56 protein-coding genes and 1 tRNA gene (1 of these 57 running past the window's edge) are annotated in these 57,038 nt (G+C 57.3%); 12 read left to right on the top strand and 45 right to left on the bottom strand.

Translation table 11 applies throughout. The features are described from left to right. The 8 genes from DW180_RS01955 to DW180_RS01920 form a co-directional block, all read right to left on the bottom strand. Positions 1–2,087, bottom strand: partial view of a CAP domain-containing protein gene (locus tag DW180_RS01955; RefSeq protein WP_118237174.1) — the 5' portion only. 1,264 nt of this gene lie to the left of the window's left edge; the window shows 2,087 of its 3,351 coding nt (coding positions 1–2,087); it begins with the start codon at positions 2,085–2,087; its stop codon lies beyond the left edge, outside the window. Between the two features lie 121 nt (positions 2,088–2,208). Next, a complete protein-coding gene (locus DW180_RS01950; RefSeq protein WP_118237172.1) occupies positions 2,209–2,403 on the bottom strand; it encodes a hypothetical protein in 195 nt (64 codons plus the stop codon). Positions 2,404–2,556: 153 nt separating this feature from the next. Next, positions 2,557–4,452, bottom strand: a complete 1,896-nt coding sequence (locus DW180_RS01945; RefSeq protein ID WP_118237170.1) for a hypothetical protein — start codon at positions 4,450–4,452, stop codon at positions 2,557–2,559. Then, positions 4,436–8,368, bottom strand: coding sequence for a hypothetical protein (locus DW180_RS01940; RefSeq protein WP_147357367.1), 3,933 nt, complete (start codon positions 8,366–8,368; stop codon positions 4,436–4,438). Before DW180_RS01940 ends, DW180_RS01945 begins: the two co-directional genes overlap by 17 nt. Before the next feature lie 129 nt (positions 8,369–8,497). Then, complete coding sequence (locus DW180_RS10325; RefSeq protein ID WP_199569848.1) at positions 8,498–9,511, bottom strand: hypothetical protein; 1,014 nt, start codon at positions 9,509–9,511, stop codon at positions 8,498–8,500. 54 nt (positions 9,512–9,565) lie between these two features. Continuing rightward, positions 9,566–10,267, bottom strand: coding sequence for an AAA family ATPase (locus DW180_RS01930; protein WP_158570914.1), 702 nt, complete (start codon positions 10,265–10,267; stop codon positions 9,566–9,568). 60 nt (positions 10,268–10,327) lie between these two features. After that, complete coding sequence (locus DW180_RS01925) at positions 10,328–10,534, bottom strand: hypothetical protein (RefSeq protein WP_117637090.1); 207 nt, start codon at positions 10,532–10,534, stop codon at positions 10,328–10,330. Positions 10,535–10,578: 44 nt separating this feature from the next. Further along, on the bottom strand, positions 10,579–11,316 hold the full coding sequence (locus tag DW180_RS01920; protein WP_118237164.1) for a hypothetical protein: 738 nt from the start codon (positions 11,314–11,316) through the stop codon (positions 10,579–10,581). A gap of 269 nt (positions 11,317–11,585) precedes the next feature. Between DW180_RS01920 and DW180_RS01915 the strand changes: the two genes are divergently transcribed. Further along, positions 11,586–13,229, top strand: a complete 1,644-nt coding sequence (locus DW180_RS01915; protein WP_117799819.1) for a hypothetical protein — start codon at positions 11,586–11,588, stop codon at positions 13,227–13,229. A gap of 72 nt (positions 13,230–13,301) precedes the next feature. On the opposite strand, the gene DW180_RS01910 is transcribed toward DW180_RS01915, so the two are convergent. The 3 genes from DW180_RS01910 to DW180_RS01900 form a co-directional block, all read right to left on the bottom strand. After that, the gene (locus tag DW180_RS01910) at positions 13,302–14,012 is read right to left on the bottom strand and encodes a hypothetical protein (protein ID WP_147348640.1); all 711 of its coding nucleotides are present in this window, start codon (positions 14,010–14,012) and stop codon (positions 13,302–13,304) included. An 81-nt stretch (positions 14,013–14,093) separates the two neighbouring features. Next, positions 14,094–14,918, bottom strand: a complete 825-nt coding sequence (locus tag DW180_RS01905; RefSeq protein ID WP_118237162.1) for a hypothetical protein — start codon at positions 14,916–14,918, stop codon at positions 14,094–14,096. A 113-nt stretch (positions 14,919–15,031) separates the two neighbouring features. Beyond that, the gene (locus DW180_RS01900) at positions 15,032–15,358 is read right to left on the bottom strand and encodes a hypothetical protein (protein WP_117799822.1); all 327 of its coding nucleotides are present in this window, start codon (positions 15,356–15,358) and stop codon (positions 15,032–15,034) included. Positions 15,359–15,467: 109 nt separating this feature from the next. Between DW180_RS01900 and DW180_RS01895 the strand changes: the two genes are divergently transcribed. Beyond that, positions 15,468–17,627, top strand: a complete 2,160-nt coding sequence (locus DW180_RS01895; protein WP_118237160.1) for a hypothetical protein — start codon at positions 15,468–15,470, stop codon at positions 17,625–17,627. A gap of 161 nt (positions 17,628–17,788) precedes the next feature. Here the strand turns inward: DW180_RS01895 and DW180_RS01890 are convergent, their stop codons facing one another. The 5 genes from DW180_RS01890 to DW180_RS01870 are packed head-to-tail and all read right to left on the bottom strand — an operon-like array spanning position 17,789 to position 23,151. Next, positions 17,789–18,925, bottom strand: a complete 1,137-nt coding sequence (locus tag DW180_RS01890) for a restriction endonuclease (RefSeq protein WP_117855461.1) — start codon at positions 18,923–18,925, stop codon at positions 17,789–17,791. Position 18,926: 1 nt separating this feature from the next. Next, positions 18,927–19,754 (bottom strand): McrB family protein, encoded by an 828-nt coding sequence (locus DW180_RS01885; protein WP_199569846.1) that lies wholly within the window; start codon positions 19,752–19,754, stop codon positions 18,927–18,929. Positions 19,755–19,813: 59 nt separating this feature from the next. After that, on the bottom strand, positions 19,814–20,449 hold the full coding sequence (locus DW180_RS01880) for a hypothetical protein (RefSeq protein WP_147345470.1): 636 nt from the start codon (positions 20,447–20,449) through the stop codon (positions 19,814–19,816). Positions 20,450–20,482: 33 nt separating this feature from the next. Next, complete coding sequence (locus DW180_RS01875; RefSeq protein WP_117799827.1) at positions 20,483–21,526, bottom strand: DNA adenine methylase; 1,044 nt, start codon at positions 21,524–21,526, stop codon at positions 20,483–20,485. Positions 21,527–21,528: 2 nt separating this feature from the next. Continuing rightward, positions 21,529–23,151, bottom strand: a complete 1,623-nt coding sequence (locus DW180_RS01870; RefSeq protein WP_117799828.1) for an N-6 DNA methylase — start codon at positions 23,149–23,151, stop codon at positions 21,529–21,531. A gap of 529 nt (positions 23,152–23,680) precedes the next feature. Between DW180_RS01870 and DW180_RS01865 the strand changes: the two genes are divergently transcribed. Then, positions 23,681–24,283, top strand: coding sequence for a helix-turn-helix transcriptional regulator (locus DW180_RS01865; protein WP_117799829.1), 603 nt, complete (start codon positions 23,681–23,683; stop codon positions 24,281–24,283). A 353-nt stretch (positions 24,284–24,636) separates the two neighbouring features. Here the strand turns inward: DW180_RS01865 and DW180_RS01860 are convergent, their stop codons facing one another. Together DW180_RS01860 and DW180_RS10200 are read right to left on the bottom strand one after the other, a co-directional pair. Beyond that, positions 24,637–25,038 (bottom strand): HNH endonuclease, encoded by a 402-nt coding sequence (locus tag DW180_RS01860; protein ID WP_117799830.1) that lies wholly within the window; start codon positions 25,036–25,038, stop codon positions 24,637–24,639. A gap of 63 nt (positions 25,039–25,101) precedes the next feature. Further along, positions 25,102–25,254 (bottom strand): hypothetical protein, encoded by a 153-nt coding sequence (locus tag DW180_RS10200; protein ID WP_158564416.1) that lies wholly within the window; start codon positions 25,252–25,254, stop codon positions 25,102–25,104. A 591-nt stretch (positions 25,255–25,845) separates the two neighbouring features. Here DW180_RS10200 and DW180_RS01855 point away from each other — a divergent pair. After that, the gene (locus tag DW180_RS01855; RefSeq protein ID WP_147349714.1) at positions 25,846–26,109 is read left to right on the top strand and encodes a hypothetical protein; all 264 of its coding nucleotides are present in this window, start codon (positions 25,846–25,848) and stop codon (positions 26,107–26,109) included. Positions 26,110–26,181: 72 nt separating this feature from the next. Here the strand turns inward: DW180_RS01855 and DW180_RS01850 are convergent, their stop codons facing one another. From DW180_RS01850 to DW180_RS01825, 7 genes are all read right to left on the bottom strand, one after another. Then, positions 26,182–26,952, bottom strand: a complete 771-nt coding sequence (locus DW180_RS01850; protein ID WP_118237158.1) for a hypothetical protein — start codon at positions 26,950–26,952, stop codon at positions 26,182–26,184. A gap of 2 nt (positions 26,953–26,954) precedes the next feature. Next, a complete protein-coding gene (locus DW180_RS10635) occupies positions 26,955–27,173 on the bottom strand; it encodes an HNH endonuclease (protein WP_346972609.1) in 219 nt (72 codons plus the stop codon). Beyond that, the gene (locus tag DW180_RS01845; protein ID WP_117799834.1) at positions 27,137–27,574 is read right to left on the bottom strand and encodes a hypothetical protein; all 438 of its coding nucleotides are present in this window, start codon (positions 27,572–27,574) and stop codon (positions 27,137–27,139) included. The genes DW180_RS10635 and DW180_RS01845 overlap by 37 nt, the downstream gene beginning before the upstream one ends. Before the next feature lie 108 nt (positions 27,575–27,682). Beyond that, positions 27,683–28,495 (bottom strand): hypothetical protein, encoded by an 813-nt coding sequence (locus DW180_RS01840; protein ID WP_118237156.1) that lies wholly within the window; start codon positions 28,493–28,495, stop codon positions 27,683–27,685. Positions 28,496–28,569: 74 nt separating this feature from the next. Further along, entirely contained in the window at positions 28,570–29,172 is a 603-nt protein-coding gene (locus tag DW180_RS01835; protein ID WP_118237155.1) for a ClpP family protease, read from the bottom strand. Positions 29,173–29,281: 109 nt separating this feature from the next. Continuing rightward, on the bottom strand, positions 29,282–30,766 hold the full coding sequence (locus DW180_RS01830) for a VirD4-like conjugal transfer protein, CD1115 family (RefSeq protein ID WP_117779016.1): 1,485 nt from the start codon (positions 30,764–30,766) through the stop codon (positions 29,282–29,284). Positions 30,767–30,804: 38 nt separating this feature from the next. Continuing rightward, on the bottom strand, positions 30,805–31,722 hold the full coding sequence (locus DW180_RS01825; protein ID WP_118237153.1) for a hypothetical protein: 918 nt from the start codon (positions 31,720–31,722) through the stop codon (positions 30,805–30,807). 287 nt (positions 31,723–32,009) lie between these two features. Here DW180_RS01825 and DW180_RS01820 point away from each other — a divergent pair, with 287 nt between their 5' ends. Beyond that, positions 32,010–33,443, top strand: a complete 1,434-nt coding sequence (locus DW180_RS01820) for a hypothetical protein (protein ID WP_118237151.1) — start codon at positions 32,010–32,012, stop codon at positions 33,441–33,443. 69 nt (positions 33,444–33,512) lie between these two features. Here the strand turns inward: DW180_RS01820 and DW180_RS01815 are convergent, their stop codons facing one another. Beyond that, on the bottom strand, positions 33,513–34,403 hold the full coding sequence (locus DW180_RS01815; RefSeq protein WP_118237149.1) for a nucleotidyl transferase AbiEii/AbiGii toxin family protein: 891 nt from the start codon (positions 34,401–34,403) through the stop codon (positions 33,513–33,515). A gap of 15 nt (positions 34,404–34,418) precedes the next feature. Then, positions 34,419–35,093, bottom strand: coding sequence for a type IV toxin-antitoxin system AbiEi family antitoxin domain-containing protein (locus DW180_RS01810; RefSeq protein WP_233545141.1), 675 nt, complete (start codon positions 35,091–35,093; stop codon positions 34,419–34,421). A 499-nt stretch (positions 35,094–35,592) separates the two neighbouring features. Between DW180_RS01810 and DW180_RS01805 the strand changes: the two genes are divergently transcribed. Genes DW180_RS01805 through DW180_RS01795 form a run of 3 tightly spaced genes read left to right on the top strand, consistent with a single transcriptional unit; the run spans position 35,593 to position 38,203 of the window. Then, a complete protein-coding gene (locus DW180_RS01805) occupies positions 35,593–36,135 on the top strand; it encodes a DUF4342 domain-containing protein (RefSeq protein ID WP_118237147.1) in 543 nt (180 codons plus the stop codon). Positions 36,136–36,153: 18 nt separating this feature from the next. Beyond that, positions 36,154–36,924 (top strand): response regulator transcription factor, encoded by a 771-nt coding sequence (locus tag DW180_RS01800; protein WP_118237145.1) that lies wholly within the window; start codon positions 36,154–36,156, stop codon positions 36,922–36,924. Next, a complete protein-coding gene (locus tag DW180_RS01795; RefSeq protein WP_118237143.1) occupies positions 36,908–38,203 on the top strand; it encodes a cell wall metabolism sensor histidine kinase WalK in 1,296 nt (431 codons plus the stop codon). Before DW180_RS01800 ends, DW180_RS01795 begins: the two co-directional genes overlap by 17 nt. 294 nt (positions 38,204–38,497) lie before the next feature. On the opposite strand, the gene DW180_RS01790 is transcribed toward DW180_RS01795, so the two are convergent. After that, the gene (locus DW180_RS01790) at positions 38,498–38,872 is read right to left on the bottom strand and encodes a VOC family protein (RefSeq protein ID WP_118237141.1); all 375 of its coding nucleotides are present in this window, start codon (positions 38,870–38,872) and stop codon (positions 38,498–38,500) included. An 11-nt stretch (positions 38,873–38,883) separates the two neighbouring features. Further along, positions 38,884–39,171: a PTS sugar transporter subunit IIB gene (locus DW180_RS01785; RefSeq protein WP_117654890.1), complete on the bottom strand. Its 288-nt coding sequence runs from the start codon at positions 39,169–39,171 to the stop codon at positions 38,884–38,886. Positions 39,172–39,334: 163 nt separating this feature from the next. Between DW180_RS01785 and DW180_RS01780 the strand changes: the two genes are divergently transcribed. Both DW180_RS01780 and DW180_RS01775 read left to right on the top strand, forming a co-directional pair. After that, on the top strand, positions 39,335–39,958 hold the full coding sequence (locus DW180_RS01780) for a hypothetical protein (RefSeq protein ID WP_118237139.1): 624 nt from the start codon (positions 39,335–39,337) through the stop codon (positions 39,956–39,958). Positions 39,959–39,989: 31 nt separating this feature from the next. Then, positions 39,990–40,074: transfer RNA gene (locus DW180_RS01775), tRNA-Leu, on the top strand. Positions 40,075–40,178: 104 nt separating this feature from the next. Here the strand turns inward: DW180_RS01775 and DW180_RS01770 are convergent. From DW180_RS01770 to eno, 3 genes are all read right to left on the bottom strand, one after another. Beyond that, positions 40,179–41,180: a hypothetical protein gene (locus tag DW180_RS01770; RefSeq protein ID WP_118237137.1), complete on the bottom strand. Its 1,002-nt coding sequence runs from the start codon at positions 41,178–41,180 to the stop codon at positions 40,179–40,181. Between the two features lie 20 nt (positions 41,181–41,200). Further along, positions 41,201–41,962, bottom strand: a complete 762-nt coding sequence (locus tag DW180_RS10440) for a hypothetical protein (RefSeq protein WP_233545140.1) — start codon at positions 41,960–41,962, stop codon at positions 41,201–41,203. A gap of 196 nt (positions 41,963–42,158) precedes the next feature. Beyond that, positions 42,159–43,448, bottom strand: coding sequence for a phosphopyruvate hydratase (gene eno / locus DW180_RS01760; protein WP_117769943.1), 1,290 nt, complete (start codon positions 43,446–43,448; stop codon positions 42,159–42,161). A gap of 362 nt (positions 43,449–43,810) precedes the next feature. Here eno and DW180_RS01755 point away from each other — a divergent pair, with 362 nt between their 5' ends. After that, complete coding sequence (locus DW180_RS01755; RefSeq protein ID WP_233545139.1) at positions 43,811–45,193, top strand: ATP-binding protein; 1,383 nt, start codon at positions 43,811–43,813, stop codon at positions 45,191–45,193. 39 nt (positions 45,194–45,232) lie between these two features. On the opposite strand, the gene mazG is transcribed toward DW180_RS01755, so the two are convergent. The 3 genes from mazG to larC are packed head-to-tail and all read right to left on the bottom strand — an operon-like array spanning position 45,233 to position 47,187. After that, positions 45,233–46,093: a nucleoside triphosphate pyrophosphohydrolase gene (gene mazG, locus DW180_RS01750; protein ID WP_118237133.1), complete on the bottom strand. Its 861-nt coding sequence runs from the start codon at positions 46,091–46,093 to the stop codon at positions 45,233–45,235. Between the two features lie 2 nt (positions 46,094–46,095). After that, positions 46,096–46,644, bottom strand: coding sequence for a phosphodiesterase (yfcE, locus tag DW180_RS01745; RefSeq protein ID WP_118237131.1), 549 nt, complete (start codon positions 46,642–46,644; stop codon positions 46,096–46,098). Between the two features lie 57 nt (positions 46,645–46,701). Next, entirely contained in the window at positions 46,702–47,187 is a 486-nt protein-coding gene (gene larC / locus DW180_RS01740; RefSeq protein ID WP_118237129.1) for a nickel insertion protein, read from the bottom strand. A 287-nt stretch (positions 47,188–47,474) separates the two neighbouring features. On the opposite strand from larC, the gene DW180_RS01735 reads away from it, so the two are divergent. Then, the gene (locus DW180_RS01735; RefSeq protein ID WP_117767024.1) at positions 47,475–48,386 is read left to right on the top strand and encodes a PHP domain-containing protein; all 912 of its coding nucleotides are present in this window, start codon (positions 47,475–47,477) and stop codon (positions 48,384–48,386) included. A gap of 27 nt (positions 48,387–48,413) precedes the next feature. On the opposite strand, the gene hisE is transcribed toward DW180_RS01735, so the two are convergent. The 10 genes from hisE to hisG all read right to left on the bottom strand — a co-directional run bounded on the left by hisE (position 48,414) and on the right by hisG (position 56,729). Beyond that, positions 48,414–48,731, bottom strand: a complete 318-nt coding sequence (gene hisE / locus DW180_RS01730) for a phosphoribosyl-ATP diphosphatase (RefSeq protein WP_118237127.1) — start codon at positions 48,729–48,731, stop codon at positions 48,414–48,416. 15 nt (positions 48,732–48,746) lie between these two features. Continuing rightward, positions 48,747–48,974 carry a hypothetical protein gene (locus DW180_RS01725; protein ID WP_118237125.1) on the bottom strand — a complete coding sequence of 76 codons (228 nt, stop codon included), beginning with the start codon at positions 48,972–48,974 and terminating at the stop codon, positions 48,747–48,749. Next, entirely contained in the window at positions 48,974–49,312 is a 339-nt protein-coding gene (hisI, locus tag DW180_RS01720; protein ID WP_118237123.1) for a phosphoribosyl-AMP cyclohydrolase, read from the bottom strand. Before hisI ends, DW180_RS01725 begins: the two co-directional genes overlap by 1 nt. 147 nt (positions 49,313–49,459) lie before the next feature. After that, a complete protein-coding gene (hisF, locus tag DW180_RS01715; RefSeq protein ID WP_117799852.1) occupies positions 49,460–50,242 on the bottom strand; it encodes an imidazole glycerol phosphate synthase subunit HisF in 783 nt (260 codons plus the stop codon). 3 nt (positions 50,243–50,245) lie between these two features. Next, positions 50,246–50,989 (bottom strand): HisA/HisF-related TIM barrel protein, encoded by a 744-nt coding sequence (locus DW180_RS01710; RefSeq protein WP_117790879.1) that lies wholly within the window; start codon positions 50,987–50,989, stop codon positions 50,246–50,248. Further along, positions 50,986–51,687, bottom strand: coding sequence for an imidazole glycerol phosphate synthase subunit HisH (locus DW180_RS01705; protein ID WP_233545138.1), 702 nt, complete (start codon positions 51,685–51,687; stop codon positions 50,986–50,988). Before DW180_RS01705 ends, DW180_RS01710 begins: the two co-directional genes overlap by 4 nt. Before the next feature lie 79 nt (positions 51,688–51,766). Beyond that, on the bottom strand, positions 51,767–52,354 hold the full coding sequence (hisB, locus tag DW180_RS01700; RefSeq protein ID WP_118237119.1) for an imidazoleglycerol-phosphate dehydratase HisB: 588 nt from the start codon (positions 52,352–52,354) through the stop codon (positions 51,767–51,769). Beyond that, complete coding sequence (gene hisC, locus DW180_RS01695) at positions 52,355–53,470, bottom strand: histidinol-phosphate transaminase (protein ID WP_199569844.1); 1,116 nt, start codon at positions 53,468–53,470, stop codon at positions 52,355–52,357. 1 nt (position 53,471) lies between these two features. Beyond that, positions 53,472–54,908 (bottom strand): histidinol dehydrogenase, encoded by a 1,437-nt coding sequence (hisD, locus tag DW180_RS01690; RefSeq protein WP_118237115.1) that lies wholly within the window; start codon positions 54,906–54,908, stop codon positions 53,472–53,474. A 105-nt stretch (positions 54,909–55,013) separates the two neighbouring features. Next, entirely contained in the window at positions 55,014–56,729 is a 1,716-nt protein-coding gene (gene hisG / locus DW180_RS01685; RefSeq protein WP_118237113.1) for an ATP phosphoribosyltransferase, read from the bottom strand. Between the last annotated feature and the right edge of the window lie 309 nt (positions 56,730–57,038).

Below are 57,038 nucleotides of genomic sequence, written 5' to 3'. Positions count from 1 at the left end.
GCATCGTCGGCCACGCCCTGCGCCACAGCAAGCTCCTTGCGTGCCGCATCCACGCCCTGCTCGGGATTTGCCAACGAGTCACACCACGCATTCAACGCAGCCTCATACTCTGCAACCGTCATCGGATTGAGGTTATACGGCTTATACCATTGACCAGAATATACAAATGTTTGCGCCTGTGTACTCCCGTACAGCGTCCCTCGCGTGCAAACGCCCATGCCCGTCACGGTGTAATCGGGGTTGATCACGTTGATGTAATGGCCGACTGAGCGAATTAACCCACCATGCTTCGCAGCGTAGTTATCAATCTCGGAGCTATGCATCGTATAAAAATCGTAAGCGGGCTTTCCCGTAAGGCCCGTCGCGCCCAGCGAGGCGGCAGCAGCGTCAAAGACGGCCTTCTCTTGATCGACCCACTGCTTAAACGGATTGCTTCCGTAGTTCCATGCCACGTTTTCGCCCACTTCGAACTGCCTGGCGTGATCGATCTTCGTGTCGGAGAAGTTCGCATCCGCAATGGCAGTCGCCATCATGGCATACGTCACCTTGAGCTCGCCTAGGCCAACGCTTGCGCGATACTCGTTGCACGCTTTGAGCCACACAACCGCCTGCTTCATGTTGGCCAGGCTCGTCGCGTCGACCTCCTCACCCACCTTGTTATAGCTAGCGAGTTTGCAGTTGAGGATGATATCCGCCGCATCGTCGGCACCCACGCTCTTAAAGAACGCGATAGCACCCTGGCGGTAGTTCTCTGCCGATGCGTTCGCCGTTGCCTGAGCGGCATCGAGCTTTGCCTGGGCCTGAGCCACAGCCTGGTCGGCCTGCTGCTTTTGGGCCTTCGCCTGATCGAGCGCCTTGTCGGCAGCGTCTTTCTCGTCCTTGGCCGCCGAAAGCTTGGCCTGGGCATCGGCAAGCTCCGTGAGCGCACTGGCATGATCGGTCTTGGCCTGGTCAAGAGCGGCATCTGCCGCAGCCTTGGCGGCAACAGCGACATCCAGCTTGGACTGAGCATCGGTAGCAGCCTGTTGCTGGTCGGCAACTGTCTGCTGGGCAGTCCGCACCTCGCCCTGGGCAGCGGCAGCGTCCTGCTCGGCGGCAGCAAGCTCACCCTCGCGCTGCGACTGCGCGGCCTTGGCGGCGGTCAGGGCTTCGGACGCAGCGACCACCTTTGCCTTGGCGGCCTCGTACTCCGGCCCCGCAGCGCCCTGCTCGGCTCGGTCCAGATCGGCCTTGGCCGCGTCATAGCTCGCCTGCGCGGCATCCACGTCCGCATCTGCCGCGGCCTTTGCCTGCTGAGCTGCCGAAAGCTTGCCCTGCGCGTTCTGCTGCTTGACAGCGGCGACAGCGACAGCGGCCTGGGCATCCGAGAGCTTGGCCTGCGCATCGGCGGCCCGCTGCTTTGCCTGCTCCAGGTCGCTTGCTGCCTGCTCTGCAGCAGCCTGGGCAGCGGCTACGGCCTCGGGCGTGGCATCGGATGCAGCAGCCCGTGCAGCTTCGAGAGCAGACTGGGCATCGCGGGATGCCTTCTGGGCGGTAGCCAGGGCTTCGTCCTTGTCCGTCAGATTCTTCTTGGCGGCATCAAGCGCAGCCTGAGCGTTCTCAAGCGCCTTGACATCCGCATCGGCCTTGTCCTGCGCAGCGCCCATCTGCTTTTCCAGCTCGGCCGAGGCAGCAGAGGCCGCGCTATCGCTCGCACCACGGGCCGCGTCATAGGCACCCTGCACCTGCTGCTGGTTGGCGGCAGCGACATCGTAGGGAACAGCAGCCGTTTCCAGATCGGCCTTGGCGGCAGCGGCCTTAGCACGAGCCACATCGACCGCAGCCTGCAGGTTGGCGACCTTCTGCGCCGCCGACACCGTGCCCGCGCCAGTACTAGCAGCGGCCGCGCTCGTCAACGGAGACAGCACCGCAGCCGGCTTCCCAGTAGCGTCGGCACCGTTCGCGCCCTGTGCCACCGCGGTCAGCGGAGACAGCAGCGACCCGCCCGTCATGGCGATCGTCGCCGCGGCAACCGTCGCTATGCGCCCGGCGGCCTTCGTCTTACCCGCAGCGCCGCCGTTGATGTTCTTATTCACGTTCTTGCTCATTGCCGATTCCTTCCCACGATGAGCTGATGTCTGACACGCATAGTCGATCTAACGTGCCCCGCTAAAAAGAGGTGATAACGGGGTAATTAAATCGGAGGAGTTGGAGACAAGCCCACATCCATCAGCGGATGCCGAGCTCATACTCTCGCTCGCGCTCAATATCATTCAGGTACTCATAATCTTCGGAGCTAAGCTCTAAATCATCTTGAGCGAACATGTAGTTCTCAGCCTTAGAACAAATACTGTAACCGCAGATGGTATTGAAATCGATATGGTCGGTATTGTCGTTGTAAAGGGGGAAAATTCTGCTGGTCATGCTCAAATACCTCTCAACATAAACTGAAAACTCGTTTGCTTGGTCTCTTTTTGAGACCCCATCTGATGTGCTATGGCTGCAGTATATGTTCTCCCCTTTTACAATGCAAGCATAATTTCAAAAAGTTCTAGGAGCGATAATTGCGCAACACCATCACTTGCCGCCACCGCCATCCCCCACCGCGCCCTCACGCGCAGCGCACTCGTTGAGATACTTGACCGGAATCGGCCACCTGGAGGGAGCTCCGTAGCGCGAAAGCCCCACATTGACCAGCTGAACCAGCAACTCGGACAGATCTTCGCCGTCGAGCATCTCAATCGAGCGCACATGGATCGCCGTTGCCACATCCTCTTTGGTGCCGTTGTTGACGCCGACAAAGTAGCAGGTCGTCCCTGCGCGTTCGAACGTTCCAATGCCGTAATAGGACGAGTTGAAGCTCTCGAAAAACTCCTTCTTACGACCCGCCTTACCCGTAAGCTGATAATCGCGCACCAAGGTCACAAAGTTGTTGGAGAAGGTCGTTAAGCCCGTATCCCGCACGCGTGCGAGCATAGACCGCTCGCTCGCCTGCACGTCAAAGATATAGGCATCCTTGTCGAGTTTGCCTTCGGCCGTCAGCAGCTCGAGCTCCATCTCATCCACGGGACCGTCCTCGATCGGATGTGAGGCGTAGTCCATGGCCCCATCCACACCGATCGTCAACATCGCAAGGCGCTCATCCAGCTCAACTTTATCCTTCTCCTTGCGCGGGACATTGACCACGCCGCAGGCCGTCACCGACTCAACGCCAAAAGAGCCAAGGTCAAACGCCCTCACCCGTCCGTCGGCAACATCTTGCTTAACCAGCAGCTCTTTGAGCATGGCCCCCAGGATCGCCTCTTGCACATTGCGGTCCTTTTGCTTTGGCGCCACCTTAAACAGTGGCTCGCACACATCCGGCGTCACGTGCTGTTCCACCACGCCAACATGTAAGGCATAGCCGTCGTCCTCAGCAACCTCATTGGGCACAACGACAAGGTTCAGCGCCCGCGATTCCACGGTCCTTCCGCCATACGATGCGCGAACGCCCCACGAGGAATCGCTAAGTCGATCGGCCAGCCGGCGCGCCACTTCGGCAAGCCCATTACGCGCAAACGACACCACGATTCGCTGCCCCGCCATGCGCTCCGCAACCACGCGCATGTACTCATCGCCCTTGAGCACCTCGTAGAAACTCTTACGCGGGTATTCCATGAGCGTCACCCGGGCAAATTCGCTGTAACGGCGTTCGAGAATCTGCAGCTCTCGATACAGGATGCCCTTCTTGGTATAGGCGACCTTGTCCGCCTGGGCCGAGAACGTCAGATCACGGCGCTTGGACGGCTTGTCGCCCTTGGCTCGGCGCAGGATGTACTCGTCTTTTTGTTCGTGGGCAAGCACCATCGTCGCCACGGGCGATAGCCTGTAGCCCACTTGGCTCTTAATCTTTTCGAGCTCTTTCTCGTCACCTTGTGCCCTGCCAATAAGCACACGGCGCTTGGTGAACGTCCGAATCTTAAGATCAAAGGTGCAGTCTTCATCGATAACGATTTCAACCGTTTCGATCTTGGCAGGTCCCCTTCCATCGCTTTCGACAGCATCGCGGCGGGCACCCTTGGCGCTAATGACATACAGGTGCCCGGTGTCATTGGGAACTTCGTCCTCAATCCCCTCAAACTGAGAGCAGGAGTTGAACAGCAAACGGAGTGCAACGCAATCGTCCAGCTCGTCCCAATGAGTTTTAATCGGAACCAACTGCTCCTGATAAAGCGAGGCATTAAGGTCGCCCGTCTGCACGCCCGCTTTGACCATCAGAAAGACGCGGTTGTCCGCAAGCTGCGTGAGCGCGACGACCTTGCCCGTCTGGCACACATCGGCCATAAAGTTCGCCACGGCATGCTTACCAGCATCGCCTACGTTGCACCAAAAGACCGAGTAGCGCTCCTCGGCAGCAGCGGCGTCGAGCTGCAGCTTAAACTCAGATACGGCAATGTCTCCCAAGCCACACGACTGGTTATGCTTCGATTGCACGATGAATCGCCTCCATCATCTCCAGGCTGATTGCTCCATCAGCTGCCATATAGGGGAAGGAGAACACCATCCCCTCGCCATCGATTGGCTTTTGACGTAGCTCCAGCGCCGCTTCATCGGCCAAAACATTGACGATCAACAGGCGCTTCGCCCCAACTTTTTGGGCCTTTGCCTTAAAGCGCTCAGCATCCGTAGTCTCGCCGCCGGAGCGCCTGTAGGCCTCGTAGGCGCCGATGCGATAGTGCTTAAAATCGATCCACACCCCAGTCTTGTTGCCAGCGGCATCGAGCACCTCAAAATCGCCGCCCGTCTCGGCATGGGCAGCGTCACCACGCGCAAGCAAATACCGGCCATCGTAATACGCCTCGAAGATGGCCCTACCGGCAGACTCTCCCAGTTCTCCCAGATACACCGCCTGGAACATATAGGGCGTCATGTGCGCCGTCGCCGCCGGTTGCAGCATCGCGGGCACCCCGTCGCGCGACCAACGCTCGCGCACCTCCCGAATCGACAGCAACTCGGGCACGCGGGCCGCCGTCTGGCTTACCTGGCGAACCGTCGCGCCCTTTAACCCCTCGTCGTAGCGGCAGCACTCCTCCAGGCGGGCAGCAATCTGCTCAACAGGTTCACCCTCATAGCTGGGAAACTCAAAATGCGGCACCTTACACGCTCCGCCCTGCGCATACGCATAGCCACTCGCGGGGAACGGCATGTGCTGCGCAGTGCTTTTGCGCGCAGGATAGCTCGCAAGGTCCTCCCACGGCAGGCAAAAATGATGCAGATAAAAGTCGCGCTCGTCGTCAAAGGCGGCCAGATCTTCCTCGCGCGCATCGAGCGAGGTAACCCTCCACGCCAGCCTCTCGTGCTTCTCCTTCGCCAGATTGTTCCTAAAGGCAGCAAGGTTCTGTTGCTTGCTAGCAGCGTGTTGCTTCTTGTCCGCCATGTGGTTGTTGACGGCCGCGCAGGCACCAACCACCTGCTCCAGCTCGTAGCCCATCGGCAAATCGTGCAGGAACGAAAAATCGCAATCGCCGGCGATTTCGCGATCGAGCATCACCCGTACGTGCGGCATCTTTACGCTCGTGCGCATCAAGCGACCCACGGCCTGCGCCACAATGCGGGCTCCTTCGACCTGATAAGAGAGGGTGTCGCGCACCGGCAGTTTTCCGCCAACGCCCGCCAGTACCGTGCGCACGCGATGGCGCTTCTGAATAAACGGGATCTCACCGCGCGTCACGAGCTCCTCCTGTTCGACCACGCCAAGCAGCGCCTGCTGGTCAAACTTCTTTGAACTAATATCGACTCCCCAGGTCAAGCGGCTCGTGGGCGACTCCATGTACAAAAAATCGAGATCCATCTTGGGATGTCGCTCAGCGTTATCGAAGCCGCAGTCCACCTGGCGCACCGTGTCGCGCAGGCTCTCCGGCACCTCGTATTTGAGGTTTTTGGAAAAGCCGCCAGCAGCAAGATTGATAAACATCAGGGTCGGCTTGCCGTCCTTCAGACGCCCCTGAGCGTCACGCCAGCCCTCCTCCCAGCCGGAGGCGTTAAAGCACAGCACCATATCCTTGGCTTCCTCGAGCGACTTCTCGTACGACGCCTCGGGGTGCTTAACGTTCCTAATCACCAGTTCGGCAACGATTTCGCGGGCAAGATCCAGCGCCAAACTATTAAAGTCGCCATGGTTTCCCATGTGTCGTGTCGTAAAGATGGCTCCCGCCTGCTGCTCACTGCGCGCCACGCCACGCGCCCAGGCGCTCACGGCAACGAGCGTCTTGCTCAGACGCTTTAGTTCAAACTCGATGCTTTCGGCATCGCTCGTGGTCACCCTGTCGGCAATCTTTCGGCGCAGGCACGCCGCAAGCCCTTCGCTCACGCCAATCTGGTCAAAGAATCCCATCACATGCTCGTACACCTCGTCGGGCGACACGATACCGCCGCCATAGGCGCCGCCGGCCACGGCCGCCATGCCGGCAAGCTTCTTGGACTCGTCAACCCAAACGACGTCGACGGCGTACATCGTTGCCGCCTGCTTGTTGAACAGCCTGGTCTGCCGCACGATCTCCTGGTTGAGCTCGCCAATCCAGGCATCTTTACGAACCACGCCATGCACTTCGTCCAGGTAATCCAGGTCAAAGTTCTTAATAGTCGGTGCATTCCAGGTGGCGCTCATGCACACACAGGGAGCCTTGGCGGCAATGGATGCCAGATACGCCTCGGGCATGCGCTCAATGCCGTGATTAGTCAGGTACGTGGTAAACATATGGTCGATGGTGGTTTCCATCACCAGGTAGTCAACACCACGCGCATACATCGAGTCGTCAACGGCATCGATTTCATCGTTCTTGCGGTCCTTAAAGAACAGCGCCAGCATCAACGAATTCCAGAAGTATTTCTCGTTGGTCTGGTCGTTCCTAATGCCCAGGGCATCGATGATATTCTTGCGCGAAAGATCGTCCTTGTACGAAATGCTGCCGTAGTACAGCTTGTCCATAAGCGTGGCACAGCGGGCAAGATGGCCCACCACCATCCTGACAAGGCCGCGCGCACGGCGCACCGCCTTATTGACGGTCTGCTGCTCGTCCGTCCCACAAGACGTAATCATGTTGCGGTTGCGGCGAGTATCGAGCTCATAGCGCAAGGGATTCGACAGGCCATCGCCCACCGAAATATCGTCGCTGCCAAACAGATGACGACCGGCAAGCTGCTCGTCTTTCGCCTTGTCAGACAGGGCAAAAGGCTGCTGCAGCTCCATATCCTGAATACACGCAGCGATCATCTTTTGAATACGCTTGGCACCCTTGGCGATCTCTTCGGCAGCCGTCTCCACACTTGCGCGCGAAACCTTGCCCGTTGCCGCGTTTGACCCCTCGTGCTCGCCCGAGGTCGAGGCATGCGTATAGACCGCCATCCACTGGTCCCGATTTCCCAGCAGCAGAGGATCAACCACGCCGCCATTAAAATGACGGTCAAGAATACGCAGCATCTCGTCGGGCTGAAATTTCATATGTCCCGCCGCCAGCATCGACAGCATATCGGCCTTCGCATGGTCGATCTCGTCAAAGATAAACAGGCATTCGTCGGCAGCCGCTGCGTTAAAGAACACAACGCCCGCTTCTGTCACCGTATCGATTCTATTGACGAGCTTTTGCGGCGTGCATGCAATTACATGCGGCGCGCGCTTATCGTTAAGCAATGCCGAGGGCCAAATCCGGGGAATCTCCTCAATGCCACGCGTGATGCTCTGGCGTCCACGGCTCACCGCTCGACGCAAGCTCGCGTCTGCCAACGCCAGCTTATCCCACAGCCCTGGAGTCAGGCGGTCGACAACGCTTCCCAGACGCTCCTTCTTGTCCAAAAGGCCCAAAAGGTCATCGGCGACCTCCATCACACCGCGCCACGCGTGCGCAATATCGCGAAGAACGGCCTCGTCCTTTGCTCCAAAGGGGCATGGAATATCGCGCGGCCTTACGCTGCCCTTGTCAAACGTGGCGTCAATCCAGTTTTTGATGTTCTCGCCCGCTCGCGGAAGATCGAACACCATGCGCTCCGCATCATCGTCACTCATGCCCTGCTCAACCAACAATTCGCGCACGTTTGCAACATAGTTGTCGCGGTTGTCCTTACCCGGAACCACAAACACCAGAGTACGGCGACCGGGACATTTATTAAAACAGCCCGACTCATCCCAGCCGCCGGCAATCAGGTCTGCCGTGACCTGCTCGGCCGTGTAGTTTTTACCCGAGCCCGTTGTGGCGCCCAAAAAGTACAGGCCGTTGTTGTCCTGATCCTTGGGGACAAACAGCGCACGCTCAAAAAACTCGCGCATCGCCTTTTGGCGCGCAAGATAGGGAGAAAGCTCCTTGTCGCCCGCAGACGACGGATTCGATTGACAGTTCAGCTCCCACGTAGCCATGGTCAAACCTCCGATTTAGTTGTTGCATGTGTTGAATACCATCCCGTGCGGACAAAAACTCACGCAGGGCGGCTGAGCGATGGCATCTATGCCGCTTGAGAAAAGAAAGGAAAGAGAAGCAGTCGGCGACTACTCGCACGAAGCGAGCAGCTTCTCAAGATCGCATTCCAACGCCTCGCGCTCCTCAGCGTCGATCACCGCGAGGGCGACACGCATCAGGGACACATCGGCGGCAAGCTCCTTTACCTGGTCGGGACGCTTGCTAAAGTGGTCGTAAATCCGCAGGGCCTCCCCGGCCGCCAGGTACTGCCACTTTTCCAACGAAGGCTTTTCGGACCTGCTCATGGCATCGACCCACTCGCCAAGACCCTGAAAACCGTTGCCCGTAGTCGTGCCGTTCATAACCACATCGAGCGGGCTCAGCAAGCAATCGGGCGATTTTTTGTACACCAATTTGGTGAGCGTAAGCACCTGAGCAAGGTTGCGATACTGTTCCTTGTCGGCATAGAGCACGTCGTTGTAGCAGGCGCACGCCTTAAGCAGCTCGTGGGCGGCAATGCGCTCCGGCCCATCAAACGGAACGCCGCGCAACAACACCCCAGCAAGATCGAATGCCTTGCCGCCCTGCACGATCTTGTCGAGCGCCGAGCCGTCCACCAAATCCGCCAGCCAAGCAAACTCAGGCTGATACGGCTTATGCTCATCCTCGTCCTCATGCTCCATCCAGTTGTTCACCAGCGTCAGGGCTTCAATCTCCCTCCCGTTCAGAAAGGGCGAATTCTCCCCCATCTCTTCCTGCAAAAAGCCCCGCGGCTCATGAGAGCGCTCGTACGCAACCGCAAGTTCCCCGTCGCTCACGACCAAGGTCGCACGGGAAATATAGGTATCTTCCCGCATGTCCCTCCAGGCGTACATCATAAGGGGACGCAGCTGACGGAGCATGCCGCGCGCGCCGGCACCTTCCTTAACCGCGCGCTTCGCCGCAAGGCGAGCAGCATCTGCCATCAGCTCCATCTTGGCGCCATTTCCCATCATGTTGTTGTACTTGGGCAGGTACTGTTCATACGCAATCTGGACCAGATCGTCCACGCTCAAGACGTTAAAGTTAATCACCGAGCCAATGCGCCCGCACAGCTCGGACATAATACCCCAAGTCTCAACATCCTCGATGGTCGCACTGTCTCGCAGCTCGTTTGCCTATTTTGCGGCGGTGCGCACGGCGGCATACGAGGATCCGAAGCCGACCGTGGTGCCAGACTTGTCACTCAGGCGCTTGCGCACCAGAGCATCCAAGCCCATAAAGGCGCCGCCCAAAATGCAAACAACCTGATCGAGGTTGAGCGTCTTAATAGCCGCACTCTTGGAGGTATCACATTCAAACGGCATCTCCCCGCCTTCCAAGAGCTTAAGGAACGACTGCGATGGACTAAAGCTCGATGCAACTTCGCCCCCATCGGACTCGGCACGAACCGCCTTGTCAAACTCGTCAAAGAGCACCAAGCAAATTTCGCCGGGATTGGCAGCCTGATAGTCCGCGACCTGCGACAGGCAGTTGCTCATGCTGGCACCGCGCCAGCCCTCGCCCGTCATGGTGGAGACATCGAACACGAACAGCTTGAGCCCCGCGGCATCCGCCACGGCTTTGATGGTGTGGGTCTTTCCCGTACCGGTAGAACCCATCACCAAAATGGCAGCGGGCGAAAGAACGTCGCGCGGGTCGGCGCCGCGTGCCAACATCACGCAGCGGTTGACCTCAAAGCTCAGCGCCGTCACAAAGGCCTCCAAGCTTCCTTCGTGGCCAATAACACTCTGACGCGTCTGCTCCACCAGACGCGTAGGCGCAATTCGATTGAGCAAGTCCTGGTAGCGATCGATGTTTCGATACTGCTTCTGAGTCATGGGCGCCTTCCTTTCCATATTGGTTTTCTTTCCTTCGATGTGGGCCGAGCCCTTAAACCACTACAGTGCCAGCGATGTCGCCGACTCCAGATAGATCACGTTGCCCGGCTGGGTAAAGACCGGAATGTGGTAGAGCAGCTGCAAAATGCCCTGCTTGAGCAGCGGAAACAGTGTGGGATGCAACACTTCGTACATCAGGGCACCAGCCATAAGAGCGGTAAGTACGGCAAGCAGCAGAAGCTTTTGAGCGTTAGAGAATACCGACATGGTCGTTCCTTTCTTTATGCGAGATATTTGGATTGCGTTGTGGGTTAGCGACTCATAGCGATGGCAATGCCAATAACCGTGATAACCACGGGGATCGCAAGCGATGCGAACACAATCCCGGCAAAAAGGCCTACCACCACCGCGCACACGACGATGACCAGCGCTGTGGGCACAAGCGCGAGCAGAGGAGTAACCACGCAGGCAGATGCAAAGCGAAGCCCGTGGAACAAGCACTCATGAGGGAATAAAGCCTTGAGAACTCCTTCGACAATTCGCCACTCGACAATCGTTCCGACTGTTAAGACAACAGCCCAAAGCAGATAATCATTGGCGCGGGAATCCGAAGCCATCTTTCCGGTAACGCCAGCCCACCAATCAAATGCGGCGGCACAGCCCAGCAAACAGACGATCGCGCAGACGACGGATGCAAATGCGCCCGCACCCTCAATTGCACCGAGCAGCTCGCACATGTCGGATTCGCGCTCTCCCGTTAACAGCACAATCCATTTGTGGGCAAGCGCCGCAACGACCGCCACGCCCAGCACAACCCAGTACGCCCTAAACGCCACCAGGCGCCACGAGTGGAGCGGAATCACCGTGTTGCCCTCGCCAATCTCGAACATAAAGCCGCCGAGCCACGTCGTCAGCAAGCACATCATGTCGACGGCGACAACGTACAGCACAACCGCAAAGAGGGTTTGCAGAATCATGCCGAAAATATTCACTGTTGTTGGCTTCTTGAGAGCGTCTGGCTCGATCCTATACGTGTCGTATACGTTCATTAGCTGTCCTTTCGTTGCTGAAACAACTAGTTGGTTTATCCACTGTAGCTTGATACAACTAGGAGATATGCAAATCTCTTAGTGTTAGTATCTAGCGAAATATTACCCAATGCGTACGGCCTCATACGCACCATTCGATTTTTTTCTTTTTCATTTGAGTGCCCCGTCTGAAAAACGCCGCAACTGCTCTTCTTGTAGACTGAAGGCAATTGAGCCGCGACGGGCCAGTCAGCGAACCGCGCAATATAGGGAATATGCAGGAGGTGCGCATGCTCAAAACTAAAGCAGAATTTGCAACTCTTCGCTTAAACGAAGATCTCAAGCCATATATGAGCCGATATCTATCGGATCTTGTGTCTCATATGGTCGAGAAATATCAGCCTTCGTCGAGAACGAAAAGGCTCATTGAACTGTGCTGTCGCGATTTTGAGTTTTCGAGCGAGCACGTCGATGGCCCCTCGTGGTCTGTTTTGGGGATTGACCTCAAGCGACCTTCGGCCGCCTCGTTTGAGTTTGAGGACCGCGTTTACAACGAAGCAACCGACGAATGGGATTATGTGCCCGCTTGCGTTTGCAAAAACCGAGTCAAAGTCCCGACGTCGACGTTTACTGCCATCGAGGAGAATATCTTTTTATACGACTACGAGCAGGACGCAGCCTCTCACACGTACGAATCAGCACTCATTTACTGCAGGCCCCCCGAGCTACGACCGCTATCCCAATTCCCGGCATCTATCGATGCGGCAAATGCGCGAGTCCTGGATTTCCTCAGAACGCGCTCGAAGCAGCTGCAACGCAGCGCAGGCATCCCCGATCTGCTTTCGGTCACTGAGTGGTACTACATCTTTCTTGCGGCATCCATTGCCTGCTCACGGCCCCACGCTACGGCCGTCATTCAGATTTCTGACCGTCTGTTCAATCTGGCGCGAGCCGTAGATGGACGTCGCCTTCTTTGTGACCTCGGCCTGCTAAAGAGCATTGTGCTTCTTCCCAACACCATTGCCAAAAAGGCCGAGGGTCGCGCGCTGCTCTTTATTGGCGACGGCGAGCCCAATGATCCGTATTTCCTTTTTGACGGCAGGAGCTTTGACGACAAGCAAATGACCGATGAGATTCTGCACCAGCTCCTCGATTCCGTCGACCGAGCCTACGGCGATCAAAAGAATCCAGTCTATTGGCATCGGCTCGAGGATCAGGGCAACGGCATCTATCCCCTATTACCCAATACAAAGAGCGGATCGTTCGACGAGAGAATGTTCATCCCCCTTGGGTCGCTAGCGCCAATCTACCGCGGCACCGCCCGCAGCGTTGTAACCAAACTGCCCGAATCAGATCCGACAGACAGTTACCAACAGCACGACTGCTACTACCTGTCGCTAAAGCATCTTCATGATGGCGCAATCATTGCCGCAGAAGATGTACTTGAGCGTGTCCCCGATACAGATATCTACGATGTAAGCCGTGTAGACTACGAAGATTTTCGGAAGGCCAAACCGATCGACGCCCGCGAGGCGAGCCTTCTCATATCACGCGTCGGGCCTCCATTCAAGCTTGCCCTCATCACGCCAGGCCACTTTTCTGTCGGTTCTGAGCGCCCCGTGGAGCGCGGTCTTTTGTTTGAGAGCATTGTCCCCTGCGACGCCATGTTCTGCGCTACCTTTGAGGACGAGCTGCTTGCCCAGTTTGTCCTGGCATACCTGTCGTCCGATGAGGGGCAGAAGAAACTGGCGGACACCTCGCACGGAGACGCGCTTGTGCAACTTGCCCCAATGGACCTGCGAAGCATGACCGTGCCTGTTCCCGGGCGAGCGGAGCAGGAGCGCTACGCGCTAGAGTACGAAGCAAAGCAGCGCGCCTACGAGGACGCCCTTAAGCAGGCGGAACATTACGCCGCGAGTAAGGAAACGATGTAGCGACTGGGATCGGCAAGCTGTCTGAACTTTTGCCGACAGCCTGCCGATCAGGCGCGCCGTTCAATGCAGCGGCTAGAGATTCTCATCAGACTTCGAACTGGCCCTGGCCGCCTCTTCGTCCTCAATCAAATTTTTGACCGCTGTATAGGCGTCATACGTAGCGTCTTCGATCTTATCCAGGGCATCTGGGTCATGCATGCAACCGCCCTCCTGGAGTTTCTGGATCAAAAACCAGGCAGCAGTAAGCAAGTTGTCGACATCCTCAACATCCAGCTGATCAATCGAATACGCACTATCGTCGAGTTCCACCAAATATGAACTGGCGACGCGGATGGCCTTACTTACATATGGCTCAAGGTCGTATTGGGGGTAGCGGGCATCGAGGGCCGTTAACGGATCGGTCGGCTCAACCCAATAGAGCATCGTTGCGCTCTCGCGCTTCTCCAGCGGATACTGCTCGACCGCCTTTTCCCAGCTTACATACCAGGGATTGTCGTCCTTGTCTGCAAGCGATTTGCAGTAAAAAAGTGCCGTAGCAGCACTTGCGCAAGAATAGTAATGGCGCGCCCTGCTCTTCTTGAACTCATCGTTCAGCTCATCGTTGTAAAACAGCTCCGCCTCCATGACCAGGAACGGACCATCCTCATCCGTAATGCTCATGGGATAGTTGTTACGCTCATAGTCCGGATACATTTTGTCTCCAATCAACCGTTCGGACACATTAACAAGCAATATCGAACCCGCGCTCACGCGGAGAGTTGTCACCATCGCGCCAATCTGCAAGTTTTTCTCATCGCGTGAAAAGAGCTTGCGATTCTTGCATGTTTTTCTCACGTCGTGACAAGAACTTGCATGGTCGCCCCGCTACCTGCGCCACGAGGCAGCAAGGATAACGGGAATCCCGGCAAGGCACACCGCCAAGGCGACGGCTCCGAGCGCGAGCACGATGGCCACGCTTACGACGACATAGGCCACGGCAATGAAGGTCAGTGCCAGCAGGCAGGCAAGCAGTTCGGCCACGTAGCACAACACCAGGTTCGAGCTCGCGCGCTTCAGCAGGACGGCGGCGAGGCGGACAAGCTCGATAGCGAAGCCGCTGCCGAAATTGCGTCCGGGGCCCTTGGCAAGGAACCACTTGAACAGGCACATCAGGGCGCAGCCCAGCATGATCATGATGGAAACGGCCCATACATTGTGCCCCGACTCAACAAGGCTCTGGTCACCCATCGCGCTGCCGTTGATGAGCCAACTCGTTCCATAGCCCATGAACAGCATCGCCAGCAGCAGGCAGGCGCTCAGCGCGGCGAGAGAGCGCGACACGCGCCCGCTGAACACCGGAGCCTCGCAGCTGAGTCCAAGGCCCTCGCGAACGCGCCAGGCGGCATGGTAGGCAGGGTAGGCCGCGATGAGCGCGGCCACGAGCAGCGACGCCCAATCGGACCCGGGCACAGCCGACGCGTACTCCGCAATCGCGGAGATGGAGAAGGCAGCATGGAACGACTCGTTCAGGAACAGCGCGACCTCGCCCTTCCAGACGCAAAACGGGGCGGCGACGGAGGCGGTGCCGGCAGCGGCAACCGCGGCAACGGCAACGAGCAGCGCGCCCTGCACGAGTTTGACGACCTCGCCTCTGGCGGTGCGGGGCGCAGACTCAACGGCGCTGGACGAAATTTGAATAGAAGTGTTCATGATTTTCCTTTCAACAGAAATCAAACCGGAATCGCCGGCAACTAGGATGCAGCCTCTAGTCGGCTCCGATTAGAGATTGTTCGCCCCCATTGATACCAAGTCGTGCGGACACACTAACAAGCGATATCGAAACCGCGATCTCGTGGAGAGTTGTCGTCCTCAATCCATTCGAGCCCGACGCACTCATCGATCCCTGCATCGGGAACTGACGACCATCTGAACTCGAAACCAAGCTGGTCAAGCTCATCGACTCGCCCACGGATCACTCCGTAAACATCCAACGCATTCTCGAAATCCTCCGAAGACGCGTAGCCTCGCTCGCACTGCCTGCGCATCTGATGCAAGCGACCCATGGCGGCGGCGATAATCTCGCGAAGAGCGATAACCTCGCGCTCGCATACATCAATGTTTCCTTCGTTGAGTTTGATGCGATCGGACATAACGGCCTCCCTGGTTTTAACCCTTTTCGCTTGACTCCATTGAACAGCCGCAAACAGCCGCGTAATATGACTTTTATCGCGTTTTAAATTTTGGCTGTTTGGAGCATCAATGCTTAAGTCCGAAAAAGAAGCATTTAACTGGGGTTTTGAGGCTGGCTTTCTTCGCTCCCCTGTCAATCCCCGTATGCTACTTCTTAACAGGACGCCGGAGATTGATTGTGCCGGCGACGGAAACACATCCGGCAATGCAAGCGCATGGAGTCTCGTCTCCATAGCCAACGACCTATTGCGCGTCGACTTAAGCTCGCTTTTCAACGAGATTGCGTCCCATTTTCGTGAACGAGCAAACCGTCGCTTTTATATCGACCTGCAGAACGCCATGCGCCAGCCCCCTGCTGCTCCTCACCCTGCGCAACACACCTCGACGGACTGCGCAGCCGAGCCAGACCATGACGACTGGCTCGATCCAGACGATCCCGACCAAGGGCCCACCCAAGCAGAATTGAACGAAGCTGAAATCGCTATCAACCTTCAAAAACAAAAGGAACGCGACCTCGATTTCTTTGCTCCGATATTCGACAAAGCCATTACAAGCCATGCACACGGAGAGATTTCCGGCATGGCCAGATATCTCCTTGAAAATGTCTGTAGACAGTGTGTCATGAACATCACGGCGATTCCCGACTATCGCTATTACAGCTGCTGGATGAACAACAACGCTATTGAGTGCGACGAGATCAACCGCCTGTACCGCGCAGTGATTACAACATCGGGCCAACTCAACAAGCAAGAAATGGCGTCCCTCTTCAGCTCCTATCTGCAGCTCGAGTCGAACGACATGAGCATTAACGCTACCAACGGCGAGACCGATCTAACAGCACCGGTGCCGTATGACCGCGACAATCCTATACGCAACTTTCCCAAGGCGAAATCTCAGATAGAAACAGCTTGCGTCTGCACCAATATCGATCTCTTTCGAGCGCTTCTCATTGTTTTTTATCAGGAATGTCTGGAGCTTACCCCGCTGCTTAAAAACACCGAGGCACCTAGCCTGCTCCCGCAAAACGAAGAGTTTTTCCCAGCCGCCATCAAAACAAGCGACCCGCGACAATTTCGATTATTCGATGAGCAGCTGCCGGCAATCATCCGCTTTGGCGAAGCTTTTGTATACGCAGCCAAAAAACACTTGCCCGGAAACGAAACGGCTCAAAAGCTCGAAGAGCATTTGAATGGAATAAAGCGCATGAACAGCGCCCCCTTTATGCAGGCGTTTCGTAAAAACTATCTCGAAGCTATGCGCGAGAACCAGATCTTCGCAAATGGAGACTTCCATACGCATGCAGAGCTTAACGACCAGGAAAACCTCAATAGGCTCGTTGGGCTTCAAGCCGTTATTTCAAAGGCAGGAGAGCTCTACTTCACCGAAGAGGAATGGTCCTTTGCAAGCCTTTATGCCCGCATCCTTCACGAGCTGCTGCTGTGCGGCATTATGCCGATATCATGCCAAACCTGCGGTTCGCTCTTTTTTCCGACCGGTCCTAACAGCAAGTACTGCGATCGATATAACGCGGCAACCAAGCTCTACTGCAACCCGCGATATAACGCCAAAAAACATCTTGGTCGCAAATCGCCCCGCGATGTCGCGCTCAATATGCAGAGAAAGACCGAAACGGCATATGAAAAGGGCCTAACGGATTGTGCCCACTATTTTGAGCGCCTCGGCAGCTTTGTCCTCGATGGTCTTGGCCCAGCATACCAAGCGAACGACCTCATTTCCGATGAACTCTATAGGACGTGGCTGTCTATCGTCAACCAGCCCAATTGTAGAGCGAAAATCAAGCGGCCGGATAGGCTCGAGTATCCATACCCCGTGCTGTGGTACGGATTTGTCCGCGATGGCAATCGGTATGTACAAGTCGAGTTTCCTGGAGCCGAGTACCCAACGCTTTTTGAATGTTTAAGCCAGCTCGCCGAAAGCCCACACTCAAAGTGCACACTGGATTACAAGGGGCCAGGTGAGCATCCATACAGCTCATGGCATGTAAAACTGCACATGTTGTTGGAGATCATTGTACAGATAAATAACGCCGACCACGTGGCGAGGCCCATCCCATTGCTTGGAATCGATGGGCCCGAATATGTCTGGACTGACCCGACCGTCCAAGACACATGGAGCACGCCCGACGCATGCATCTACAGCACCGGAACGATTGAAGACCTTAGCTTTACCGTGTATACAAAGGGATATGGCCCGGAAAAGCAGAACTGAACCGGTCGACATGTGCAAGGGCTGCATGCGGAAGCGCCGAAGGGCAGACCGCTAGTAATAAAACAGAACCGATGAGCGCATAGGTCTCATACGCTGGAGCAACAGCAACGGCGACTTTCACGGTATTCTGCAGTATCCAAACGGATCAACACCCAAATTACTTAGTCTATCTGCCCCTTTTCGGCTTCAAGCAATTCCCGTTCCGAGACGTCTTTGGAATGCACAAATAGGCCCGACATCATACGGTCGCCAATTTCATTGAGTTGTTCAGCAATATTCTCGAATGGTTTATTCAAATCAAGAGTTTTAAGGTAGAACCAGTGGCCAAGTTCATACCAGCATTCATCCAGCGGACCCTCCATAGACGTTTGGGCATAGAGCAGCATTCCGGATACGCTCGCGTTTCGCTGCGCACAATGCATAACATAACTAAATATCTGATTTCTATGTTCAGGACTCAGTATCTTTTTCTCGCAGTGTGTTCCAAGAATTGTTCCATAGCACTTAGCATCTATCACTAGTTTATAGCTAGGCCCTGTTAGCACGACATCCGTGCGCAACCTTGGTAGGTATTGAGACCTTACGCCAATACCATAGTCAACGATAGGCGCAGCAGGCATTAACCGCGGAAAATGTCTGCGATAATATTCACGTATAAACTTCTCAAATAGAGAAGAGAGCCTCTGGCTGCTCAACATAGACGAAAATTCCGCATTACCGTTTTCATCATGAACAGGAATGCTCTTCTCCAAAACCATCCGGCAAACCGCCATCAAGAATCGATAACTCTGATTGAGTTTGTTGTACCTAACCAGTCTCCAATCAATCGAATTAGCCTCGAGTGAATCGACAGTAGATAGGTATAGTGCGCTTGCCCTGAGTCCCTTTCGCGTTCGCGGAGAAACATCATGGCTGCGGATTAATTGAATTATTGCAGTTTTAACAATTTGATTCATATAGGTATTGGCTGTGAAGCTGTCATATAGACACTGCAAACGCATTGTCCCCCGAGCTTTTAAAGCGATGCTTTTCTGAATCAGCGGCCGACCTCTCAGGACTGCAAGAGGCTCTTCATGAGGCGAATAGACACGCTCAAGCCCTCGCAAATACTCTCTTTTTACAGCATCATTCAAGATAATTGCAAAAAGCTCACCGAGTCCATCGAACGGCTCTTTGCCGACTGCCTTCAAGGTGTCCGCGAACACCGCTTCCGCATCACTACCGGAAATACCAGTCGCATACGCAATCATATATAAAATGTTACGGATTGCGACGTTGTTCGCAGCCGTATTGGACATCCTAATCTATAGCCTCATACAAAAGAGAAACCTGTTCATCTAAGATTTCCTTATCGGACGAATCAAACCAATACTCTTGAAGAAGAGGCCGCAGTTCATAGTCAACGATAGACTTGACCTCAATATCCGTAGGGGCAGAATCGAAACAAAAATAGCTATGCCCGATACAAAAACCCTCCCCAAGCGAAGAGTCATGCGAAATGACATCATTTAATCGACGAACAGCATCGACGAGCGAGGTTAGTCTATCGTTACCCAATGAATCAATATAGTCTATAAATGAGCGCTGATTGAGCGCCGGACTCATAGAGTAAAACGCGAATCTCCTTCGAAGCGCATAATCAACCAGCGCGAGACCGCGATCGGCGGTATTCATCATGCCAATTATAAATAGATTCTTCGGAACCGTTAACGGTTCTGGCAATCCCGGAACCACCAATGACTCACCACGATGGTCAGCTTCAATTAACATGAGCAGTTCTCCAAATACTTTTGAAAGATTTGCTCTATTAATTTCGTCGATTATGAGGTAATAATTTTCAAACCGATGGCTTCTATCTGACGCTCGACGAAAAAACTTGGTAAACAAACCCTCCTGAGCAGCGAAAAGCCCATCAGCCGTAGGTTTAAAACCGACTATATAATCCTCATAAGAAGATCCTTGATGAAATTGAACCTTCTCTATACACGTATTATCGGTAGCGCCCATGAGCGAATATGCCAATCGTGTAGCAGCAAAGGTTTTCCCCGTACCCGGCGCACCCTGGAGAATGATATTCTTTTTTCTCTTAAGCAACGAGACGATTGCATCGTAAGACGCTTCGTCCATATAGACTTCTTCAAGAAAATCGCTTTTGTTATATCTTGTAGCGTCGGTACTCCTAAACGTCATTTGGCACTCACGCTTTCTCGGCGATTGACAAATTCTATGAGCCCACGGGGCTTGATAATTCCGGCTGCTTTTTCATTTTCGCTTGCTTTTAAGAGCTTTTCGAGACCAAAACCAAGAGGCCAGGCTTTTGGGATTTCAGCATCAGAGAGGTAGTCAGCAAAATATAACCGGTTAATGGTTCTAACAATATAAATCGTCAGATGTGCAATGATGGGCTGGACGTATGGGTCGGTTTCGTCATTATCATATGAACCACCAGCACAAAATGGTTTTCCCTCTCCGACTATAGTAGGAAAACCGGCTCGTACAGACCACCCCGGGAAACGATTATTGAACTGGTCGCGAATCGTATAGTTTTTAGGTCTTCGCTTATAGACCTGCATGTTATATTCGCAATCGACGCCGCCCGTCTGTATAAGGTCGACTCTGTAAGGGGGCGTACCCTCTTCAATCTCCTTTGCCTTCAGGTTGTCTTCGTCAATCTGGCAGTATTTGAAAAACTCCACGGCCTCATTTGGGTCAATACCGGAAAGGTCGATATAAGTCTGGCCACCGCCTCCATCAGGCTTTTTAATACCTTCGATATTGCGAAAGTCAGCGGCAGTCAGGTGACGGTACATAATCTCATCCACAAATAACATTCGACCGCCTCGTTCAATCGGTGCTTACCATTTTTCCAGCACTATTATGAACTCCTTTATTTCATTTGCCAACGAACTGCAATTTGACCTAAAACGTTTGTATGCAATTTCTTTAACCTCAATTTTTCCGTAAGCAGAAAATACGTCGCAAAGATCCTCGACAGGAAAGAGTCCATCTTCGCTATAGCTAATCAAACAAACAGGGCAATGGATATCCTCGATAATCTTAGCGAAGGAATCTTTTGATTTAGTTTTTGTACAAAGATCAGAGTACTGATCGCGCCAAGGACGTAACCCACTCTTGCCAGCAGCAACAGGCTCGTCACCACGTGCGACCGTTTCAAGAATATGATAATTCGCTGCATATTGGCGTTTGATATAAGGAGGGTCCAGATAGCAAAGGTCTGCAGTAACCCCAGCAGCAAGGTCTTCTGCCCTGCCCTGAAGAACCACATTATCAATTCTTCCAGTATTAATGGATACCGGAGCTAGATGGATGGCATTTTTCGCACTTGCGGTAAAATTTGCCAGGAAATAGCCATAGGTTCCAGATATATTTGCCACTTCGTTGACTGCCATAATCAGAGTGTGACGCAAAAGCGCCTCCTCCATTTGGCAAATCCTACCCTCATCGCGCCATTCGTTTATCTTAAGTCTAATTGCATCGATTTTTGCAGCGTTATCCGATGTAAAGTACTTCCTACTTGGACATCCATTTGCAGGAAGCCCTGAAGGAGAAAACTCGCGGAAGAAGTAGCCTTCGACCGGTTCAAGTTCATTTAAATAATTTAGCACTTGCACGTAATGGCACTCAGGTTCAACCGATAAATCGCTCAGCCCCTCGAAAGAAGGCGTACGATTCATGAGCAGCTGCACATAAAGATGCCACTTGCTGTACGTCATAATGTCAGAAGCGATGACGCGGTAGCCAAGTCGACGAAACTCAGCAGCTACGGACCCAGTCCCGGCCATTAAGTCGGCAACAGTTCCTCCGGGGCTTAGATAATTTGAAGCCAATGATGTTATCTGCTCTAACAGCTTTGTCTTATTGCCAATGTAGCGATACATGCCTATTGTTTCATTTCCCTCAGTGCGCCCAAATCGGGCAGCTCCGCCATCTCGTGCTTGATACGCTCGACCTCTTTTCTATCAAGGCCGTATGCTAGCGTAACAAGCAACTCAAGTTCCGCATCGATTGCCGCCGTGTAATGAAGATTCAGTTTCCGAGCGCCGTCAGCAATTTGATGATGAAGTTCACTTTTGTTGTCAAATCTGATGATCGGTAGTTCCTGAAGAATCCGTTTTGTTAAGTAGGGGTGTGATTTCCACTCATTCTCACCATACAGCTTCATGTAGTAATAAAAAATAACCCTCGAGTTAAGCAGCGCATTGTAAAAGTACAATGCGTCCTCTCTCAACCCTTCGCCTGCGGTAAAGAAGTAGACAGCTTGATTTACCATCCTGCCGCTATCGTCAACAACGCTTTTAATTCCTAACCCAGTCTTTCTAACAAGAATCTTCATGGGCTTATAATCATCAAGGTCCTTGTAATTAATGCCCTCAACTCCAAGTTTCAAATACCGTTGGCATGACAACGAATATCGTCCAACAGATTCACCAACAAATATAGGAACAAAACCATCGGCGGGCCTGAACTGCATGACGGATTCAAGTTCCGAGCTCGACACTTCAACCTCGCGCCCGCAGCATTTACAACGCTTAAGAGCAAGGCCCGAAAATAACGCCGCGGTGTTTGCTCCACCACATTTCGGACAGTAAAAGACGGTTCCGCGCTTTGAGATTTCTACACCTCGATGGAAAGAAACGTCAAAAGACCATTTGCCTCCATGAGACCTAATTCTCTCAATAACCGCATGATCTTCACTTGCCACATCTATATCAAATAGGCAGTCTTCATTTCTTAGAAAATCCATCTGGCGTTTAACGCGATATTGTTCTTCAAAAACTGTCTCGAGCGTCTTGTCTCCACCTAAAACGGCCTTTCTATCCGATGTCGTAAGCCGGAAGCACTTTGTTAAACTGGCATCACTTGGTATACACTTGCGGACAACGACAACCGTTGTCGCACGATGAACCCCCTCGAAAAGTTTTTCTCCAAGACGCGCGATTACTTTTATCTCATATTTCGTAGCAATAAATCGACGTAAACCATAAGCTGTTGCCGAAAATAATGAATCGGGGAGAATAAAGGCAGCAAACCCATTCGCATGTAATATGGCCATGGAAAGCTCTACGAAGAGGGCGTAGCAATCATACTGTCCATCAACATTTTTATAGCCACGCAGCAGCAACTCATCACGATCGTAAATACGGTCGGAGCTCCAAGGTGGGTTAGCAATAATTGTGTCGACACGAGCCAAACGCTCCAGCCAATACGCTTTCGGATCCGTCTTTGCAGATGGACGCAGAAAATCTTTATAAATTATTTCCGAGCCTATTATTTCGGAATAAGTGCGTGAAATCTCTATGGCCTCAGGGTCAACGTCAACGCCATAAAGTAACGAATGCCGAACATCACCGCGTGCAACGGCATTAAGTAAAGAAGAGCCCCCGCATGCCGGGTCCAAGCAAACGCCAAAAGACGGCGTGCGGGCAGAAGCGCGCTCGACCTTTAGCAGCGAAACAACAAAGTCAGCCAGAGAATTCGTTGTGTATACAGAACCGTATTTCACGAGCTAAAGCCCCCAATAATAGACAAGGGATGAGCATCGTTTATTACTACAAACCGAATAGTCCCAGCAGCGGTTTTCAGTTATGGATTTAACCATATGACCCTCCAGTCGCACCTCTGGTAATTGGCAAAAGCTAAATATTAACACCAGAAACTGGCGCATAAATCAGTTACGCAACTAAGCAGAAAAAGTATAGTGAACATCGCTTATGCCCCATTCAAGTCGAGCCCTTCCGCCCAAACCGCTTGCTCTTCCAGCAATAAACGCCAATCGTTGATATTGATAATCTAAGCCCCTCCTCGATGGTCGCATTGTCTTTGCTCAAGACCTCTTATTGAACAGGGAGCTCGAATAGTTCCATAATGTAAAATTCAATATAAATTAATTATCTTTATTTGGTATTATCTCATAATTTAATAATTATTATCAAACATATATATCAGATTATGAAATATATGTTTGATGCATTATCATCGATTTATATCAATGCGCATTATTCCGTAGACACAGTCAGAGAAAGCCGACGACTATGAAAGACAATCTACAGGAGCTGAGAAAAGAGGCTGGATACAAGTCTGCGAAAAGCTTCGCCAAGGCCCTGAGCATTCCATTTACTACGTACGCACGATATGAAAGTCGGCCTGATAAAATTCCACTTGCTGCTGCATGGCGTCTTGCAGATGTATTTGACGTATCCATAGACATCATTGTTGGACGTACTGAACCAGACCCCGCGATCGCACCTGGAGCAATTCAATCTCGGTACGACAAGCTATTGCCCGAATTCAAACAATCGCTCAGCGATTACCTCGATTATTTACTAACGAAGAATTCGAAAGTGGCAAGCCACGCCTTCCGCCAGGAATCCCGCCGCATTGAAGCCATATGCGCAAGGCTGGACACCATCTTCTTGGCCGAACTCGAAAAACAAGATCCCGACTTTTTCATTCACGCAACAGCCAAGCAGCTTCGCGCCAGATTTAATGATTTCCTAGAGCAGCGTGTCGACCTGTGCCAAGCAATTGGGGCCGTAAACGCTATTGACGTTATCATGGCTGCATACGACCGCACGCGCGGACCATTTGATTTCAATGGAATTCCAGCCGACGTGGATGCTGACGTAGACGGCTGAAATTCCACATGCACCAGGTGCAACAAAGGCAGGCACTAGGCGACCGAATTGCAGAACGCATAAAAGACGGCGGGCGAACATTTCGCCGCACTCTAATATTTAGCTGGAATTTTCCTCATTCCTCAATACCGACTTAGCTGGAAGGGCTAAGGCAATTATGTGAGAAACGCACTGAAAGCAGACGAGTTAAACCCTACCCTTTAAACACCATATAATTGTGATACTCAATAAACTCAGCTCGTGGGGCGAATCGCTTCGGAAGCGTTGTCGGCTCTCCGTTGTAGTGTCACAAATACTTGTCTTCAGGCGTCTCGTGTCCGACCACGCCGAACATTACTGCCTTCAGGTCCTTTTTAATGGTGAGTAGTCCCCCGATCGAACGCTTTGTCGTGTAGCGCATTTAGAAGCAAACCGTTGTCGGGCGCAGGTCCTTCCGTTTTTGAATCAGAGGCTGTCCAGGGCTTGATATGGCTGGCGACCAACAGCGCCTCGTTCGATAGCCCCGTCAAGCAACACCTTGAATTGTAATTGGTAAGCAAGGTATTTCGAAAGAACTCCTGGTTCACTCGCATCGAGACAATTGCTTCGCGCTCTTCGCCCTCTGGCAAATCAAAGCCAATCGCCTCTTTCAACTCATCGCTTAGCGCTTCTTCAAAATCAAAGCGATTAAGGAAAACCTCGGTCGCCTCCTCGACGAGTTCATCTCCAGCAAAGGAATACTTGGCCCAGACTAGCTTGTCCATTTTTGTTTGCATGGATCATTCCAACCTTGCCGCGAGCGCGTCGACGCTCATCGAAAGATGCGAGATTCCAGATTTTTAAGCAACTACGCCCGGCGTTCTGCCAATGGCCTTGGCTAACGCCTGGACATCCTCGCTTTTGTCATCAACCATTTTTGACGGCAGGGCGAGGTATAGGAACAGAACCGCAAGGGTTTCTTCCCTCGACCATTTGTCTCCACGGCCGGCCATGATTGCTCCTCGCCCGCGCACCGCTCACTCAATAGGTCCAGGATAATCATGCAGGAGACCGCACTCACCGCCTTTTCTCATTCGTCGGTGAATAGTTGAGACAACGGCACTTCCCCGCGCTTCTCACACCCGAGCCCAAGCTTCTTCCCAAGCTCCGCAGCACAGCGCTACTTTTCCTCGGCAAACAGGTCATCGATAGCCCTGTCGATCCGCGCGCAAGTCTGCCGATGCCCATCCTTCCAGGGCAGGTTGAGTCCCAGGCTCGCATCTCAAGAGCCGCCGAGCTTGGCGTTGATTACTTCCTCGGGATACAGCGCGTCGCGGCGAACACCTTCAATCGCCTCGTCCTCGTCCATATCACAGGCTGCATCGCCCCCCCTCGAGGCACTGGCGCAGCTCCTTTTGCTCGCGGATGCGATTCAGCACGCTGGCACACACCACGGCCAAAAAGCGCAATCTCGGGGGCTAGTCGGATACATCTGGGCCGCGATCCGGCACCGGCGGTAGTATCCGATTGTCACGCCACTTCTAGAATAAAACTAGATTGGCTATAATCAAAATATATTATCGTATATTTGAAAGAGGTATTCAGTGCTTGAACGGATCGGATCATCGGACGCTATTCGTTATATGGTGCAGGATTGCGGCATGACTCTGCAGGATGCATCCGTTAAAACCGGTAAGCAGAAGGGTAGCCTGTCTACTCGCCTGCATAACAACACGCGGTTCACCATCGATGAATTCGTCAAAATCTGCGATGCGTGCGGCTGGCAGCTCGTGCTTAAACGGGGTAGCAAGCAGTTCGACCTGCGCGGGATTGATGAGAACAAGCCGCGCGGCGATGCGAAGAAGTAGGGCCTGGCTATTCGCATGCCTCACCTGCGGTCCATCCATCAGGGTGCAATTGCCTATGGCCGCCGGACGGCTTTAGACATATACGAAATCGACTACGACCTTACCGTCGCCCATGATTTGTCTAGCCGCCGCCTGCGCCGCACGGTTGTCGATTCTCTGCTGTTTCGTTAGGGTTCCGAGGCGAGTCATAGGATGGTACGGCATCGGGTTCGGCATGCTTTCGAGGAGTTCGGCCGTGCGGATATCAAGCGCCTCGGCGTATTCATCCAGAAAGTCCCATGCCTCGTCTACCGGCAGCATCGTGTCCCGCTTGGGGTTTTTCCAGTCCTTAACTGATCGGTTTGTAATACCCAATGCTGCCGCGATCTCGGACGTCGGTACTCCCAAGGCGTCCGCTTGCGCGGCAAATGCAGCCTTGAGATCGATATCGGGGGAAAAGTCCAGGTTCTGCTCGATCCACTCGCCGCCGCGGGATGCATAGACAGTAGAGCACTCTATACCCTTCGCGGCGAGTTGGTCGGCGGCAAGGCGGCTCGCGAGATTGTAAAGGCCTCCCGGTTCAGTATCGGGCAGATCTTCATCTCGGTACCAGCGAACGATATGCTGGCCGAACTTCTCGTAGGAATCGTTCGCGTCATTCAAGCATTGCAGTGTGAGGTCGCCGAGCTTTTCGATCTGGTCGCTTATCCAGTCGAAGGCATCCTTGACCGGCATACAGTCGAGCTCGGGGTCGAGCCATTTTCGGACGCTCGAGACGCGAATGCCGAGACCTCCTGCAAGATCTTCCGGCTTGAGCCATAGGTTATCGAGCTGGGCCTGCATCGAGCATTTGAGATCGAACATGGTCATTCCTTCCTGTAATCGTGCAATGCGTTCAAGAGTAATCCGTTGTCGGGCGCGAGGCGCTCCGTCATTGGGTCAGAGACTATACAGGACTTGATATGGCTAGCGACCAACAGCGCCTTGTTCGATAGTCCCGTCAAGCAACATCTTGAATCGTAATTGATGAGTCTTTCGCCCTTATGGGCTATGGTTGAAGCGTCTTTATGTGATTCAACGCACACAATAGCACGGTCCTATTTCGCTCAAAGCAATACCGGAACCACGCATATATTCCCAAGGCAACCAGGAATAGCACCATGAAAATCTCGGCTAAAGTTGGATTACTGGCTATCAGCGCAGACAAATATCCTCCAGCCATGAGAGAGGCAATGATGCCAATCAGGCTAAGGGCCCAGCTCGTATAATGCGTCTCAGCAACCGCCCGTTCGATTATTTTGCATTTCTTTTCCAGGCTAATGTCCCCATCAGCTCCAGCGAGAGAGAAGTCCATTCCTGAAATTAAATCGAGTAATTCAGCCTCGCTGTATCCGCTTTTCTTGAATCTTTTAATGAAGAAACCTCCTGGTCCAGGACCGTAGATAGGACGGTTTACACGAAACAGTTCCTTATAGGCGATTTCCATTGTTAACTCCTTAAAGTACGGGTGCTATTTACGCTATCGTTCTATCATTTCGTTCGGACAGTTTATTGCCGAGCCGCCACCGATCATTCACAGGAACCACTCTTGCAGTCAATCTCCGTCCAACCACTCCCCGCACCCCTCATACCCACGCCCAAGCTTCCTCCCAAGCTCCGCGGCATTGCGCTTCGTCTCCTCGGCAAACAGGTCATCGATTGCCCTGTCGATCCGTACGCAGGTCTCGAAATGCTCGTCCTTCCAGGGCAGATTGAGCCCCAGGCTCGTATCCCAATAGCCGCCGAGCTTTGCGTTGATTACCTCCTCGGGATACAGCACGTCCTGGCGAACACCTTCGATCACCTCATCCTCGCCCATGTCACAGGCTGCATCGTCCTTCTTGAGACACTTGCGCAGCTCCTTTTGCTCGCGGAAGCAATGCAACGCGCTGGCGCACGCCACAGCCAAAAAGCGATAACGTTCGCATAGGTCCCATTCGCCGCCGAGCCATACGCGATAGCCCAGAACGACGCTTGCAGGCTCCTCGTTCAGTAGGAACAGCTCCCACGGGTACACCTCAGCACACGCGTCCTCCCCTGACTTTTGCGCGCCACTGCGCGTAAAGGCGCACGGCTCTACATCGTAATAGCCAAAGCCGTGGCCCACATCGCGACGATTGATGACATGCTTGGGCAACAGGACGATCTTGTCGCTGGGCTCGGGGTCGATCTTGCGCAGCTTTTTGACCTTGCGGCGGACACGCTTTAGGTTGCGCTCGCTATCGACACGGCCACGGTCGTCCGGCTTGCCGCCGTATCGCAGGGCAACCTCGCGTGCCAGGATCTTTGTGTCCGCAGCGCACAGCAGGTCGCTCACGGTGGGCAGATCTTCCCACTCAATACCGTCGACATCCCAAATCCTGCTCATGTTCAACCTCTTTCTGGCTGTTCAACTACGTGCTCATTCGCCCTGTTTAACGTGCTTGTAAGGCATGCACCCCACTAGAGCGCTTTCTTGCTGGGCGCAATCACCTCGTCCACCAGGCCCAGCTCTAGGGCGCGCTTGGCATTGCACCAGCAATCGCGCTCGGTGAGCTCGTGGAACTCCTGGGCGCTCAGGTTGCCATGCTCGGCCAGCAGCTCGTCCAGCTCGGCGCGCATGGCCGCTGTATGCTGGGCCACAATCTCGATATCGGTCTGCTGCGCCATGCCTGTGCCGCCCATCAGTTGGTGGATGAGCACCTGCGTGTGGCGGTACACCTGGCGGTGGTCGCCGCAGGCCAGGATCACCGCGGCCATCGAGGCCACGACGCCCTCACCCACCGTGATCACGGGGCAGTCGAGCGACTGCATGGTGTCGATGAGCGCCAGCCCCGCCGTAACGCTGCCGCCTGGGCTGTTGATGATGAGGGTGATGGGCTCGGTCGCACTTTGATGTTCCAGCACCAACATGGACTTAATAAGGCCGTTGCAGGTCACATCGTTGACCTCGCCCTCCAGCAGCAGCACACGACTGTTGAGCAATTCGCTTGCCATATCGACAGCGGCAACACGGCCGTCCTTGGACTTCTTTATGATGCTGGGCTCACGATACATAACGGACATGGTTAATTCCTCTCTAGATGGAATCGATAAGGGAAACTGGCCGCACGGCACATGGCAAACAGAGGCCGTGCAGCCAAAATACAGGTCAGAATGCGCGAGGCTGCAAGGGTTAATCCCTCAGCCACTTGGCCGCGTTGGGATGGTCGCCGCAGAAGTACTTCTTGGCGCGGAAGGGACGCATGCCGGTCACCTTGACCAGGCAATCGGTGCGAGGCATAAGCCCAACCTCGCCTGGGGTCATCACGCAACCGCGTACATCTACGGCAGTGCGCTCGGCGCCCACGTACTTGGTGCCCAAAACCGACTCGCCACACAGTTCGCTTATGTAGTTCTGCGTCGCGATGTTGCTGCCGCCACCCATATAGACCAAGCTATCGCAGTTATCGAGGATGGTAAGCGCCGTGGATTTGCCGTACACGGCATCGAGCTGGCTCAGCGATTGCGCACACATTAAAAAGCTAATGCCACGACTGCGCACGGTCGCAATGCTGCGCTCAAAATCGGGGATGCGTCCCACATTGGGAAACTCATCGAGCACAAACTGCACGCGACGCTGCAAATGGCCGCTGGGGCTGGCATCGGCACGGCGCTGGGCCAGGTTAAACAGCTGCTTAAGGGCAACGTTCGCAAGCCATGCATTGGTCGAGTCGTTGTCGCTCACCTTAAGATCGATTACGCGCTTGCCCTCGTCGATACGGTCGAGGCGCATCTCGTCTTTCTCAAAGACGCGCATGAGCTGGGGAGTCTTAAGCCGCGAGATGGTCGCGTTGAGCGTGATCAGAATGCTCTTAAGCGTCCTATCGGCTGCCCCGCGAAAATCACGATACTGCTCAACGCCATACAGATCAGCGTTCTCCGCACCAAACTTATCGAGAAACTCCCTGGACTCCACCTCTTCTACAAGGTAGTCCAACGGGAATCGCCCCTCACCATCTCCCGTAACCTTGATGAGCGCAGCCAGTTTAAAGACGTTGTTCATCTTAAGGTAGCGGCGCGGAGTTTTGGGGTCCTCGCCCGTCGCAAGGGTGCCGGCAAGACACTCTAGGAGATACAGGATTCCAACAATTGCTCGAAGCAGCAGATCGTTTGCATTATCCCAGAACGGATCATACCTACGGCTACGACCGTCAGGATCGACCCCCTCCATGATTGCCGCCACTGTGGTGGGGATGTCCTCGACATCCATCACGTAACGCAGAGGGTCGTATCCGGCCGACTGCTCGGGATTAACAGTATCGAGAACCGTTACCTCGTAGCCGTCCTCTTCAAAGCCTTTCCCAGTACGGCGCAGCAGCTCACCCTTGGTGTCTGTGACCACATAACAGCATTCGTGGTGATTGAGCAGGTTGGGCAAAATGAAACTCGCCGTTTTGCCGCTGCCGGTACCTCCAAAGGCAAAGACATTGTTGGACACACTCGTCTCCCAATGCTTGTCGTCCTCGTAGAACGCCACCGTGGCACCCTTAGCCAGGATCACATCGCGCTGCTCATCGCCAGACGACAGCGCCTGCATCTCCTCCTTAGTCGCCCACTTCTTGGTTTGATACTCCGTTTGCTGCGCGGCCTCGTAGCCGTACATCTTGATGACTGACATGTCACGGCCCCTTTCTTGTCGATAGTTCTGTTTAGTTGCTAGGAAATACGGTCGACGCTTACACCCTCCTTGGGGCTCGTCGTACACGGCAACTTGACCGCGCCGTCAATCAGACGCTCGGTTTGCGCCACATAGATCTCGCGCGCCGCAATTGAGACTGATCCGTCGCGCAGATACGCAAGCAATGCATTAATCATCAGCTTGTCGAGCAGGTCGTATCCCTTGGCCTGAGCGCAGTTGAGGAGATAGCGGTCCTGGAGCCCCCGTACCTTAGTTGCCAAATCGATTTCCATCTTTTCCTCCATGTAATAAAAGTTCTGCCGATTGTCCGAAAGTGCCTCATACGGGTATTTGACGCATAGCTCAAAGTTGAAACGCGGACTCGTATCGAACACGCGTTGCTGAATCACGCGGTAACGTTCGAAAAACATGACGACATCGTCTTCGTCCGCCGTAAAGCCACGCGATCCGTCGCGATGCACGTGGTCGTAGGGCCTTTTGTGGTCGGTATGACGCACAAAGCGAGACGGAATATATCCACCTTTTTCGGACGAGTACTTCATACCTGTCGAAACCTGCTCAAACATGAGCACGCCGCTCGATTTAAAGCGCGGATTGCTTCCGTGCCGAAACAGGCTAATTAAGATGGCCATGCAGCGCATGCAGCTATCGCGCTGGGGAAAGTACAGCGACAGCAAAGCGAGCGCCGCCGCGGCCAAAAGCTCGCGAGCCTCGTGCACATCGTCTCGATACTGCTCGGGCACCAGCCCGGGAATATCGGGCGAGTGCTTTTCCAGCACGCCAACAAGTGCCTTAGCGAGGCGCTCAACGTTCTCTTCACCGCAGTACGGATACGGAAACGGCTTCTCTGCCTTCTCGTTCTTTGCGCACATACTACGGAGATCCTCGTCGAGTGTGTTGAGGAATGCCTCGTAGATGCTGTCTTCGCTCTTCATGAATGCTTCTTCCTATCCGGTTGCAGATGTTTGTCGGTAAGTTTGTTCTAAGTTTTAGAATGATTTGACGTGTGGGCCAGAAACGTCGCCTAGCCTGTGGTTTCGTAAGTAAAATTACTCTGCTCGATAGCGCGATTTGCCTAAAGGCTGTCTAGCTGTGGCATCAAACAGTTGGTATTGAATTGGTTTGGATTGCTTCGAGGATAGCACAGTGTGCTGTTCTCGTCATTAGAAATTTTCGAAATATTCTGTTAACATATATCCCACTAAGAAGAAAGGGCATACGTATGTACGAATCCGCGTTCTCTTTGCCACGCCTCACCGCTGCCATCATTTCGCGCGCACTCAATCTGGAACAAGGCAGTCGCTTGCGCGTCGTTCGACTACCCGATTCGCTCGATGCCGACCTGCTCAATACGTGCCTCTTCATGAATAAAAGCGTCTTTCCCAGCATTTGCGAACTTGAACCAGGAGAGCGGGACGACGTCGACGGCCCCGCTCCGGTGCTTATCGACGCTACGGGCTATCACCGCAATACTCACGACAAAGAAATTCGCTTATGCGAGGCCCTTATCAACGATCTGGAGCCGGGCTATTTAGGCTTTTGCGATTGGGACCCCTTTGTTTGGTGCCTCTATGCGCTCGCGCTTTCCGGTCGAAGCAGGGCAGCGGTATTACTGCCAGCAAGTCTAATAGATAAAGCCGAGCAGGCGCGCACGGTTCTCATGCGCGAAGGACTCATCGAGCGTGTCGTCTATTTCCCGCACAGCGAACCCAGCAGTTACAAGATGTGCGAGCTCATCGTCTTGTCAACGGAGAACCGCAGCGTCACATTCCACAACCTGTCCAGCTTCACTCGCTACATGTTGCCAACCCCCGCGAACGAAGAATCCTGCCCGCCCCTAGCTATTGCACCGGATTGGTCCCGCGTTAGCCTCGCTCAACATCAGACCTCTCCCATAGAGACAATCGTTCTCGAGACGCGTGAGCTACTCCAGCACCATGCCCCACTCTCGTGGGGCAAAATCAGCCTTATCAGCCTTACCCGAAACTACAGCGCCACGCTTGGTGACGCTTTTACGCGAGTGGCACCATTCATGCCCCGCGAGAGCACCACATCGAACGACGTTGATGCGATCGAGGTTCGCCGCATCTCATCTCAGGATTTTCAAGACGGCAACCTTCTGCCCGCAGACGCTGTAGAAAGCGCAAACGGCTCGGATTCCAAAATCGTAAAGGTGGACCCCAGCGTTCTCGATCGCTATGAGCTCCGCGCTGGAGATATCGTCATGCCGCGCATGCTGGGTCGCTACGGCGCGTCCAACCTGCTTGTCGTCAGCGCCAATGACGCAAAGCAGCACCTGGTTGCTTCGCATAACACCACCGTCATTCGCCCGTCATTCGAAACAATGACCGAAGAGGAGCGCGTGGTGTTTTCGGAGATAATCGTTGGCTACCTTACAGAAGGCCACGGGGCGCAGCTAATTCAAGCATTGACTGAAGCGGCAGACATCCGTGCCATCCGCCCGACCGACCTGTTTGAGATCGAAGTCCCGCCGGCGCTCGACCCGCGCACACGCGAGTATAGCGAATCCATCAACCGCTTTGCCGAGGTCGTAAGGACAAAGAAACAAGCCGAGGCCGCTGTCGCCCAAGCCCAGCGCGACCTCGAAGGCGCAAAAAAGGCCGTCACCCAGGTGGTCGACCAGACCTGCGAATAGCGCATAGGCAGTAGAAACGTCTTAAGCCGGCGACAGGAACTAATTCTGCCGCCGGCTTAACTATCTAGCCTATTCCCATCCCGTGGTCTGAGGATTCCATTTGCGCACATTCGCCGAATGATTAAAGCACGATGTATACAACCGATTGACAACCTCTTCTGCCCCAGCAATGTTCCCCGCGAGATCAAGTACCCCCGCCTGCCTCGCCATCTTTACGTACTGTGCAGAACCATTTTGTTTCCACCAGAGAGGCGCCACGAACTCTTCCGGCATTGCCACTTTGCGGGCAGACGCTTCTTTCTCGACCCTCTCGACAAGCGTAGCCCCATCGATGAAGCAAGTTTTCGCGTACACCAAGATGTCGACTATATCCTTGATTCGCGAAGAGGCACGGCCCTCATGCATCTCTATCATTGCGAGCAATTTATCTGCAAGGGCGCTCTCCACTCGGCATACTCGATAGTCGCAGACTGGGAGCCCCTCGATATTCAAACGATCGATCGGCGCGAGAACCTCAGGCTCAAGTCCCCGCACTTCATCAATTACCAAGTCAATTGAAATTGGCTGTAGCTTCTTGGTTCCCATAAAGGGGGTGAACCATACCTTAGCACCGCACCGATACTCATCTTCTTCTTTGATCTGCTCTGCACGATCAAAGACAAACGAAACGAAATCCTCCAGATCAATCGAAGCCGCCCGCACCAGATCGGCAACAGCCTCTTCGAGGCTCTCCTCTTGAGCAACCAAGTCAATATCTCTTGTGACACGCGCATCGAGCGTTCGCGCCAGGACGCTTTGACCACCTTTAAGCACAAAACGGCAGTCATCTTCTGAAAAAACGCGACATAGGAAGCGATGAAAGTAGAAACCAACGATTGCCCGATTAGTATCCATTGGTGATTCTCTTGCGGCATTCCTAACAGCCATCTCCAATGCGGCAGGCGTTTTGTACTTCACCATGTCCTCCGTTTCGCATTACCCGTTCAGTACCATCAGCAAAGGCGCCATCAGCTCGCGTCGTTTGGCGGTTTTAGAGTTCTCTTCTACAAGATCCTTCAGCCGTTGTATATCGAGTCCACGTCCAAGCGCGTCGTTATAGGCATCGATAATTAATGAGGGATCCTCGCAATCGAGGCAAAGATCGACAAGCGTGCGCTCGGGTTTAGTTACCGGCAGGCCGTCGAGCCAAACGATGTCCCGCTCAGCAATCTCGCGCTTTACAAAAGAAAGGGATTCGTTTCTTGTATTGATACGCATGGGCGCGGTCATCCTGTAGGGGGACAGATAGAAATCGCCCATTTGCTGCAGGTTCGCCGCTGTCGTACCGCTCACGGCGATGCCATCCCACTGACGTTTTCTCTCCCACGCGCAAAGGGAGGGATTGGTGAGCTTCCAAAAGGCGTTGAGTTCGTCGGTGTCTCGGCGCTGCGTTCCAGACATCCGGTAGGCGCCGTGGCATATCCGTTCAAGACGCCCTGCGCGGCATGAGTGCGCTAGCGCATCTCGAGAGATGTCCATGCGAGCCGCCTGGGCTGTGGTGAACACGCCCTCGCTCTCGGAAAGCTCGCTTATCGCCGCTATGTTGCTAAAGTACTTCATGCTGCAATTGTAGGATATTTTCATACTTTTGCAACGTGATTTTTGATCCATTAGATCCGTTTGCCTTGTTTACCCCATTTCTGACGCCGTTTTGCACCGGCACCCCATCCCCCGCTATTGAGGTCTAATACTTTTCCGCGAAGTGAACGGCTGTTTTTGGACCTCTGAAACATCCGCATTTTTCGGCGGCAAAATCGTGGGATTTCAGCATTGAAACCGCAGGAAGCGGCACCTCTAAAGTGTCGATGCTTCGGGGGTCCGTTTTCACTCATTCACTTCTCGGAAAAGTATTAGACCTCGCCATCAGCTATCCCAAAGATCAGACCGCCCCTCCTTCACGCCACGCAAAACCTGCCTTTTCTGCCCCTGCCCGCCTCCGCACCACCCAAAAACTCATCCAACATTAATCTTGGCTCAAGAATCGCTTAATCTATAACCTGCACTATAGAGTTCGACCAAGGGCGGGGCGGCGCAACGCAGACCGCCGAACGCAACGCTCGCGCCCGGGCAGATCGCCCGGCGTCGCGCCCATCGAACGAAAGGACAGGTCATGGACGACCTCGAAAAAGTTGAAACCATCCGCACCAAGTGCAACGTGAGCTACACCGACGCCAAGGCCGCGCTCGACGCCGCCGACGGCAACGTCCTGGACGCCATCATTTGGCTCGAGTCGCAGGGCAAGACGCAGACCACGTCGGCGTACGCCGCCACCGAGTCCGCGCCAGTCGATGAGCCCTCGGCCGAGATGGTCGCCGCGCAGGCCGCCTACGAAAAGTCGAGCGAAAAGACCGACTTCTCCAAGAAGATGGACAGCGTGTGGGAGTACCTCAAAAAGCTCTTCCGCCTGAGCCTGGACACCAAGTTTATCGCCACGCGCCGCGATGCGATCATCCTCAACATCCCCATCCTGATCCCCATCGTCGCGCTGTTTGCCTGGGGCGCCACGATTTGGCTGATGCTCATTGGCCTGTTCTTTGGCATGCGCTACCGCATCGATAGCGACGGCGACGTGCCCGGCAGCATCAACACCCTGATGGACAGCGCTGCCAATGCCGCGGACGACATCAAGCAAAATCTCAACGACGACAAGTAATCGCAGACGGGGGCACGTATGGCACGGATCCTGATTGTAGAGGACGAGGAGAAAATCGCCCGCTTTGTGACGCTCGAGCTGGAGCACGAGGGCTACCAGGTGGAGCACGCCGCCGATGGCCGCACCGCCGTTGACCTGGCGCTGGAGCGCGACTACGATCTGATTCTGCTCGACGTGCTGCTGCCGCAGCTCAACGGTATGGAGGTGCTGCGGCGTGTCCGCAAGCACAAGGATGTGCCGGTGATCATGGTCACCGCGCGCGATGCCGTGATGGACAAGGTGGCCGGGCTCGACGCCGGCGCCGACGATTACCTGACCAAGCCATTTGCGATTGAGGAGCTGTTCGCACGGATCCGCGTGGCGCTGAAGCGCTCGGAGGCCGTGCGGGCGGCTTCGGGCGTTGGCGGCGTTGGGGCGGGCGGTGCGGGCGGGTGCGCCGTTGCGATACCCCCGGCTAGCGACTCGGCCAAGACCTCTGCCGTGCCCTCCCCCGCCGTGCTCACCGTGGGCTCGGTTGCGCTCGACCCCGACCGCCGCGAAGTCACGGTCGGCGGCTCGCCCATCGCGCTCACGGCTCGCGAGTTCGACGTCCTCGCCCTGCTTATGGCACATGCCGGCACCGTGCTCACGCGCGAGCGCATCGCGCACGAGGCGCTGGGCTACGACTACGTGGGCGACACTAACAACGTCGACGTGCACATCGCGCACCTGCGCGCCAAGATCGAAGACGCCGGCAGTGCCCGCATCATCCAGACCGTGCGCGGGGTGGGCTATGTCTGCCGCGCGTAACGACGAGGCTAAGCGCGTCACCTCCATCGCCCGCGCCATCAACTGGAGCTATATGTGGCGCCGCTTGGTGAGCTACGTCTGGCTGGATCTGTTACTGCTGCTTGTTGCGGCGGCGATCCTCGTCTATGGCTACAACCAGACGCTGCCCGATGGCGCGTTTACCGCGGGATGGATCCCCAGCGCTAGCGTTCACGGCATGTCACTGACGCCCGCGCGCGGCTGGGACCTGACAACGCTCACCTATACCGTCGAGTTTGCGCGTACCACCAAGACCTTCCCCCTCGCGCAGGACCTCGTCGCACTGTGGCCCCTCTACCTTGTCGTTGTAGGTTGGCAAGTCATCAGCGTGCTCAACATGCTCGGCGGCGCCCGCCGCGTGCGCCGCACCATGGCACCGCTCAACGACCTGGCCCTGCGCGTTGACGAGCTCGGGCGCATGCAGCTCGCCGGCGGCAAGATGGAAACGCTCGAGCAGGCCATCGAGCGCGCAAGCGTCGACTCGCCGAGCGTCACCACCGGCGACGCCGATCTGGCGAGTATCGAGGTCGCGCTCAACCGCCTGCTGCGCCAGATGCAAGAGGCCAAGCTGCAGCAGATGCGCTTTGTCAACGATGCGAGTCACGAGCTGCGCACGCCCATCGCGGTGATTCAGGGCTACGTGAACATGCTCGACCGCTGGGGCAAAGACGACCCGGACGTGCTGGCAGAGTCCATCGCCTCGCTCAAAGCCGAAAGCGAGCATATGCAGGAGCTCGTGGAGCAGTTGCTGTTTTTAGCGCGCGGCGATGCCGGTCGCACCGTGCTGCGGCGCGCGAATACCAACCTGGCTGCACTGGTCGGCGAGGTTTGCGAAGAATCACAGATGATCGATGCCGGGCACACATATCGGCTGGCGTATGATGCCGCACTTACCGGCGACCCGCGCTGCAACGCATCGGTTGACGTGGCACTCGTGAAGCAGGCGCTGCGCGTGATCGTGCAAAACGCCGCCAAGTATTCGGACGCAGGCACGACCGTCACGTTTGCCATAACACCCGATGCGGGCACGGGCGCGATTGACATAAGCGTTGAGGACGAGGGCATCGGCATGAACCAGGAATCCGCAGCTCACGCTTTCGAGCGGTTCTACCGTGCCGACAACGCACGCGATGCCGGCGCACAGGGCTCGGGCCTGGGGCTCGCTATCGCCAAGTGGATCGTCGACAGCCACGGCGGTGTCATTGGCGTGACCTCAGTCGAGGGCGTCGGCAGCCGCTTTACGATTCGGCTGCCACGGTAGGGGCGTCTCTCACGAATCGAAGGTGAATGCTTTTCCGCGAAGTGAGCGACCTATTTTGGACCCCCGAAGCATCCGCACTTTTTGGCGCCAAAACCGCAGGAAATACCTGACAAAACCGCAGGAAAGAACGACGTAAAAGTGTCGATGCTTCAGGGGCTCGATTTCACTCGTTCACTTCGCGGAAAAGCATTCACCTTCGATTTACGGCAGCCCGTCAGTCACCCTCTCGGCATTAAAAATGGGGCAAAGCCACGCGCCTTACCCCATTTTTCGTTAGCCATAGCAGCTCGTGCGCTACTCGCGGCACAGGTGCACGGCGAAGCCGGCGAACTCGCGCTTAAAGTACACGAGCTTGGTGCTACCGTCGGGCAGCAGCGCGCGCGACTCCTCGTTGACCTCGAGCCCGCGCTCGGCAAACCACTTCTCGGCCGCATCGATGTCGTTGACGGCAAAGCCAATGTGGCCCTTGGTGCCACGACCGTTCTGCTTCATAACCTCGACCAGCGAATCGTTAAAGTACGAAACCGGGGTCTCGATAACGGGCAGGCCCATCATCGTCGAGAACAGCTCCGCGATCTCCAAGGCGTCTACCGGGTCGGTGGCGTTGATGCCCACATGGGCAACGCGCATGCCAAAAAGCTCGACCGGGTTGGCGTTCTGCTCACTCATACAGTCAGCGCCTACTGAGCCATGACGTCGAGGACGGCCTTCTCGGCAGCGACGCGGTTCATGCCGGTCATGAAGGGCACGCCGCTCACGTACGGGCAGGTGAGTCCCTCGGGGGCAACGGTGGTGGCGATCAGCAGGTCAGCGCCCTCGTCGCAGTAATCCTTGGCCTCGGAGATAGCGCACTGCACGATCTCGTACTTGCCGGCATAACCGTTGGCATCGAGCATGGTGGCGACCTTCTGGGCAACGAGCGTGGAAGTAGCAGCGCCAGCACCGCAAGCCAAAACGATCTTCTTCATAGGTAATGTCTCCCTTCATGGTTTACTTTAGGTAAGTGTACCGCAGCGAGCGATGGCACTTAGCCTCGATGAGCTTTTATGCCAGTTTGCTTGCGCGCTGCGTATAATACATCTAGCACGCATTGTCATACCGCTTGTTTTACGAGCGACCGAGGAGCTCAATATGCCCGATTCCCGCACACTCTGGACCGCCGTCGTCATCATCTGTATCGCCGTGTCGGTGTTCTTTAGCGTCAAAAAACGCACCACGTTTAAACGCCTGCAGCAGCTTATGGCTGCCAAGCAGTGGGACGAGTTCGATCGTTTGCTCGACAGCAAGCTCACCAGCATGCTGTACCCGCGCTACAACCGCGACTACCTGCGCCTGAACTCCTATCTGCTGCGCGAGGACCACAAGCGCGCCAGCGAGATGTTCGATTTGCTGCTGGGACTCAACCTGCCCAAGATGCAACGCGTCGACCTGGTCATTAAGGCCTTTAACTACTACGTTGGCCAGGAGGACCGCAAAAAGTCCAAGGAGCTCCTGCACGAGATCAAGGGCTTTGAGGGCGGCCAGGCCGAGGCAGTCGCGCACGAATGCCAACTGATGTACGACACGATGATCCTGAAGCGCCACAACGATATTCCCGAGCTGGAGCGCATGCTCGAGGAGGCCGGCGACGATAAGGTTAAGGGTTGCCGTTTGGAGTACCTGTTGGCCCTACAGTACAAGAACAAGGGCGACGAGGCCAAGTTTGCCGAGTACTTGGAAAAGTCGGGCCGGCACTCGATGGCTGTCAACGCGTAACGGGCGGCTTGTGCTAGACTTCTAGTCTCACGGGGGCGTGGCGGAATTGGCATACGCAGGAGACTTAAAATCTCTCGCCGCAAGGATTGTGGGTTCGAGTCCCACCGCCCCTACCACGTATTGTTTACGAGCCCGTGTCCCCAAGGGATGCGGGCTCGTTTCTTTTGGACGCCGTCAACTGCCGAGCAGCTCATTTGGGACAGAGCTTTTTTGACTACTTTTAAAGGGAGCTCAGGCTCGGGGTCCAGCCGATGGTGGGGGCGGCGCCGTCGAGAGTCTCGTTGATGGTGGCGGCCATGCCGGCGAGTAGGCTGTTCTCGCTTACGGTGAGCGTCTTGTAGCCGCCGGCACGCATGAGCTCGCGGATCACCACGGCACCAGCCAAGATCACGCCCGCGCGCTTGGGTTGCACGCCCGGTAGCGCGGCAATGCCTTCCGCGTCCAACACAGACATGCGCTCGATAGCGGCCGAGACCTGCTCCAGCGACAGCTCGCGTAGGTGCACAAAGCTCGAATCGTACGGTTCCAGCTCGTGGACCAGAGCCACCAGCGTAGTCACCGTGCCGCCCACCGCGACCAAGCGTTCGGCGCGCTCAAAGTCACTGGGCAGGCCTTCAAAATAGGCGGCGAACTGCTCACCTGCCCACGTGGCAGCGGCAGTAAGCTCGCCGCGCGAGGGTGGCAGCGCCGAGAAAAACCGCTCTGTCACACGGCGACAACCGATGTCCAGCGAGCGCGTCCCTTCCAGCGCAAAGACCCCGCGCTCCGGCGCGTACACGCCAGTCGCGAGCTCCGTGGAGCCGCCGCCCGAATCGGCAACGATGATGCGCTCGCCGGCAAAGTCGTGCGCCACGCCAAAAAACGTCAGACGCGCCTCGACCTCGCCCGGAATCACCTGCGGATCGAGCCCCAGCTCGCGCAGGCCGTCCAGCAGCAGTGCGGCATTGGACGCATCGCGCGCGGCGCTCGTGCAGGTGGTGCAGATGCGCACAGCACCAAAGGCACGGGCCTCGTCCACAAACATGCGACACGCAGCGAGCACGCGCTCAACGGCCGCCTTGCAAAAGCGCCCTGTCGCGTCCACACCCTCGCCCAGGTCGGTAATCTCGGTATGCTTGGACGATTCCACGATCGCCCCGCTCTCCACCTGGGCCAGAACCAGTCGCGACGACACCGTTCCCAGGTCGATCGCGGCCACCTTATAGCGTTTGCAATTTGTCATTGCGGGCTCCCCTCCGGGCGCTACTTGCCGTTGGACACGACCGTCTGACCCTCGACGCCGTTAAACCCAAACAGCATGTCGAGCGCCTGGATGTACCACGGCGCGTCCTTGCCGACTTCTTCGATTTCCTTGGCCACTTCGCTGGCCTTCTTGACGTTTGAGGACTTCTGGCTCGACGAGGCATCAGAATCGTCGTCCAGGCCCTGCACTTCAATCCTCTTCTCGCCGGGCATCACCAGGCCCAGGTCCTCGGATGCCGCGTCCTTGATACCCTCCTCCGAGAGCAGTTTGTCGACGCTTTTTTGCAGGTCGTCGTTATATTGCTCGCGAATCTCGACCTGCTTGGCCAAGATGTCGCTCGAGCGTTTTGCCACATACAGATCGCGCACGGGGAAGTACAGGCTCACGAGCGCCAGGGCGACGACAATGCCAACAAACAGCCCTCGCTGGGGACCGTGGGTAAAGTCGTAGATTGCCTTGACCACCGCGTTATCGTTGGCGTAATGCATGAAGTCCGAGCCCGAAAGACGGTTCGAGGGCCTACTCGGCTTTTCATTCGTTTGATCCGAGGAACGCTGAGCATGCTCCGAATGCGCCGAACGTGGCGGGCGGTCCGTCGGCGTATTCATTTGAGCACGGGGGTGTGAGGCACTTGCCGGACGCTGTGCGCGGCGATCGACGCTGGCGTAGTCGGACCCGCCGAGCTGCACGGTAGGTGCGCGGCGAGGTGACGGCTCACGCGAACCGGCGGAATAGTACCTGTTGTCGTAAATCTGATCCATGTGCGCCTTGTGCGGTTGAGGTTTGTTTGCGCTAAGTCTTTTAGTTATAGCACGAGCGCCCGCACCGTCTTCGGCGGCCCTTGCTCGACATAAAAAAGGCGCTGAGCCATATGGCCCAGCGCCCCATGGTGCTCAACAGTGCCCGGCGGGAGCGAGGTGAATCCGAGTCAGCCCCGCCCCCGCACACGCCGCTTGCCTAGCGAATGTTGTAGAACGCGGCCTTGCCGGCGTAGCGCGCGCTGCCCTCGAGCTCGTCCTCGATACGGATGAGCTGGTTGTACTTGGCGATGCGATCGCTACGGCACGGGGCGCCCGACTTGATCTGGCCGGCATTGACGCCCACGACCAGGTCGGCGATCGTGGAATCCTCGGTCTCGCCGGAGCGGTGACTCACGATGCAGGCGTAGCCGGCCTCCTTGGCGGTCTCGATGGCCTCGAGCGACTCGGTGAGCGTACCGATCTGGTTGACCTTGACCAGGATCGCGTTGGCGGCGCCCAGCTCGATGCCCTTCTTGAGGCGCTCGGTGTTGGTGACGAACAGGTCGTCGCCCACCAGCTGCACTTTGTTGCCAATGCGACGGGTGAGCTCGACCCAGCCGTCCCAGTCCTCCTCGGCCATGCCGTCCTCGATGGAGATGATGGGATAGGTGTCGACGAGCTTCTCCCAGTAATCGACCATCTGGGCGCTCGTGTACTCAACACCCTCGCCCTTGAGCTCGTACATGCCGGTCTCGGCGTTGTAGAACTCGGTCGAGGCCGGATCCATGGCGTACATGAAATCGACACCGGGCTTAAAGCCGGCCTTCTCGACGGCCTTGGTGATGTACTCGAATGGCTCGGCGTTGGTCTTGAGGTTGGGCGCAAAGCCGCCCTCGTCGCCCACGCCGCCGCCCAAGCCGGCCTCGTGCAGCACGCCCTTGAGGGTGTGGTAGACCTCGGCGCACCAGCGCAGACCCTCGGCAAAGCTCGGGGCGCCCACCGGCATGATCATGAACTCCTGGAAGTCGACGTTGTTGTCGGCGTGTACGCCGCCGTTGAGGATGTTCATCATGGGCGTGGGCAGCAGATGGGCGTTGACACCGCCCAGGTACTGGTACAGCGACAGGCCCGCCGACTCGGCTGCGGCGCGGGCAACGGCCAGCGACACGCCCAGAATGGCGTTGGCACCGAGCTTGGTCTTGTTGGGGGTACCGTCCGCGGCGATCAGCGCGGCATCGACGGCGCGCTGATCGAAGGCATCGAGGCCCACGACGGCATCGGCGCACTCGTTGTTGACGTGCTCGACGGCCTGCGAGACGCCCTTGCCCAGGTAGCGGCCCTTGTCGCCGTCGCGCAGCTCGCATGCCTCAAAGGCGCCGGTCGAAGCGCCCGAAGGCACCATCGCGCGGCCGAAGCTGCCGTCCTCGAGCACGACCTCGACCTCGACGGTGGGGTTGCCGCGGCTGTCAAGTACCTCGCGACCGTAGACATCCAAAATATCGCTCATGTTGTCTCCCTCTCACTTGGAAACGTAGTGGATGCAAGCGACTGGCCGACTGTGCACCATCGGTGTGCCTCCGTAAGTTAGCCATGTCGCACTTTTTGCATTATGCCCTAAGTTAGCCAAGGGATACATATGAATTGGAGAAATCATTCTTTGGGGCGCTTGTTTTTGCACCGAGCATTCATCTCTAGAGGTCGCCCCCCCCCCATTAAATTCTTCTATCGGCATACCGTCTTTACCTGGCTTGCGAATGAAAGAGCCAATAATGTGCTTTTACATCGTGCAAAGTTCTGGATATCGTGCAATTCTAATGGTCTGAAGTTCTGGATATCGTGCATAATCAGGTTATAAAAGTTCTGGATATCGTGTACGAGGTAGCCATGCTTAAACGAAAAGCCTATGACAAACTACTAAAATGGAAGCATGAAAGCGCTGGTAAAACAGCACTTCTTATTGAAGGAGCCCGTCGCGTCGGCAAGAGCACGCTTGCCCGCATGTTTGGAGAAACCGAATACAAGTCCTGCCTTGTCATTGATTTCTTTCAAGCACCTGCCGAAGTTAAGCAATATTTTGAGGACTATCGCACTGACTTCGACTCGCTCTTCCTCTATCTCTCGGTTTTCTATAACGTCAAACTCTATGAACACGAGACGCTTATCGTCTTTGACGAGGTCCAGATGTACCCGCAAGCACGCGGACTCATCAAGTATCTCGTTGCAGACGGACGTTACGACTACATCGAAACTGGATCCCTGCTCAGCATCAAGCAGAACATTAAAGATATCGTCATCCCATCCGAGGAAGAGTCTCTGGAACTTGAGCCCCTCGACTTTGAGGAGTTTCTTTGGGGCATGGACGAAAAGGGGCTGGCCGATCTCATTCGCATGAGTTTTAACAAAATGAAACCGCTTCCCGACGCCCTACATCGCAGGGCGCTCTCCCTTATGCGCGAATACATGCTCGTAGGCGGCATGCCTGAGCCGGTATCCATCTATGTTGAACAGCGCGCTTTTGCGCCCGTCGACGCATCGAAACGCCGAATCGTCCAGCTCTATCGCAACGATATCTCTCGTTTTGCAACCGGTTACGAATTCAAAGTCGTCTCCGTACTCGATGGCATCCCGGGTCAGCTCTCTAGGCACGAAAAACGATTCAAGCTTTCCTCACTTGATAAAAACGCGCGCATGCGCACCTACGAAGAAGCCTTCTTTTGGCTGGCAGACGCGCGAATTGCCAATATCTGCTATGCCGCAAGCGAGCCGAGCGTTGGCCTTTCGCTCAGCATGGAGCAAACGGCCCTCAAGTGCTACATGGCAGACACCGGCCTGCTCGTCACACTTGCCTTCTCTGACAACAACGATACCGATGAAGACGTTTACAGGGCCGTGCTTCGCGGCGATATCGGATTGAACGAAGGAATGCTTACCGAAAACTACGTCGCCCAATCTCTAAAGGCCAATGGACACAGGCTCTTCTTTTATTTCCAAAGCGGAAAGAAGGAGGGGGAGGAGCGCATGGAAATCGACTTCCTCGTTACCCGACCCTATGTCAATGCCGCCGGAAAGCCGCGCATCAGCCCCATCGAAGTTAAGTCGCCGCGCAAATACGGGACCATCTCCCTCGATCGGTTCCGCGCACGCTTTAACAAAAAAATCGGGACGGCATATGTGTTGCACCCTAAACAACTCGAGTGGGATGCCGAAGCGCAGCTGGCACATCTTCCGTTGTATATGGCCTTTTGCTTGTAGAGACCTCTCTGTGAATGGATGCCGTGAGAGACGCAGGTCTCACTCGCTTGCTTTTGCTTGGTCCCACAGGTCATTGAGTTGAGCGGTTGAGCAGGCGGCGAGGTCATCGCCCGCCTCGCGCGCAGCAGCCTCCATCGCGGCCCAACGGTGGCGGAACTTTGCCGTGCTCGCGCGCAGAGCACTCTCGGCGTCTATGCCCTCCTTGCGCGCAACGTTGACCAGGGCAAAGAGCAGGTCGCCAAACTCCATCTCGCGCTCGGGCGAGCCGGGAGCCTCGGCCTCAAACTCGGCACGCTCCTCAGCGACCTCGTCCCACACGTCCTGGACCGTCTCCCACTCAAAGCCCACGGCAGCCGCCTTGCGCGACACCTTCTGAGCCTGCATCAGCGCCGGCAGGTGCGTGGGCACACCGTCGAGCAGACCCTCGGGTGCGGCCCCGCCTGCCGCCACGGCCTGGTCTTTGGCGGCCTTCTCGGCAAGCTTGACCTCGTCCCAAATCTTGAGCACCTCGTCGGAGTTGTCGGCATCCGCATCGCCAAACACGTGCGGGTGACGACGGATGAGCTTGGCGTCGATATCGCGCGCCACATCGGCCAGCGAAAACTCGCCGGCATCCGCCGCAATCTGCGCATGCAGTACGACCTGCATGAGCACGTCGCCCAACTCCTCGCGCAGGTGTGCCGCGTCGTCGGCCTCGATGCAGTCGAGCGCCTCGTAGGCTTCCTCGATCATGTTCTTGCCAATGCTGCGGTGCGTCTGCTCGCGGTCCCACGGGCAGCCGTCGGGCTGGCGCAGGCGCCAGATGGTCTGCACCAGATGCTGCAGCTCGGCCGACGCGTCGACCAGCGTGGACAGGTCGCGCGAACCCTCGGCATTTTGCTGAGCCATATGCTCGGCCATGGTTAGTCCTCCCCCATGATCACATGGCGGAACGCGCCGCCCTCGTAGACGCCGTAGCTATGTGTGCCGTCCTTGGGGATGCTCACGCTGCCGGGATTGAAGAGCCACAGACCCGGGTGCGCGGCGCTTTCCTCGTTAACCTTGATGTGCGTATGGCCGTAGACGAGCGCGGAGCCCTCGGGCAGCGCGGGCGCGTGGTCAACGCTGTTATGCATGCCGGCGCCAAAGACGTGGCCGTGCGTCAGGAACAGCTCGCGACCGGTCTCGTCGAACAGCGTGGCGTAGTCCGCCATGACGGGAAAGTCGAGGACCATCTGGTCGACCTCGGCGTCGCAGTTGCCGCGCACCGCGATAATGCGGTCGGCCAGGGCGTTGAGCAGCGGAATCACACGCTTGGGGGCGTAGTCGCGCGGCAGGTCGTTGCGCGGGCCGTGGTAGAGCAGGTCACCCAGCAGCACGATGCGGTCGGGCTGCTCGGATTCGATGGCGGCGACCAGGCGCTCGGTCCAGTATGCCGAGCCGTGGATGTCGGAGGCGATGAGGTATTTCATGGGGAGTCCTTTCGGAGTGGGGCTGATGTGGCCGGGCGCGAGATGTCGCCGGCCGCGCTATTCAAATCGCAGTGCCGAGGCTTGTGCCGCCTGCATCACGCGCTGGAGCGGCACGTTATGCTCGCGGGCAAGACGGGCGCAGTCCTCGTACTCGGGCGCCGCACGCTCACTGCCGTCGGGCAGGGTGGCTACTTTGACGGCCACCTCGCCCCAAGGCGTCGCTACCTGCTCAAAACGACGCGGCAGGCAAACGCGTTCCATCACCTGGCGACGAACGGCGTTGGTCGTGGTTTCCAAAAAGATAATCGTCTGCAGGCGTTCGATATCCTCATGCGAGCAGATCACCTGCAACTGCCATCCGGGGCGGCCCTTTTTGCAGTAAAGCGGCAACCAATGCACCTCGCGGGCGCCGGCCTTGCGCAGGCAATCGGCGGCATAGGCGAGTACCTCGGGCGACGCATCATCGATGTCGCACTCCAGCTTGACGATGGTTTCGGGCGCATCGGTCTCGCGGGACAGCGGAGATGTACTTCCACGTTGCATACGGTCCGGATCCTTTCCGCACGGGCTCGTTTTATTCACCCAAACGCTAGCACATCGAACGTGGCACAGGCGTGACTTTCGTCCGTCGTCGCCCTTGCCCCTATCCAAACATGTACGTCAGCCTCCAAACATGTCATTTTTTGCAGCTTTTGGAGGCTGACGTACATGTTTTGAGAGCAAGCGAGGCCGTACCGCCTTTCCAATCGATTTCGAGCTCCGGCGTGGGCGGCGTGTTGAGAGCTGCATCATTACAATGGAGCGGATTCGCCAAATGCAAAGGAGTCGCCATGCCCGCCTGCCCGCTGGTCGATTGCCACACCCATACTTCGTTTTCGGATGGCCATGCCTCGTTTGAGGACAACGTCCGTGCCGCTGCTGCGGCAGGCTGCCGCGTCATGGTCTCGACTGACCACCTCACCCTGCCCGCCAGCATGGACGCCAACTGCGAAGTGCAAGTTGTCGAGGGCGACTTGCCGGCACATCGTTTGGCCTTTGAGGACGCCCGCAAACTCGCCGCGCAGATTGCGCCGGAGCTCACCTTTATCTACGGTTTTGAATGCGATTGGTACGAGGGCTGCGAGCCCTTGGTAGAGCACTGGTCCCAGGGCGCCGTCGTACGTCTGGGCAGCGTGCACTGGATTGGCAACCCGGGCGATATTGCGGCAGGCGCCGCGGGCACGGCAGGGACAGAGGACGTCGCGCGCCCCGATACACCCGATTCCCTTTGCGGTTGGATCGACGACGATACCAACCTGCATGTTTGGGAAAACTTAGGCGTGCGCGGCGTGTGGGAGTGCTACGTCGACGACTGGTGCCGTGCTTGCGAAAGCTCACTCAACTTTGACGCGATGGCCCATCCCGACCTGGTCATGCGCTTTTCGAAGGACGGCTTTGCACCCGACTTTGACCCCGCGCCGTTTTGGGAGCAGATGGCCGAATGCGCCCACGATACGGGTCGCCGCGTTGAGGTCTCGACCGCCGCACCGCGCAAGGGGCTCGACGATTACTACCCCGCGACCGGGCTGTTGCGCCGCTTCGCCCATGCCGAGGTGCCCATCACCTTTGGCTCGGACGCGCACCGCGCCTGCGACATCTGCTGGAACATCCGCGAGGCCCAGGCCCACGCCTACGACTGCGGCTACCGGGCCTTCGATATCCCCCACCCCACCGGCGAATGGGAATCCACGCCCCTCGCCTAACTAGTCGTTTAAGAACGTCCCCAATGACTAGTGGCGGCGGGCGTTGAGTTCGCCGGCCAGTTCGTCGAGGGTGATGCCGTAGCGCTCGAGCGTCACGAGCAGGTGGTAGATCAGGTCGCCGGCCTCGTAGCGGATGTGATCGTGGTCGTTATCCTTGCAGGCCATGATCACCTCGCTCGCCTCCTCGGCAAGCTTCTTGAGCAGCTCGTCCTCGACGTCGGTCAGCAGACGCGCGGAATAGCTCTCCTGCGGCGGCGCATCGCGACGGCCGTGAATCACCTCGGCCAGTCCCGTCAGCGTCTCACCGATGTTTCCCGGCTGCACGTTAGCTGTTCTGACTCCCATGGTTATTTCCTCTCGTTACTGCAGCGTAAAGTAGGTACCGGTCTCATCGAACCGAGGCTTTGCGCCCTTTTTCTCAAAGAACTCGACGATGACGGCATGGGCCTCATTGAGCCTTTCCTTCTCGGCCTCGAGCCAAAGCGACTGCGCCCCGCAGGCATCAGTCAGGTGCACGCGGCATGGCACGCCCGCGCGGAGGAGCTCGGTGTTGCAGTCGGCGACCTCGAACGGCGTCACGACTTTCATCACACTCCCCCTTCCACGCGCTTAAAGAAGCAGGTACGGTTGCCGGTATGGCAGGCCGGGCCCGGTGAGTCCACCTTGACCAGCAGCGTATCGCTATCGCAGTCGGCCCAGAGCTCCTTGACCTCCTGCATGTTGTCACTCGTCGCGCCCTTGTTCCAGAGCTCCTGACGGCTGCGACTCCAAAACCACGTGGTCCCGGTCTTGAGCGTCAGCCCCACCGATTCCTCGTTCATCCAAGCAACCATAAGCACCTCACCGGTGTCATACTGCTGAACCACGCAAGGAATCAGCCCGCGGGCGTCGTATTTAAGCTCGGTAGCATTTATTACCTCAGTCATCATTCCTCCCAAGTAACAAACGAAATCCCACAGGTCGGCGAGGGTTGTCCAGGTGCCGCAGGTTGCCGCGAAAGAGGAGCGACGCGTACTTTGGTACGCGAGCGACGGTTTGAGCGGCAAGATGCGGTGCCTGGGCAAGCCGCAGCACTAGAAGTCCAGCCTCACAGGGATGCCTTGGCTGGCCATATACTCCTTCACCTGGCGAATGCTGAAAGTTCCAAAGTGAAAGACGCTGGCCGCCAGTACGGCGTCGGCTTCGCCCTCGATCACGCCCTCGGCAAAATGCTCGAGCGTGCCCACGCCGCCGCTTGCGATCACCGGGATCGGCACCGCGCGCGCCACGGCGCGGGTGAGTGCCAGGTCGAAGCCAGCCTTGGTACCGTCGCGATCCATGCTGGTGAGCAAGATCTCACCGGCGCCGCGACGAGCCGCTTCCTCGGCCCACGCCACCGCATCGATACCCGTGGCGTTGCGACCGCCCGCCGTGAAGACCTCCCACTTGTCGGCATCCGGCTGACCGGGCAGGCCCACGCGCTTGGCATCAATCGCCACGACCACGGCCTGGCTGCCAAACGCCGCGGCGGCCTGGCTGATCAACGACGGATCGCGCACGGCGGCAGAGTTAAGCGACACCTTGTCGGCACCGGCGGCAACCATGGTTCGCATGCCCGCCAAGTCGCGGAAACCGCCGCCCACGGTATAGGGAATAGCGAGCTCCTCGGCCGCGTGCGCCGCCATCTCTATGGTCGTCGCGCGGTTGTCGCTCGTCGCGGTAATGTCCAGGAAGACGACCTCGTCTGCACCCTCGCGGTCGTAGGCGCGCGCCAGCTCCACCGGGTCGCCAGCATCGCGCAGGCTCACAAAGTTGACGCCCTTGACCACGCGGCCGTCCTTAACATCCAGACAGGGAATCACGCGTTTGGCAAGCATGGGCTACTCCTTCCCTCGGGCGGCGGCCAACGCCTGGGCCAGCGTAAAGTTGCCCTCGTAGAGCGCACGACCGGTAATGGCACCCTCGATGGCATCCTCGCCCACCGCGGCCAGTGCGCGGATATCGTCGAGCGTCGAGATGCCGCCCGAAGCCACGACGGGAAAGCCCGCGACCTCGGCCACATGGCGATACGCCGCCACGTCGATGCCCGTCTGCATGCCATCGCGCGCGATGTCGGTATACACCAGATGCTTAAAGCCCAGCTCGGTGAGCTGCGCCACGGCGTCGTCGAGCGCCACACCCGCGCCGTCGCGCCAACCATTCACCTTGACCTGGCCGTCACGGGCGGCAATGTCTGCCACCAGTAACTCGCCAAAGCCTTGGGCCGCCACCTCGGCAAAACCCGGCTCAGTCACCAGCACGGTGCCCAGTGCGATGCGACGCGCGCCGTAGCCGGCCAGCTCGTCGATGCGCGCGAGCGAGCGAACGCCGCCGCCCACGTCCACGGACAGGCCGTCGACGCTGCAGATGGCCTTAATCGCCGCCGAGTTGGCAGCGCACGCGTCCTCGTCCTCGCCAAAGGCAGCGGACAGGTCGACGACATGCACCCAGCTCGCGCCCTGCTCGGCAAACGAGCGGGCGACGGCCACGGGGTCGTCGGAATATACCTTGCAGCGGCTCCGGTCGCCGCACTCCAGGCGCACGACCTTGCCGCCGATCAGATCGATTGCAGGAAACAGGATCATCGGCCAACCTCCTCGACGATGTTGACGAAGTTCTTAAGGATGCGCTGACCAAGCGCGGAGGATTTCTCGGGATGGAACTGACAGCCCCACGCGTTGCCGTGACGCGCGATGCACGGGAAGCTCCGCGTGTAGTGCGTGCGCGCCAAAACATCAGCGGCATCGGCGTCGTCGGCCACCGCGTAGCTGTGGGTGAAGTACATGTTGGCACCCTCGGCAAAACCGGCGAGCAACGGATCGGCCGAACCGGCGGGCGTCATGTGCACCTGGTCCCAGCCCACGTGCGGCACCTTCAGGCGGCTCGACTCCAAGCGCGTGCACGAGCCGCGCATGATGCCCAGGCCATCGACCCAGGGGCCGCCAGACTGCTCGGGGGTGCCGCCATCCGCGGCCACGCCCTCGTCCGCAGGCACGCCCTCGTTGCCGCGCTCAAAAAACAGCTGAAGGCCCAGGCAGATGCCGAGCAGCGGAGTTCCGGCGGCAACGGCATCGAGCACGGCCACCTCCTCGCCGCTCTGACGCATAAAGGCGATCGCGTCATAGAACGCACCCACGCCCGGGATGACCAGGCCGTCGGCGTTGCGGATCTGCTCCGGATCGTCCGACGTGCAGGCGGCAGCACCGGCGCGCGCAAGCCCGCGCACGACGCTCGACAAGTTGCCCTTGTGGTAGTCGACCACCACGATCTTCGGTTCGCCCACGCGACCCCTCCACTTCTCATCATCCAAAACCACCACAAAGAGGACAGGCATCTTCGTGGTGGTTTTACCCTTGTGACGGTTACAGCGAGCCCTTAGTGCTGGGGATACCCTGCACGCGGGGATCGAGTTCGCAGGCGCGGCGCATCGTGCGGCCCACGGCCTTAAAGGCGGCCTCGATAATGTGGTGCGAATTGCCGCCCGCCAGCTCGCGCACGTGCAGCGTGAGCTTGGCATCGCGCGCAAAGGCATAGAAGAACTCGACGGCCAGCTCGGTATCAAAGCTGCCCACGCGCTCAGTCGGCACGGGCAGCTCGCAATAGGCCTGCCCGCGACCCGAGATATCCACGGCGGCCATCACGAGTGTCTCGTCCATGGCGATCGCCGCGTCGGCAAAGCGCGTAATACCCGCCTTGTCGCCCAGCGCCTGGCAAAACGCCTCGCCCAGCACAATGCCCGTGTCCTCAACGGTGTGGTGCGCGTCGACCTCGACGTCGCCCACCGCATGCACCGTCAGATCGAACAGGCCATGGCGGCCAAAAGCGTTGAGCATGTGGTCGAAAAACGGCACGCCGGTCGAGATATCGTACACGCCAGATCCGTCCAGGTCGAGCTTTACGACAATGTCGGTCTCGCCCGTCTTGCGGGTTACCTCGGCATAGCGGTCCATCTACATCTCCTCCTTCACCAGCGCGGCAAACGCGGCCAGCACCTCGTCGTTTTCCTGCGGCGTACCCACAGTGATGCGCAGACAGCCCGCAAGCCCCGGCGCGTAGCTAAAGTCGCGCACCAAAATCGAATACTCGTCGCGCAGACGCTCGCGCACGCGCGTGGCATGCGGCGTGCGCACGAGCACAAAGTTCGCCGCGCTCGGCCATGCCTCCACGGGCATGCCCTCGGCAGCCATTGCGCGCAGGGCGCACAGCTCGCGCTCGCGCTCGGATGCGATCTGTGCCACCACGGGCGTGTAGGCATCACGGGCACGCACGCAGGCAAGTGCTGCCGCCTGGCTCAGCACGTTAACTGAATAGATCTGGCGAATCGCCGCGAACACGTCGATGACTTCCGGCGCCGCGATCACGTAACCCAGACGCGTACCGGCAGCGCCAAACGCCTTGGACAACGTATGCAGAATCACCAGGTTGGGATGCTCGGCGATAAGCCCCTGCGCCGTGGTGACCGCGCCAAACGAATCGTCGGCAAACTCCACGTAGGCCTCGTCAACCATTACCATGCCGGGGCACGCATCGCACAGCGCCGCGACAAAGTCGAGCGGTGCCACGTCACCCGTGGGGTTGTTGGGCGAGGTCACGATTGCCAGGTTGCACTCGGACGCCGCCGCAAGCACGGCTGCCTGGTCGAGCTCAAAGGTCGCGGGGTCGCGCCACACGTCGCGCACCTCGGTCTGACAGAGCGACGCAAAGAACGCATACTCGCTAAAGCACGGCGGGCAGTTGAGCAGGGTCCGTCCCGCGCCGCCAAACGCCAACAGGTAGTTATAGAGCAGCTCGTCGCCGCCGTTGCCCACGCAGACATTCTCGCGCGTCACGCCATGCCAAGCGGCAAGCTCGTCGCGCAGGTCGTTGGACATGGGGTCGGGATAGCGGTTGAGCGGCGTGGCGGCAAGCGCCGCATCAACCGCCTCGCGCACGTCGGCCGGCACGGGGTAGGTGTTCTCGTTTGCCGAAAGGTTGATGCGCGTGGGCGTAAAGTTGGGATCGTAGGGCTCAATGCCGGCCAAGTAGGGCTGGACGAGCTCCTTCATGCGCGGCGTGAGTTCGGCCATATTAGGCCTCCTTGCCAGTCGCGCCGGCGCCATCCGCGCTTGCAGCCGCCAGGTCCACGCCCTCGGCAACCGTCGCCACGGCGTCGCCCGGCCAGGCAACCTTGGTCAGGTCGGCCGCGGCGAGCGACTCGGCGCTCACGGCATCCTCGCCCTGCTCCAACACGCGGCGGCGCAGTGCGGCCGAAAGCGCGTGTGCCCACAGACCCTCGGCCTCGGCCAGGCGCTGCGTAGCGGGAGCATCGGAGAGCAGGCCCTCGGGTGTATAGCAAATGACACTCGAGCGCTTGACGAACTCTTCGACCGAAAGCGGGTTGGAGAACATGGCCGTGCCGCCGGTCGGCAGCGTGTGATTGGGGCCGGCAACGTAATCGCCGAGCGGCTCGGAGCTCCAAGCGCCCACAAAGATGGCGCCGGCGTTGCGAATGCCGCCGAGCAGGCCCATCGCATCCTTGCAATGCAGCTCAAGGTGCTCGGGCGCCACGGTGTTCACTGCCTCGACGGCGGCAGCCATGTCGGCGGCTACCACGATGGCGCCTTCGTTATCGAGCGAGGCGCGTGTGATCTCGGCGCGCGGGGACTGCGCCACCAGAATGTCGACACCCGCCTCGACCTCGCGCGCAAACTGCTCGTCGCAGGTCACCAGATAGCAGGCCGCCAGCGGATCATGCTCGGCCTGGGCCATCAGGTCGGCCGCGACCACCATGGGCTTGGCCGTGGCGTCGGCCAGCACGCAGACCTCGGAGGGACCGGCGACCATATCGATACCCACATCACCCGAGACAATCTGCTTGGCAGCGGCGACAAAGGCGTTACCCGGGCCGGTAATCTTGTCGACACGCGGAATGGTCTCGGTACCGTACGCCAGCGCGGCCACGGCCTGGGCGCCGCCCACCATATAGATTTCGTCCACGCCGCCGAGCTTGGCCGCGGCGAGCGTATAGGGGCTAATCAGACCATCTTTTTGCGGCGGGGTCACCATGACCACGCGCTCAACGCCGGCGACCTTGGCGGGAATGGCGTTCATAAGCACGGTGGAAGGGTACTGCGCGCGACCGCCCGGTACATAGATGCCGGCCGCCGCGAGCGGGGTCACCTTAACGCCGAGCATCGTGCCGTCCGGGCGCGTGGTAAACCAGCTCTGCTCGACCTCGCGCTGGTGGAACTCGCGAATCTGGCGTGCAGCCTTTTCGAGCGCCGCGACAAAAGCGGGATCGAGGCCTTCGAGCGCGGCATCGATCTGCTCTTGCGGCAGACGGAAGCTCTGCAGCTCAACGCCGTCAAAACGCTGACAGTAATCGCGCACCGCGGCATCGCCGTTGGCGCGCACGTTGGCCACGATATCGCGGGCGGCGTCGACGATGTTTTGCGGTAGCACGCCCTTGCGGTTGAGCTGGTTGGTAACGAGGCGCTCACCGGGAGCAAGCTTGATGGTCTTCATATCGGTATCCCCTATCGGTCGAGGTTGTGTTCGAAAAACGAGAGGCCGGGCGGCGGCGCCAATCGGCCCGCAGCCCGTACGTTGGGGCGCCCGTGCGCGCTCGCGCTATTGTGCCGAGCCCGCGACGGGCTCAAAATGCTTGTCCTTCACGGCAGTCGCCAGGCGATCGGCCAGGTTGCGAACGCGCGGGTCCAGGCGCGCGGCGCCCGGGTTGACAAAGAAGCGGGCCGTGCAGTCCATGATGCGGCCGGTGATGACCAAGTCGTTGTCGCGTAGGGTGGCACCAGTGGCGGTAATGTCCACGATGCGATCGGTCATGCCGACGATGGGCCCCAGCTCGATATTGCCGTGCAGCGAGACGATGTCGGCGTTCACGCCGCGCTCAGCATACCAGGCACTCGCGATGCGCGGGTACTTGGTTGCCACGCGAAGCGACCCGCGGCGGGCATAGTTGCGCTCGGCCTGACCGGCGCGCCACGCGGGCTCCGCCTCGATAAAGGTGCACAGGCCGTAGCCCAGATCGACCAGCTGCAGCAGGTTGAGGTCGGCCTCGATGAGCGAGTCCCAACCGCAGATGCCGCAATCGGCACCGCCGCAGCCCACAAAGGCGGGCGCATCGCTGGGGCGCACGATGACAAACTCGATATCGCCGACCGCGCCCTCGCCGGCACGCGTGTCGCGGCCGCGCACGATCAGGTGACGGCCGGGATCACGCAGCTCAGAGACGTCCAGACCCGCGGCCTCGAGCACGTCGAGCGTGTCGGCCTTGAGCGAGCCCTTGGGCACGGCGATGCGCAGCGGGCCCTCGGCGCCACGGCCCGCGGCATGGTCGCCATCGGAAGCGGCATCCTCGGCCGAGGTGCGCGCGGCCTCCAGGCGCTCGAGCGAAAAGGCGAAGCCCGCCGCCGGCACCTCGATACCGTCGCCAAATGCGCCGGTAAAGATGGAGTCATAGCGTCCGCCCGAACCGACCGGATCGGGCAAGCCGCCGGCATAGGCCTTAAAGACCAGGCCCGTGTAGTAATCGAAAGAGTTCATGATAGAGAAGTCGAACGACAGCACCTGGGCGTCCTCGGGTGCCAGGCCCTCGACCAGGGCACGCAGCTCGCGCGTCAGCGGCGCGACGATACCGGCGGCCTCCAGCAGCGCGTCCACGCGGTCGAGTACCTCGGCGCCGCCGTGCAAGCGCGGCAGCTCGCTAATGGCGGCCTTGACGGCATCGGACTCGACGCTTGCCGCCACGCGGGCATCGAGGCCCACAAAGTCGTTGGCGTGCACGCAGCGCAGGGCCTCGGCAGCCAGCTCACGATCCTCGCATACCGCGAGCAATTCCTTAAAAGGACGCACGCTGCCTGCGATGATGCGCGCATCGGGAAGTGCCAGCTCACGCACGGCCTCGGCGACCAGCGAGACAATCTCGACATCGCCCGCGGTATCGCCCGCACCGATAAGCTCAAAGCCCAGCTGTGTAAACTGGCGCGAGCCACCGGCATTGCGCTGGCACTCGCGAACCACCGGCGCCTCATAGCGCAGGCGCAGGGGCAGGTCGGCCGCGCGCATGCGGATCGAGACCAGACGCACGATCGGCAATGTGTTGTCGGGACGGACCACCAGCAGACGGCCATCATCGTCAAAAAGCTTAAACGGCGTGTCCGCGATGCGGCCGCCTTCCTCGAGTGAACCCTTGTCCTCGAGCAGCGGCGTTTCGACCGGAAGGTAATGATGCTCCCTGAAGCAGCCCTTCACCGTCAGCGCAATCTCCTCGCGCGCCTGAGCCTCCTCGGGCAATATGTCCCGGAATCCCCACGGTGTGGCCGTCATCTGGTGAGCCTCCTCATGCTGTGTTTCATATAGAGCAGAAGACCGGCATAGCTCCGCCGGTCTTCTGGGTACTTTAGCATACTAGAGTGCTTGCGGGGAAAATCGTCTCTCTCGGCTCACGGCGTATTCATTTGGAAACATTGGAGCAGATTGCCCGCAGCCCGCCTCTACAGCGAAGGGCATCGACAGTCCATCCGAAAAAACGTCCGAGCTCCCGCTCGCTCAGCGGAAGAGTTTACAGACGAGGGCCGGGGAGGCATGCTTTGTTTTGAGAAGTGGGCTCCGCGAACTTCTCAAAACAAAGCATGT

This window comes from Collinsella sp. AM16-21 (genome assembly GCF_003471905.1).
Taxonomy (GTDB): Bacteria; Actinomycetota; Coriobacteriia; order Coriobacteriales; family Coriobacteriaceae; genus Collinsella.
This window is presented reverse-complemented; position numbering and strand designations above follow the sequence as displayed.

What these genes read in the sequence shown, in the direction of transcription:
- DW180_RS01900 (WP_117799822.1), bottom strand. Translation starts at nt 15,358, where the DNA reads ATGTCCGATCGCATCAAACTCAACGAAGGAAACATTGATGTATGCGAG.
- DW180_RS01845 (WP_117799834.1), bottom strand. Translation starts at nt 27,574, where the DNA reads ATGGAAATCGCCTATAAGGAACTGTTTCGTGTAAACCGTCCTATCTAC.
- DW180_RS01725 (WP_118237125.1), bottom strand. Translation starts at nt 48,974, where the DNA reads ATGAAAGTCGTGACGCCGTTCGAGGTCGCCGACTGCAACACCGAGCTC.
- hisB (WP_118237119.1), bottom strand. Translation starts at nt 52,354, where the DNA reads ATGGACCGCTATGCCGAGGTAACCCGCAAGACGGGCGAGACCGACATT.
- DW180_RS01835 (WP_118237155.1), bottom strand. Translation starts at nt 29,172, where the DNA reads ATGTCCGTTATGTATCGTGAGCCCAGCATCATAAAGAAGTCCAAGGAC.
- mazG (WP_118237133.1), bottom strand. Translation starts at nt 46,093, where the DNA reads ATGGCCGAGCATATGGCTCAGCAAAATGCCGAGGGTTCGCGCGACCTG.
- DW180_RS10325 (WP_199569848.1), bottom strand. Translation starts at nt 9,511, where the DNA reads ATGTCCGAGCTGTGCGGGCGCATTGGCTCGGTGATTAACTTTAACGTC.
- DW180_RS01950 (WP_118237172.1), bottom strand. Translation starts at nt 2,403, where the DNA reads ATGACCAGCAGAATTTTCCCCCTTTACAACGACAATACCGACCATATC.
- DW180_RS01840 (WP_118237156.1), bottom strand. Translation starts at nt 28,495, where the DNA reads ATGAGCAGGATTTGGGATGTCGACGGTATTGAGTGGGAAGATCTGCCC.
- larC (WP_118237129.1), bottom strand. Translation starts at nt 47,187, where the DNA reads ATGCAACGTGGAAGTACATCTCCGCTGTCCCGCGAGACCGATGCGCCC.
- DW180_RS01850 (WP_118237158.1), bottom strand. Translation starts at nt 26,952, where the DNA reads ATGTTCGATCTCAAATGCTCGATGCAGGCCCAGCTCGATAACCTATGG.
- DW180_RS01865 (WP_117799829.1), top strand. Translation starts at nt 23,681, where the DNA reads ATGAAAGACAATCTACAGGAGCTGAGAAAAGAGGCTGGATACAAGTCT.
- DW180_RS01780 (WP_118237139.1), top strand. Translation starts at nt 39,335, where the DNA reads ATGCCCGATTCCCGCACACTCTGGACCGCCGTCGTCATCATCTGTATC.
- DW180_RS01785 (WP_117654890.1), bottom strand. Translation starts at nt 39,171, where the DNA reads ATGAAGAAGATCGTTTTGGCTTGCGGTGCTGGCGCTGCTACTTCCACG.
- hisD (WP_118237115.1), bottom strand. Translation starts at nt 54,908, where the DNA reads ATGAAGACCATCAAGCTTGCTCCCGGTGAGCGCCTCGTTACCAACCAG.
- DW180_RS01790 (WP_118237141.1), bottom strand. Translation starts at nt 38,872, where the DNA reads ATGAGTGAGCAGAACGCCAACCCGGTCGAGCTTTTTGGCATGCGCGTT.
- DW180_RS01735 (WP_117767024.1), top strand. Translation starts at nt 47,475, where the DNA reads ATGCCCGCCTGCCCGCTGGTCGATTGCCACACCCATACTTCGTTTTCG.
- DW180_RS01885 (WP_199569846.1), bottom strand. Translation starts at nt 19,754, where the DNA reads ATGGACGAAGCGTCTTACGATGCAATCGTCTCGTTGCTTAAGAGAAAA.
- hisG (WP_118237113.1), bottom strand. Translation starts at nt 56,729, where the DNA reads ATGACGGCCACACCGTGGGGATTCCGGGACATATTGCCCGAGGAGGCT.
- DW180_RS01895 (WP_118237160.1), top strand. Translation starts at nt 15,468, where the DNA reads ATGCTTAAGTCCGAAAAAGAAGCATTTAACTGGGGTTTTGAGGCTGGC.
- DW180_RS01810 (WP_233545141.1), bottom strand. Translation starts at nt 35,093, where the DNA reads ATGGATCAAAAATCACGTTGCAAAAGTATGAAAATATCCTACAATTGC.
- DW180_RS10200 (WP_158564416.1), bottom strand. Translation starts at nt 25,254, where the DNA reads ATGGCCGGCCGTGGAGACAAATGGTCGAGGGAAGAAACCCTTGCGGTT.
- DW180_RS01940 (WP_147357367.1), bottom strand. Translation starts at nt 8,368, where the DNA reads ATGGCTACGTGGGAGCTGAACTGTCAATCGAATCCGTCGTCTGCGGGC.
- DW180_RS01905 (WP_118237162.1), bottom strand. Translation starts at nt 14,918, where the DNA reads ATGAACACTTCTATTCAAATTTCGTCCAGCGCCGTTGAGTCTGCGCCC.
- DW180_RS01815 (WP_118237149.1), bottom strand. Translation starts at nt 34,403, where the DNA reads ATGGTGAAGTACAAAACGCCTGCCGCATTGGAGATGGCTGTTAGGAAT.
- DW180_RS01770 (WP_118237137.1), bottom strand. Translation starts at nt 41,180, where the DNA reads ATGACAAATTGCAAACGCTATAAGGTGGCCGCGATCGACCTGGGAACG.
- DW180_RS01710 (WP_117790879.1), bottom strand. Translation starts at nt 50,989, where the DNA reads ATGATCCTGTTTCCTGCAATCGATCTGATCGGCGGCAAGGTCGTGCGC.
- DW180_RS01890 (WP_117855461.1), bottom strand. Translation starts at nt 18,925, where the DNA reads ATGTCCAATACGGCTGCGAACAACGTCGCAATCCGTAACATTTTATAT.
- hisI (WP_118237123.1), bottom strand. Translation starts at nt 49,312, where the DNA reads ATGACTGAGGTAATAAATGCTACCGAGCTTAAATACGACGCCCGCGGG.
- DW180_RS01830 (WP_117779016.1), bottom strand. Translation starts at nt 30,766, where the DNA reads ATGTCAGTCATCAAGATGTACGGCTACGAGGCCGCGCAGCAAACGGAG.
- yfcE (WP_118237131.1), bottom strand. Translation starts at nt 46,644, where the DNA reads ATGAAATACCTCATCGCCTCCGACATCCACGGCTCGGCATACTGGACC.
- DW180_RS01920 (WP_118237164.1), bottom strand. Translation starts at nt 11,316, where the DNA reads ATGAACGTATACGACACGTATAGGATCGAGCCAGACGCTCTCAAGAAG.
- DW180_RS01820 (WP_118237151.1), top strand. Translation starts at nt 32,010, where the DNA reads ATGTACGAATCCGCGTTCTCTTTGCCACGCCTCACCGCTGCCATCATT.
- hisC (WP_199569844.1), bottom strand. Translation starts at nt 53,470, where the DNA reads ATGGCCGAACTCACGCCGCGCATGAAGGAGCTCGTCCAGCCCTACTTG.
- eno (WP_117769943.1), bottom strand. Translation starts at nt 43,448, where the DNA reads ATGAGCGATATTTTGGATGTCTACGGTCGCGAGGTACTTGACAGCCGC.
- DW180_RS01860 (WP_117799830.1), bottom strand. Translation starts at nt 25,038, where the DNA reads ATGCAAACAAAAATGGACAAGCTAGTCTGGGCCAAGTATTCCTTTGCT.
- DW180_RS01915 (WP_117799819.1), top strand. Translation starts at nt 11,586, where the DNA reads ATGCTCAAAACTAAAGCAGAATTTGCAACTCTTCGCTTAAACGAAGAT.
- DW180_RS01825 (WP_118237153.1), bottom strand. Translation starts at nt 31,722, where the DNA reads ATGAAGAGCGAAGACAGCATCTACGAGGCATTCCTCAACACACTCGAC.
- DW180_RS01800 (WP_118237145.1), top strand. Translation starts at nt 36,154, where the DNA reads ATGGCACGGATCCTGATTGTAGAGGACGAGGAGAAAATCGCCCGCTTT.
- DW180_RS01805 (WP_118237147.1), top strand. Translation starts at nt 35,593, where the DNA reads ATGGACGACCTCGAAAAAGTTGAAACCATCCGCACCAAGTGCAACGTG.
- DW180_RS01795 (WP_118237143.1), top strand. Translation starts at nt 36,908, where the DNA reads ATGTCTGCCGCGCGTAACGACGAGGCTAAGCGCGTCACCTCCATCGCC.
- DW180_RS10440 (WP_233545140.1), bottom strand. Translation starts at nt 41,962, where the DNA reads ATGGATCAGATTTACGACAACAGGTACTATTCCGCCGGTTCGCGTGAG.
- hisE (WP_118237127.1), bottom strand. Translation starts at nt 48,731, where the DNA reads ATGGGAGTCAGAACAGCTAACGTGCAGCCGGGAAACATCGGTGAGACG.
- hisF (WP_117799852.1), bottom strand. Translation starts at nt 50,242, where the DNA reads ATGCTTGCCAAACGCGTGATTCCCTGTCTGGATGTTAAGGACGGCCGC.
- DW180_RS01930 (WP_158570914.1), bottom strand. Translation starts at nt 10,267, where the DNA reads ATGACTCAGAAGCAGTATCGAAACATCGATCGCTACCAGGACTTGCTC.
- DW180_RS01925 (WP_117637090.1), bottom strand. Translation starts at nt 10,534, where the DNA reads ATGTCGGTATTCTCTAACGCTCAAAAGCTTCTGCTGCTTGCCGTACTT.
- DW180_RS01875 (WP_117799827.1), bottom strand. Translation starts at nt 21,526, where the DNA reads ATGTATCGCTACATTGGCAATAAGACAAAGCTGTTAGAGCAGATAACA.